53 protein-coding genes and 1 tRNA gene (1 of these 54 running past the window's edge) are annotated in these 56,390 nt (G+C 62.5%); 24 read left to right on the forward strand and 30 right to left on the reverse strand.

Going from position 1 to position 56,390, the window contains the following annotated elements; all coding sequences use genetic code 11:
- Window positions 1-78 precede the first annotated feature (78 nt).
- Together IRZ77_RS13855 and IRZ77_RS13860 are read right to left on the reverse strand one after the other, a co-directional pair.
- The gene (locus IRZ77_RS13855) at window positions 79-714 is read right to left on the reverse strand and encodes a Pr6Pr family membrane protein (protein ID WP_135001472.1); all 636 of its coding nucleotides are present in this window, start codon (window positions 712-714) and stop codon (window positions 79-81) included.
- A gap of 1 nt (window position 715) precedes the next feature.
- Complete coding sequence (locus tag IRZ77_RS13860; RefSeq protein WP_003252112.1) at window positions 716-937, reverse strand: VF530 family protein; 222 nt, start codon at window positions 935-937, stop codon at window positions 716-718.
- A 165-nt stretch (window positions 938-1,102) separates the two neighbouring features.
- On the opposite strand from IRZ77_RS13860, the gene IRZ77_RS13865 reads away from it, so the two are divergent.
- From IRZ77_RS13865 to IRZ77_RS13885, 5 genes are all read left to right on the forward strand, one after another.
- Window positions 1,103-3,148: a TonB-dependent receptor gene (locus IRZ77_RS13865; protein ID WP_196173689.1), complete on the forward strand. Its 2,046-nt coding sequence runs from the start codon at window positions 1,103-1,105 to the stop codon at window positions 3,146-3,148.
- A gap of 320 nt (window positions 3,149-3,468) precedes the next feature.
- Window positions 3,469-4,803, forward strand: a complete 1,335-nt coding sequence (locus IRZ77_RS13870; RefSeq protein ID WP_135001473.1) for a carbohydrate porin — start codon at window positions 3,469-3,471, stop codon at window positions 4,801-4,803.
- A 29-nt stretch (window positions 4,804-4,832) separates the two neighbouring features.
- Window positions 4,833-7,244 carry a glucose/quinate/shikimate family membrane-bound PQQ-dependent dehydrogenase gene (locus IRZ77_RS13875; RefSeq protein WP_085601574.1) on the forward strand — a complete coding sequence of 804 codons (2,412 nt, stop codon included), beginning with the start codon at window positions 4,833-4,835 and terminating at the stop codon, window positions 7,242-7,244.
- A 237-nt stretch (window positions 7,245-7,481) separates the two neighbouring features.
- Complete coding sequence (gene lon, locus IRZ77_RS13880) at window positions 7,482-9,902, forward strand: endopeptidase La (RefSeq protein ID WP_046614778.1); 2,421 nt, start codon at window positions 7,482-7,484, stop codon at window positions 9,900-9,902.
- Window positions 9,903-10,010: 108 nt separating this feature from the next.
- Window positions 10,011-10,400: a protease inhibitor I42 family protein gene (locus tag IRZ77_RS13885; RefSeq protein WP_046614779.1), complete on the forward strand. Its 390-nt coding sequence runs from the start codon at window positions 10,011-10,013 to the stop codon at window positions 10,398-10,400.
- Between the two features lie 6 nt (window positions 10,401-10,406).
- On the opposite strand, the gene IRZ77_RS13890 is transcribed toward IRZ77_RS13885, so the two are convergent.
- The gene (locus IRZ77_RS13890; protein WP_108481790.1) at window positions 10,407-11,342 is read right to left on the reverse strand and encodes an alpha-xenorhabdolysin family binary toxin subunit B; all 936 of its coding nucleotides are present in this window, start codon (window positions 11,340-11,342) and stop codon (window positions 10,407-10,409) included.
- A gap of 1 nt (window position 11,343) precedes the next feature.
- A complete protein-coding gene (locus tag IRZ77_RS13895; RefSeq protein WP_135001476.1) occupies window positions 11,344-12,534 on the reverse strand; it encodes an alpha-xenorhabdolysin family binary toxin subunit A in 1,191 nt (396 codons plus the stop codon).
- A gap of 214 nt (window positions 12,535-12,748) precedes the next feature.
- Here IRZ77_RS13895 and cmoA point away from each other — a divergent pair, with 214 nt between their 5' ends.
- Window positions 12,749-13,492, forward strand: a complete 744-nt coding sequence (gene cmoA, locus IRZ77_RS13900; protein WP_196173692.1) for a carboxy-S-adenosyl-L-methionine synthase CmoA — start codon at window positions 12,749-12,751, stop codon at window positions 13,490-13,492.
- Window positions 13,489-14,445, forward strand: a complete 957-nt coding sequence (gene cmoB / locus IRZ77_RS13905; protein ID WP_085601580.1) for a tRNA 5-methoxyuridine(34)/uridine 5-oxyacetic acid(34) synthase CmoB — start codon at window positions 13,489-13,491, stop codon at window positions 14,443-14,445. The genes cmoA and cmoB overlap by 4 nt, the downstream gene beginning before the upstream one ends.
- A 68-nt stretch (window positions 14,446-14,513) precedes the next feature.
- On the opposite strand, the gene IRZ77_RS13910 is transcribed toward cmoB, so the two are convergent.
- Window positions 14,514-14,717, reverse strand: a complete 204-nt coding sequence (locus tag IRZ77_RS13910) for a hypothetical protein (RefSeq protein ID WP_108481787.1) — start codon at window positions 14,715-14,717, stop codon at window positions 14,514-14,516.
- A gap of 349 nt (window positions 14,718-15,066) precedes the next feature.
- Here IRZ77_RS13910 and IRZ77_RS13915 point away from each other — a divergent pair, with 349 nt between their 5' ends.
- Window positions 15,067-15,741: a heavy metal response regulator transcription factor gene (locus tag IRZ77_RS13915; RefSeq protein ID WP_003258489.1), complete on the forward strand. Its 675-nt coding sequence runs from the start codon at window positions 15,067-15,069 to the stop codon at window positions 15,739-15,741.
- A complete protein-coding gene (locus IRZ77_RS13920; RefSeq protein ID WP_196173693.1) occupies window positions 15,738-17,120 on the forward strand; it encodes a heavy metal sensor histidine kinase in 1,383 nt (460 codons plus the stop codon). The genes IRZ77_RS13915 and IRZ77_RS13920 overlap by 4 nt, the downstream gene beginning before the upstream one ends.
- A 127-nt stretch (window positions 17,121-17,247) precedes the next feature.
- Here IRZ77_RS13920 and pdxJ read toward each other — a convergent pair whose 3' ends face one another.
- From pdxJ to rpoE, 10 genes are all read right to left on the reverse strand, one after another.
- The gene (gene pdxJ, locus IRZ77_RS13925) at window positions 17,248-17,970 is read right to left on the reverse strand and encodes a pyridoxine 5'-phosphate synthase (RefSeq protein ID WP_153670549.1); all 723 of its coding nucleotides are present in this window, start codon (window positions 17,968-17,970) and stop codon (window positions 17,248-17,250) included.
- 61 nt (window positions 17,971-18,031) lie between these two features.
- Window positions 18,032-18,715, reverse strand: a complete 684-nt coding sequence (gene recO, locus IRZ77_RS13930; protein WP_108481306.1) for a DNA repair protein RecO — start codon at window positions 18,713-18,715, stop codon at window positions 18,032-18,034.
- Window positions 18,716-18,885: 170 nt separating this feature from the next.
- The gene (era, locus tag IRZ77_RS13935; protein WP_015271595.1) at window positions 18,886-19,788 is read right to left on the reverse strand and encodes a GTPase Era; all 903 of its coding nucleotides are present in this window, start codon (window positions 19,786-19,788) and stop codon (window positions 18,886-18,888) included.
- Complete coding sequence (rnc, locus tag IRZ77_RS13940) at window positions 19,781-20,470, reverse strand: ribonuclease III (RefSeq protein ID WP_003258487.1); 690 nt, start codon at window positions 20,468-20,470, stop codon at window positions 19,781-19,783. The genes era and rnc overlap by 8 nt, the downstream gene beginning before the upstream one ends.
- A 161-nt stretch (window positions 20,471-20,631) precedes the next feature.
- A complete protein-coding gene (gene lepB, locus IRZ77_RS13945; protein WP_046614787.1) occupies window positions 20,632-21,486 on the reverse strand; it encodes a signal peptidase I in 855 nt (284 codons plus the stop codon).
- A 5-nt stretch (window positions 21,487-21,491) separates the two neighbouring features.
- Complete coding sequence (lepA, locus tag IRZ77_RS13950; protein WP_025340425.1) at window positions 21,492-23,291, reverse strand: translation elongation factor 4; 1,800 nt, start codon at window positions 23,289-23,291, stop codon at window positions 21,492-21,494.
- 181 nt (window positions 23,292-23,472) lie between these two features.
- Window positions 23,473-24,873, reverse strand: coding sequence for a DegQ family serine endoprotease (locus IRZ77_RS13955; RefSeq protein WP_371916247.1), 1,401 nt, complete (start codon window positions 24,871-24,873; stop codon window positions 23,473-23,475).
- Window positions 24,874-25,095: 222 nt separating this feature from the next.
- Entirely contained in the window at window positions 25,096-26,058 is a 963-nt protein-coding gene (locus IRZ77_RS13960; RefSeq protein ID WP_196173696.1) for a MucB/RseB C-terminal domain-containing protein, read from the reverse strand.
- Between the two features lie 12 nt (window positions 26,059-26,070).
- Window positions 26,071-26,661, reverse strand: a complete 591-nt coding sequence (locus IRZ77_RS13965) for a sigma-E factor negative regulatory protein (RefSeq protein ID WP_013973999.1) — start codon at window positions 26,659-26,661, stop codon at window positions 26,071-26,073.
- A 31-nt stretch (window positions 26,662-26,692) separates the two neighbouring features.
- Window positions 26,693-27,274 (reverse strand): RNA polymerase sigma factor RpoE, encoded by a 582-nt coding sequence (gene rpoE, locus IRZ77_RS13970; protein ID WP_003252049.1) that lies wholly within the window; start codon window positions 27,272-27,274, stop codon window positions 26,693-26,695.
- Window positions 27,275-27,707: 433 nt separating this feature from the next.
- Here rpoE and nadB point away from each other — a divergent pair, with 433 nt between their 5' ends.
- The gene (gene nadB, locus IRZ77_RS13975) at window positions 27,708-29,312 is read left to right on the forward strand and encodes an L-aspartate oxidase (protein ID WP_085601584.1); all 1,605 of its coding nucleotides are present in this window, start codon (window positions 27,708-27,710) and stop codon (window positions 29,310-29,312) included.
- Between the two features lie 100 nt (window positions 29,313-29,412).
- Here nadB and IRZ77_RS13980 read toward each other — a convergent pair whose 3' ends face one another.
- On the reverse strand, window positions 29,413-29,877 hold the full coding sequence (locus IRZ77_RS13980) for a protein YgfX (RefSeq protein ID WP_196173698.1): 465 nt from the start codon (window positions 29,875-29,877) through the stop codon (window positions 29,413-29,415).
- Complete coding sequence (locus IRZ77_RS13985; protein ID WP_003252043.1) at window positions 29,861-30,115, reverse strand: FAD assembly factor SdhE; 255 nt, start codon at window positions 30,113-30,115, stop codon at window positions 29,861-29,863. The genes IRZ77_RS13980 and IRZ77_RS13985 overlap by 17 nt, the downstream gene beginning before the upstream one ends.
- Before the next feature lie 133 nt (window positions 30,116-30,248).
- Here IRZ77_RS13985 and ygfZ point away from each other — a divergent pair, with 133 nt between their 5' ends.
- Together ygfZ and IRZ77_RS13995 are read left to right on the forward strand one after the other, a co-directional pair.
- On the forward strand, window positions 30,249-31,190 hold the full coding sequence (gene ygfZ / locus IRZ77_RS13990) for a CAF17-like 4Fe-4S cluster assembly/insertion protein YgfZ (protein ID WP_196173700.1): 942 nt from the start codon (window positions 30,249-30,251) through the stop codon (window positions 31,188-31,190).
- 55 nt (window positions 31,191-31,245) lie between these two features.
- Window positions 31,246-32,052, forward strand: a complete 807-nt coding sequence (locus IRZ77_RS13995; RefSeq protein ID WP_015271603.1) for an HDOD domain-containing protein — start codon at window positions 31,246-31,248, stop codon at window positions 32,050-32,052.
- 127 nt (window positions 32,053-32,179) lie between these two features.
- Here the strand turns inward: IRZ77_RS13995 and IRZ77_RS14000 are convergent, their stop codons facing one another.
- Both IRZ77_RS14000 and IRZ77_RS14005 read right to left on the reverse strand, forming a co-directional pair.
- Window positions 32,180-33,559 (reverse strand): sensor histidine kinase, encoded by a 1,380-nt coding sequence (locus tag IRZ77_RS14000; RefSeq protein WP_025340432.1) that lies wholly within the window; start codon window positions 33,557-33,559, stop codon window positions 32,180-32,182.
- Window positions 33,552-34,223 (reverse strand): response regulator, encoded by a 672-nt coding sequence (locus tag IRZ77_RS14005; protein WP_046614793.1) that lies wholly within the window; start codon window positions 34,221-34,223, stop codon window positions 33,552-33,554. Before IRZ77_RS14005 ends, IRZ77_RS14000 begins: the two co-directional genes overlap by 8 nt.
- Before the next feature lie 199 nt (window positions 34,224-34,422).
- Here IRZ77_RS14005 and IRZ77_RS14010 point away from each other — a divergent pair, with 199 nt between their 5' ends.
- From IRZ77_RS14010 to IRZ77_RS14030, 5 genes are all read left to right on the forward strand, one after another.
- The gene (locus IRZ77_RS14010; RefSeq protein WP_108481304.1) at window positions 34,423-35,712 is read left to right on the forward strand and encodes an OprD family porin; all 1,290 of its coding nucleotides are present in this window, start codon (window positions 34,423-34,425) and stop codon (window positions 35,710-35,712) included.
- A gap of 46 nt (window positions 35,713-35,758) precedes the next feature.
- Window positions 35,759-36,739 carry a Bug family tripartite tricarboxylate transporter substrate binding protein gene (locus IRZ77_RS14015; protein ID WP_025340435.1) on the forward strand — a complete coding sequence of 327 codons (981 nt, stop codon included), beginning with the start codon at window positions 35,759-35,761 and terminating at the stop codon, window positions 36,737-36,739.
- 137 nt (window positions 36,740-36,876) lie between these two features.
- Window positions 36,877-37,335 carry a tripartite tricarboxylate transporter TctB family protein gene (locus IRZ77_RS14020; RefSeq protein ID WP_046614795.1) on the forward strand — a complete coding sequence of 153 codons (459 nt, stop codon included), beginning with the start codon at window positions 36,877-36,879 and terminating at the stop codon, window positions 37,333-37,335.
- A gap of 3 nt (window positions 37,336-37,338) precedes the next feature.
- Entirely contained in the window at window positions 37,339-38,853 is a 1,515-nt protein-coding gene (locus tag IRZ77_RS14025; RefSeq protein WP_196173702.1) for a tripartite tricarboxylate transporter permease, read from the forward strand.
- A complete protein-coding gene (locus IRZ77_RS14030; RefSeq protein ID WP_196173704.1) occupies window positions 38,846-39,877 on the forward strand; it encodes an AbrB family transcriptional regulator in 1,032 nt (343 codons plus the stop codon). The genes IRZ77_RS14025 and IRZ77_RS14030 overlap by 8 nt, the downstream gene beginning before the upstream one ends.
- 120 nt (window positions 39,878-39,997) lie before the next feature.
- Here the strand turns inward: IRZ77_RS14030 and ung are convergent, their stop codons facing one another.
- On the reverse strand, window positions 39,998-40,690 hold the full coding sequence (gene ung / locus IRZ77_RS14035) for a uracil-DNA glycosylase (RefSeq protein WP_046614798.1): 693 nt from the start codon (window positions 40,688-40,690) through the stop codon (window positions 39,998-40,000).
- Between the two features lie 126 nt (window positions 40,691-40,816).
- Here ung and IRZ77_RS14040 point away from each other — a divergent pair, with 126 nt between their 5' ends.
- The gene (locus tag IRZ77_RS14040) at window positions 40,817-41,923 is read left to right on the forward strand and encodes an enoyl-CoA hydratase/isomerase family protein (RefSeq protein WP_085601591.1); all 1,107 of its coding nucleotides are present in this window, start codon (window positions 40,817-40,819) and stop codon (window positions 41,921-41,923) included.
- Between the two features lie 147 nt (window positions 41,924-42,070).
- Here IRZ77_RS14040 and IRZ77_RS14045 read toward each other — a convergent pair whose 3' ends face one another.
- The gene (locus IRZ77_RS14045) at window positions 42,071-42,523 is read right to left on the reverse strand and encodes a hypothetical protein (protein ID WP_046614800.1); all 453 of its coding nucleotides are present in this window, start codon (window positions 42,521-42,523) and stop codon (window positions 42,071-42,073) included.
- 143 nt (window positions 42,524-42,666) lie between these two features.
- Between IRZ77_RS14045 and IRZ77_RS14050 the strand changes: the two genes are divergently transcribed.
- The 6 genes from IRZ77_RS14050 to IRZ77_RS14075 all read left to right on the forward strand — a co-directional run bounded on the left by IRZ77_RS14050 (window position 42,667) and on the right by IRZ77_RS14075 (window position 48,097).
- Window positions 42,667-42,879: a cysteine-rich CWC family protein gene (locus IRZ77_RS14050; RefSeq protein ID WP_015271611.1), complete on the forward strand. Its 213-nt coding sequence runs from the start codon at window positions 42,667-42,669 to the stop codon at window positions 42,877-42,879.
- Between the two features lie 9 nt (window positions 42,880-42,888).
- Complete coding sequence (locus IRZ77_RS14055; RefSeq protein WP_085601593.1) at window positions 42,889-43,581, forward strand: pseudouridine synthase; 693 nt, start codon at window positions 42,889-42,891, stop codon at window positions 43,579-43,581.
- Window positions 43,582-43,931: 350 nt separating this feature from the next.
- On the forward strand, window positions 43,932-44,819 hold the full coding sequence (gene phaG / locus IRZ77_RS14060) for a (R)-3-hydroxydecanoyl-ACP:CoA transacylase (RefSeq protein WP_108481301.1): 888 nt from the start codon (window positions 43,932-43,934) through the stop codon (window positions 44,817-44,819).
- 111 nt (window positions 44,820-44,930) lie between these two features.
- Window positions 44,931-45,004 (forward strand) — tRNA-Gly (locus tag IRZ77_RS14065).
- Between the two features lie 159 nt (window positions 45,005-45,163).
- The gene (locus tag IRZ77_RS14070) at window positions 45,164-46,870 is read left to right on the forward strand and encodes a SulP family inorganic anion transporter (protein ID WP_085601594.1); all 1,707 of its coding nucleotides are present in this window, start codon (window positions 45,164-45,166) and stop codon (window positions 46,868-46,870) included.
- 216 nt (window positions 46,871-47,086) lie between these two features.
- Complete coding sequence (locus tag IRZ77_RS14075) at window positions 47,087-48,097, forward strand: DUF4917 family protein (protein ID WP_135001482.1); 1,011 nt, start codon at window positions 47,087-47,089, stop codon at window positions 48,095-48,097.
- A gap of 84 nt (window positions 48,098-48,181) precedes the next feature.
- Here IRZ77_RS14075 and IRZ77_RS14080 read toward each other — a convergent pair whose 3' ends face one another.
- The 9 genes in view from IRZ77_RS14080 to IRZ77_RS14120 are tightly spaced (at most 35 nt apart) and all read right to left on the reverse strand, a layout consistent with a single transcriptional unit that may run on beyond the window.
- Window positions 48,182-49,225, reverse strand: a complete 1,044-nt coding sequence (locus tag IRZ77_RS14080) for a tetratricopeptide repeat protein (protein ID WP_135001483.1) — start codon at window positions 49,223-49,225, stop codon at window positions 48,182-48,184.
- Between the two features lies 1 nt (window position 49,226).
- On the reverse strand, window positions 49,227-50,195 hold the full coding sequence (locus IRZ77_RS14085; RefSeq protein ID WP_135001484.1) for a type II secretion system F family protein: 969 nt from the start codon (window positions 50,193-50,195) through the stop codon (window positions 49,227-49,229).
- A 26-nt stretch (window positions 50,196-50,221) separates the two neighbouring features.
- Window positions 50,222-51,208, reverse strand: a complete 987-nt coding sequence (locus IRZ77_RS14090) for a type II secretion system F family protein (RefSeq protein WP_135001485.1) — start codon at window positions 51,206-51,208, stop codon at window positions 50,222-50,224.
- On the reverse strand, window positions 51,205-52,647 hold the full coding sequence (locus IRZ77_RS14095; RefSeq protein WP_046614807.1) for a CpaF family protein: 1,443 nt from the start codon (window positions 52,645-52,647) through the stop codon (window positions 51,205-51,207). Before IRZ77_RS14095 ends, IRZ77_RS14090 begins: the two co-directional genes overlap by 4 nt.
- Window positions 52,648-52,650: 3 nt before the next feature.
- Window positions 52,651-53,868 (reverse strand): AAA family ATPase, encoded by a 1,218-nt coding sequence (locus IRZ77_RS14100; protein WP_046614808.1) that lies wholly within the window; start codon window positions 53,866-53,868, stop codon window positions 52,651-52,653.
- The gene (locus IRZ77_RS14105; RefSeq protein WP_046614809.1) at window positions 53,862-54,365 is read right to left on the reverse strand and encodes a TadE/TadG family type IV pilus assembly protein; all 504 of its coding nucleotides are present in this window, start codon (window positions 54,363-54,365) and stop codon (window positions 53,862-53,864) included. The genes IRZ77_RS14100 and IRZ77_RS14105 overlap by 7 nt, the downstream gene beginning before the upstream one ends.
- Window positions 54,365-54,835 carry a TadE/TadG family type IV pilus assembly protein gene (locus IRZ77_RS14110; protein WP_046614810.1) on the reverse strand — a complete coding sequence of 157 codons (471 nt, stop codon included), beginning with the start codon at window positions 54,833-54,835 and terminating at the stop codon, window positions 54,365-54,367. The genes IRZ77_RS14105 and IRZ77_RS14110 overlap by 1 nt, the downstream gene beginning before the upstream one ends.
- A 9-nt stretch (window positions 54,836-54,844) precedes the next feature.
- On the reverse strand, window positions 54,845-56,167 hold the full coding sequence (locus IRZ77_RS14115) for a TadE/TadG family type IV pilus assembly protein (protein WP_080958451.1): 1,323 nt from the start codon (window positions 56,165-56,167) through the stop codon (window positions 54,845-54,847).
- A gap of 35 nt (window positions 56,168-56,202) precedes the next feature.
- Window positions 56,203-56,390, reverse strand: the 3' portion of a protein-coding gene (locus tag IRZ77_RS14120; RefSeq protein WP_046614812.1) for a hypothetical protein. Its footprint extends 94 nt past the window's final position; only the last 188 of its 282 coding nucleotides appear in the window; its start codon lies beyond the right edge, outside the window; it ends in the stop codon at window positions 56,203-56,205.

Here is a 56,390-nt window from a genome sequence, read left to right on the forward strand (position 1 = left end):
CCCACAGGTACCCCGCAGCGTTAAAGGGCTGCGCAATTCCTGTGGGAGCTGGCTTGCCGGCGATAGGGCCAGTGCAGGTCAAGCCAACCTGTGCAGCCCCCGCCACCTGTCCAGCCCCAGCAACACCAGCCCAATCCCCCAGAACCCCGCCAACACCCCCAGGGCATTGAGCAATACCTGCCCATACCCCAGGCTCGCCACATCGATGAACGGGTAGGCATACACACCAATCTCGCTCCCCCGCCACAGCGCGTAGGCAAAATACGCCGCCGGGTACACCGCCCAGGCCAGCAGATGCCATAGCCGCAACCTGCCCTTGGGCACTTCGCACCACCAGTACAAGGCATATAGCACGGGCATCACATCGTGCAGCAACTCGTCCGCCAGCCATTGCCAGCCCTGCGGTTGCCACAAGTGACGCAACAGCACGCTGTAGGCCAATGCCACCAGCACGATGCTGGCGGCTACTGCGGAACTCACCGCAGGCGACAGGAAAAAACGTTTGGCACCGCCTTCCCGGCCAAACGCCGCATAACTGAGCACCGTTGCCACCAGGGTATTGGTCAACACGGTGAAATACCCGAACACATTGATCAGGCCACCTACCAGACTGGCCTGTTCCTGCCAACGTGCCAACAGCACCAGGTACACCTGCACGGCCAGGCCGAACCAACCCAGCACGGCCATGCCGGTCAGCCAGGGACGGCGCGGCATGTCAGGCCTGGCGCTGCAGCTTCACGTACAGCTGCTCGACCTTTTCCCGTGCCCACGGCGTCTTGCGCAGGAAGGTCAGGCTCGACTTGATGGTCGGGTTGCTCTTGAAGCAGCGCACATCGATGCGCTCGGCCAGGCCCTGCCATTGGTAGTGCGCCACCAGCTCGGTGAGGATCTGTTCGAGGGTCTTGCCGTGCAGCGCATTGTGTTGGGCCGTGCTCATGCCAGTGCTCCGTATGAAAGATGCGCACCTTACACGAGTGTAGTGGTGGGTGGGATCAGGTGAGTCGACAGAAAAACCGCTGGCCAGGCGCAAAAACTCTGTGCTGAAATAGAGATGTTATATTGTAACAATACAAAAGCATCTGCCAAGGAACGCCCCATCCCCATGCTGTACACACCGCTTCGCCTCTCTCCCCTCGCCATCGCGCTGTGGCTGACCGCATCACCCAGCCACGCCGTGGAACTCGATCCCCAGGTCATCACCGCCAACCCTTTGGGCAACAGCCAACTGGCCGCCCCCAGTACCGTGCTCGAAGGCGACAACCTGCTGCAACAGCAGCACGGCAGCCTTGGTGAAACCCTGAACAAGCAGCCCGGCGTCGCCTCCACCTGGTTCGGCCCAGGCGCCAGTCGCCCGGTAATTCGTGGCCTGGATGGCGACCGCATTCGCATCCTGCGCAATGGCGTCGGCGCCCTGGATGCTTCATCGCTGTCCTACGACCACGCCGTGCCGCTGGACCCGGTGACCGTTGACCGCGTCGAGATCGTCCGTGGCCCGGCTGCCCTGCTCTACGGCGGCAACGCCATCGGCGGCGTGGTCAATACCTTCGACAATCGAATCCCGGATGCTCCCATCGAGGGCATTCAAGGTGCCGGTGAACTGCGCTACGGCGGCGCCGATACCACCCGCAGCAGCGCAGGCAAGCTGGAGGCCGGCAACGGTACCTTCGCCCTGCACCTGGATGCCAACAGCCGCCAGTTCAACGACCTGCGCATCCCTGGTTACGCGCGCAGTTCCAAGGTGCGCGACGCCGACGAACCCGGTAGCAAGCACCGCCTGGAAAACAGCGACGGCCGCCAGGACGGTGGCGCCGTGGGTGGTGCCTACCATTGGGACCACGGTTACGCCGGCCTGTCGTATAGCCGTTACGACAGCAACTATGGCTCGGTGGCCGAGCCGGGTGTGCGCCTGGACATGAAGCAGGACCACTACGCCTTCGCCTCCGAGCTGCGTGACCTGGACGGCCCGTTCACTTCGGTCAAGGTCGATGCCGGTTACACCGACTACGAGCACCGTGAAATCGAAGAAGGCGAGGTCCACACCACCTTCAGGAACAAGGGCTATGAGGCACGTATCGAAGCCCGCCACCAACCGCTCGGACCGGTAGAAGGCGTGATCGGCGCTCAGGTCAGCCGCAACGAATTCTCCGCCTTGGGCGAGGAAGCCTTCGTCCCGCACACCGACACCGACAGCCTGGCGCTGTTCATGCTGGAGCAGTGGCAAGCCACCGAGCGCCTGAACCTGAGCCTGGGCGCACGCATGGAACACACCCGGGTCGACCCGGATGCCAAAGGCAACGAAAACTTCGCCGACGCTGACAGCGCCAGCAGCTTCAATGCCTTCAGCCTGTCTTCCGGGGCGGTGTACCAGCTCGACCCGATCTGGTCGCTGGCCGCCAACCTCGGCTACACCGAGCGCGCCCCGACCTTCTACGAGCTGTATGCCAATGGTGCCCACGTGGCCACTGGAGCCTTCGAGGTTGGCGATGCCAGCCTGAACAAGGAAAAAGCCATTTCCGCAGACCTGGCCCTGCGTTTCGACAACGGCACCCACAAGGGCAGTGTCGGGGTGTTCTACAGTCACTTCCGCAACTACATCGGCCTGATCGGCACCGGCAACATTCGCGAGGGGCATGACCACGACCATGACGAAGACGACCATGACCACGATCACGACCATGACGGTTTCCCGGAATACCAGTACCAGGGCGTGCGTGCGCGCTTCTATGGCATCGAGGCCCAGGACCGCTGGCAACTGGCCGAGAACCGTTATGGCAGCTTTGCCCTCGAGCTCTCTGGTGACTACACCCGGGCGAAGAACCTCGACAGTGGCGAGCCGCTGCCACGCATCGCCCCACTGCGCCTGAACAGCGGCCTGGTCTGGGAACTGGACCGCTGGCAGGCGCGGGTCGATGTGCAGCATGCTGCGTCGCAGCATCGAAAACCGGCCAACGAAACCAGTACCGATGGCTACACCACGCTGGGGGCCAGCGTTGGCTACCGCTTCGAAGTTGGCCAGAGCCAATGGCTGGCGTTTGTGCGCGGCGAGAACCTGACTGACCAGACCGTGCGCTATGCCAGTTCGATCCTGCGCGATATCGCCCCAGCGCCGGGACGCAGTGTGGAAGTGGGGCTGCGTACCACTTTCTGAAGTTGCGGGGGCGCTTCGCGCCCCTTTCGCCGGCAAGCCAGCTCCCACCGGTATTGCTTCTGCCTCACGTGCAACGCGATCCTGTGGGAGCTGGCTTGCCGGCGATTGGGCTGCAAAGCAGCCCCCTCTGCAGCCAATTGTTACCTGTCGAACAACAATCCACTGCGACAATTTGTCTTTTTTTCTTACAACTTCCCCTATATCCTCCCCGCCGCAAGCTGAATCGCTTCATCGAAACCATCTTGTTGCCATATCCATTGAAGGGCCCGCCCTTCGATGCGCTTGCCGTTTATTCAATAATCAAAAGATAGCGCTATCTCATGTTCCAACTGCCCAAAACCTGTTACATCGGCCTTGCACTCAGCGCCTTGGCGGCCACCACTGACGCCAGCGAAATGTTCGCCAAAGGATCCCCGTGGATGCTCGGCGACTGGGGTGGCACCCGCAGCGAACTGCTGGAAAAAGGCTACGACTTCACCCTCGGCTACACCGGCGAGATGGGCAGCAACCTGCATGGTGGCTTCGACCACGACCGCACCGCGCGCTACAGCGACCAGTTCACCTTCGGCAGCCACCTGGACCTGGAGAAGATCCTTGGCTGGCACGACACCGAATTCCAGCTGACCATCACCGAGCGTCACGGCGACAACATCAGCAACGACCGCATCAACGACCCGCGTGTCGGCGGCTTCACCTCGGCCCAGGAGGTATGGGGCCGTGGCGAAACCTGGCGGTTGACGCAGATGTGGATCAAGCAGAAGTACTTCGATGGCGCACTGGATGTGAAATTCGGCCGTTTCGGCGAAGGCGAGGACTTCAACAGCTTCCCCTGCGACTTCCAGAACCTGGCCTTCTGCGGTTCGCAGGTAGGCAACTGGGTAGGCGGCATCTGGTACAACTGGCCGGTCAGCCAGTGGGCCCTGCGCGTGCGCTACAACCTCAGCAATGCGCTGTACGCCCAGGTCGGCGTGTTCGAGCAGAACCCCTCCAACCTGGAGTCAGGCAACGGCTTCAAGCTCAGCGGCAGCGGCACCCAAGGCGCGGTAATGCCGATAGAACTGGTATGGAGCCCACAGGTCAATGGTCTGAAAGGGGAATATCGCGCCGGCTACTACTACAGTAATGCCAAGGCACAGGATGTTCTCAAGGACAGCAACGGGCAGCCCGCAGCGCTCAGCGGCGCCGCCTACCGCAGCAGTTCGAGCAAGCACGGCTTGTGGCTCGGCGCCCAGCAGCAGGTGACTTCGCTGGCGTCCGACCAGTCGCGTGGCCTGAGCCTGTTCGCCAACGCCACGATGCACGACAAGAAGACCAATGCCATCGACAACTATGTGCAGGCAGGACTGGTATACAAAGGGCCCTTCGACGCCCGCGCCAAGGACGACATCGGTTTCGCCCTGGCCCGTGTGCACGTCAACCCTGCCTATCGCAAGAACGCGCGCCTGGCCAACCAGGCCATTGGCACCGACGACTATGACAATCCAGGCTTCCTGCCGGTGCAGGACACCGAATACAGCGCCGAGCTGTACTACGGCATTCACCTGGCCGACTGGCTCACGGTCCGCCCCAACCTGCAGTACATCCGCCACCCGGGCGGGGTGTCGCAGGTCGATGGCGCCCTGATCGGCGGCTTGAAGATCCAGAGCAGTTTCTAACCCCTTTTTGACCTGACGGAGAACCTACGATGAGCACTGAAGGTGCCAACAATGGAAGCCGCTGGCTACCGCGCCTGATCGGCGCGCTGCTGTTGCTGATGGGCCTGGCCCTGCTGGCCGGCGGCATCAAGCTGAGCCAGCTGGGCGGATCGCTGTACTACCTGATCGCCGGTATCGGCTTTGCCCTGTCGGGCATCCTGCTGCTGGCTCAGCGCCGCCTCGCCCTGGGCCTGTACGGCCTGGTACTGCTGGGCAGCACCGTGTGGGCCCTGCTCGAAGTGGGCCTGGATTGGTGGCAACTGGTGCCACGCCTGGCCATCTGGTTTGCCATCGGCGTGGTCCTGCTGCTGCCCTGGGCGCGTCGTCCACTGATCGGCCCGGCCAGCAAGGCCAACACTGCGCTGCTCGGCGTTGCAGTGGTCGCTTCGGGCGCCTGCGCCCTGGGCAGCCAGTTCACCCACCCCGGTGAAGTGTTCGGCGAACTGGGCCGCGACAGCAGCGAAATGGCCAGCGCTGCCCCGGCCATGCCCGACGGTGAATGGCAAGCCTACGGCCGCACCGAGCACGGCGACCGCTATTCGCCATTGCGCCAGATCACCCCGCAGAACGCCTACCGCCTGGAAGAGGCATGGCGCATCCGTACCGGTGACCTGCCGACCGAAAACGACCCGGTGGAGCTGACCAACCAGAACACCCCGCTTAAGGTCAACGGCATGCTCTATGCCTGCACCGCGCACAGCCGCTTGCTGGCCCTGGACCCGGACACCGGCGCGGAAATCTGGCGCTACGACCCGCAGGTCAAGAGCCCGGTCGGCACCTTCAAAGGCTTTGCTCACATGACTTGCCGCGGCGTTTCGTACTACGACGAAAACCGCTACGTCAGCCGCGACGGCAGCCCGGCTCCGAAAATCACCGACGCCGGCCAGGCCGTGGCCCAGGCCTGCCCTCGTCGTCTCTACCTGCCGACTGCAGACGCCCGCCTGATCGCCATCAATGCCGATAACGGCAAGGTCTGCGAAGGCTTCGCCAACCAGGGCGTGATCGACCTTACTACCGGCATCGGCCCGTTCACCGCTGGTGGCTACTACTCCACCTCGCCAGCCGCGATCACCCGTGACCTGGTGATCATCGGTGGCCATGTCACCGATAACGAGTCGACCAACGAGCCATCCGGCGTGATCCGTGCGTACGATGTGCACGATGGCCACCTGGTGTGGAACTGGGACAGCAACAACCCGGACGACACCAAGCCACTGGCTCCCGGCAAGATGTACAGCCGCAACTCGGCCAACATGTGGTCGATCGCCAGCGTCGATGAAGACCTCGGCATGATCTACCTGCCACTGGGCAACCAGACCCCGGACCAGTGGGGCGCAAACCGCACACCGGGTGCCGAAAAGTACAGCGCCGGCGTGGTCGCCCTCGACCTTGCCACCGGCAAGGCTCGCTGGAACTACCAGTTCACCCACCACGACCTGTGGGACATGGATGTCGGCAGCCAGCCGACCCTGGTCCACCTGAAGACCGACGATGGCGTGAAGCCGGCTATCATCGTGCCGACCAAGCAAGGCAGCCTGTACGTACTCGACCGCCGCGACGGCACGCCGATCGTGCCGATCCGTGAGATCCCCACCCCTCAAGGTGCGGTGAAGGGCGACCACACCTCGCCGACCCAGGCCCGCTCCGACCTGAACCTGCTCGGCCCCGAGCTGACCGAACAGGCCATGTGGGGCGCAACGCCGTTCGACCAGATGCTGTGCCGCATCCAGTTCCGCGAACTGCGTTACGAAGGCCAATACACTCCGCCGTCCGAGCAAGGGTCGCTGGTCTACCCCGGCAACGTAGGTGTGTTCAACTGGGGTAGCGTGTCGGTCGACCCGGTGCGCCAATTGCTGTTCACCTCGCCAAATTACATGGCCTTCGTGTCGAAGATGATCCCGCGTGAGCAGGTGGCCGAGGGCAGCAAGCGCGAAAGCGAGACCAGCGGCGTGCAGCCGAACACCGGCGCGCCGTACGCGGTGACCATGCACCCGTTCATGTCGCCACTGGGCGTCCCGTGCCAGGCCCCGGCCTGGGGCTATGTCGCCGCCATCGACCTGTTCACCAACAAGGTGGTGTGGAAGCACAAGAACGGCACCACCCGCGACAGCACCCCAGTGCCGATCGGCCTGCCGGTTGGCGTACCGAGCATGGGCGGTTCGATCGTCACCGCTGGTGGCGTCGGCTTCCTCAGCGGCACCCTGGACCAGTACCTGCGTGCCTATGATGTGAACAACGGCAAGGAACTCTGGAAAGCCCGCCTGCCTGCGGGTGGCCAGGCCACGCCGATGACCTACACCGGCAAGGATGGCAAGCAGTACGTGCTGGTGACTGCCGGCGGGCATGGCTCGCTGGGCACCAGGATGGGCGACTACATCATCGCCTATAAACTGGCTGAGTAAAGCTGCCGAGCCCCGCCAGCGGGGCTCACCCGCTGTACTTGCCTCATCGCCGGCAAGCCAGCTCCCTCAGGTACTTCACTAGCCTTGAAAGCAGTGGGTCACCAGTGGGAGCTGGCTTGCCGGCGATAGGGCCGGAACAGGCCACCAAAGATCCCCTTCCCTCCTGCCATCATCTACCATTGAAACCCATCCCCCCGCGCCCCATCTAAGCACCATAGTCATTCACGCAGGTGCCCCATGAGCGACCAGCAGGATTTCCCGGAACATCCCGACGAACACAGCGAAGTCGAACACACCACTCCCCAGGCCGAAACCGGCCACGCCCTCGCCCTGCCCGGCCAGCAACTGCCGGACAAGGTCTACGTGATCCCGATCCACAACCGTCCATTCTTCCCGGCCCAGGTGCTGCCGGTCATCGTCAATGAAGAACCTTGGGCAGAAACCCTCGACCTGGTGGCCAAGTCCCCAGACCACAGCCTGGCCCTGTTCTTCATGGATACCCCGCCAGAGGACCACCGCCACTTCGATACCTCTGCGTTGCCGCAGTACGGCACGCTGGTGAAGGTGCACCACGCCAGCCGCGAAAACGGCAAACTGCAGTTCGTCGCCCAAGGTCTGACCCGGGTACGCATCCGTACCTGGCTCAAGCACCACCGCCCGCCGTACCTCGTCGAGGTCGAGTACCCGCGCCAGCCCGCCGAGCCGACCGACGAGGTCAAGGCATACGGCATGGCACTGATCAACGCGATCAAGGAACTGCTGCCACTCAACCCGCTGTACAGCGAAGAGCTGAAGAACTATCTCAACCGCTTCAGCCCCAACGACCCGTCGCCACTCACCGACTTCGCCGCCGCACTCACCTCGGCCACCGGCAACCAGTTGCAGGAAGTGCTCGACTGCGTCCCCATGCTAAAGCGCATGGAAAAGGTCCTGCCGATGCTGCGCAAGGAAGTCGAGGTCGCGCGCCTGCAGAACGAGATCTCGGCCGAGGTCAACCGGCAGATCGGCGAGCACCAGCGCGAGTTCTTCCTCAAGGAACAGCTCAAGGTCATCCAGCAGGAGCTGGGCCTGACCAAGGACGACCGCAGCGCCGACCTCGAGCAGTTCGAGCAGCGCCTCGAAGGCAAGACCCTGCCGGACCAGGCGCGCAAGCGCATCGACGAAGAAATGGGCAAGCTGGCCATTCTCGAAACCGGCTCGCCCGAATACGCCGTCACCCGCAACTACCTGGACTGGGCCACCGCCCTGCCCTGGGGCGTTTACGGCAAGGACAAGCTCGACCTCAAGCACGCGCGCAAGGTCCTCGACCAGCACCACGCCGGCCTCGACGACATCAAGGAACGCATACTCGAATTCCTCGCCGTGGGCGCCTGGAAAGGCGAGATCAGCGGCTCGATCGTGCTGTTGGTGGGCCCGCCCGGGGTAGGCAAGACCAGCATCGGCAAATCCATCGCCGAATCGCTCGGCCGGCCGTTCTACCGCTTCAGTGTCGGCGGCATGCGTGACGAGGCCGAAATCAAGGGCCACCGCCGCACTTACATCGGCGCCCAACCCGGCAAGCTGGTGCAGGCACTGAAGGACGTCGAAGTGATGAACCCGGTGATCATGCTCGACGAGATCGACAAGATGGGCCAGAGCTACCAGGGCGACCCTGCTTCAGCACTGCTGGAAACCCTCGACCCGGAGCAGAACGTCGACTTCCTCGACCACTACCTCGACCTGCGCCTGGACTTGTCCAAGGTATTGTTCGTGTGCACCGCCAACACCCTGGACTCTATCCCCGGGCCATTGCTCGACCGCATGGAAGTGATTCGTCTGTCCGGCTACATCACCGAAGAGAAATTGGCCATCGCCAAGCGCCACCTGTGGCCCAAGCAGCTGGAAAAGGCCGGCGTGGCCAAGACCAGCCTCGGCATCAGCGACAGTGCCCTGCGCGCGGTAATCGAAGGCTACGCGCGCGAAGCCGGAGTGCGCCAGCTGGAGAAACAACTGGGCAAGCTGGTGCGCAAGGCCGTGGTCAAGCTGCTGGAGACCCCCGAAGCCAAACTGAAGATAGGCGCCAAGGACCTTGAAACCGCGCTAGGCATGCCCGTGTTCCGCAGCGAGCAGGTGCTGGCCGGCAAAGGCGTGATCACAGGCCTGGCCTGGACCAGCATGGGCGGCGCCACGCTGCCGATCGAAGCCACCCGCATCCACACCCTCAACCGCGGCTTCAAGCTGACCGGCAAGCTGGGTGATGTGATGAAAGAGTCGGCCGAAATCGCTTATAGCTACGTCAGTTCCAACCTCAAGCAGTTTGGTGGTGACCCAGGTTTCTTCAACGAAGCGTTCATTCATTTGCACGTGCCCGAAGGCGCCACGCCCAAGGACGGCCCGAGTGCCGGTATCACCATGGCCAGCGCCCTGCTGTCGCTGGCCCGAGACCAGGCGCCGAAGAAGGGCGTGGCCATGACCGGCGAGCTGACCCTGACCGGGCAGGTACTGCCGATTGGCGGTGTGCGTGAGAAGGTGATTGCGGCGCGGCGGCAGAAGATCTTCGAGTTGATCCTGCCGGAGCCCAACCGTGGGGACTATGAAGAACTGCCGGACTACCTGCGCGAAGGCCTGACAGTGCATTTCGCCAAGCGCTTCGCCGACGTGGCCAAAGTCCTGTTCTGAGCTGCTCCGGCCCCTTCGCGGGCTTGCCCGCGAAGAGGCCGGCACAGGCAACACAAATCTCCTCGATCATCGGTTATCCTCAGGCCATCGTCAGCCTCCGGAGCCAACATGACCGCCCCTCGTCTGCTCGTTCCCCTGAGCTTCGCCCTGATTTCCGCCTGCGCCCAACAGCCTACGCAACCCGTCGAACTGGACGCCGAAAGCGAATGCCCGACACGCCTGCAGGTTGGCCAGGTGCTGACCCTGAGCTTGCCCAGCAATCCATCCACCGGCTACCGCTGGCGCGTCGAGAACCCCGCCTCGAACGTGCTGAAAAGCCTCGGCCCGGAGGTGTACAACGCCCCCGAGGAAGACATGGTCGGCAGCGCCGGTGTCTCTACCTGGCGCTACAAGGCCAGCAGTGTCGGCACATCCCAGTTGCTGCTGCTTTACCAACAACCTTGGGCTAAAGACGTCGCCCCGGTGCAGACCTTCGAATGCAAAGTTATCGTCCGTTAAGGGCAATCAGCTGCGGTCATACGCCATCTGAACCACCTTCAGGTACTCGCAGAGATCTTGCAACGCGGCCGTGCCATCCGGCAAAGCCATCGTCGGGTCGAGCTTTTCAGCTTGACCCTGCCACTGCAGCTCCAACTTGCGAAGCTCTTGCAGCCACTCATTCTTGAGTGGCTCAACCCCGGCCAATGCCTTGACGGCATCTCGCTCATCCAGGGTGCTTTCCAAGGTTTGCTGAGCATGCCGCCGGTCACTCAGTGCCTCCTCGATTCTTGCATCAAGCCTGCTGCGGGCGTTACTTAAGTCCCTGAATGTCTTGACCCCTTCCAGCACATCAGCATGCTTGTGCAGCTTTTGCGTTGCCGCCTTGAGCACACTCGAATCGATTTTCGGATCCGTGATCAAGCCGATTATCTGGTCAATCTCGTCATCGTTCGGTATAAGCCCCTTGAAGGCACTGGCAACAGAAGGCTTTTCCAGTACCTCGATAGCCGCGACGATATCTGTCTGTTTTTGCCGCAGTTCAGTCAAGCGTTCATCGAACGCCATTACTTGCTGCCTATGCAGGTCGACGCGGCTTTCCAGTTCCGGCAATGCCTCAATCAAGGCGGCTAACGAGAACAGTTCCAGACGCTGATTTTGCCTGGCCAGTACCGAGTGATGCTGACTCAGACGATTCAGAACAGTTGCCAACCTGTGGTGGGTATCAGCATCTGGATGGCTTGAAATAAACTGCCGGTCCTCCAGCAACACGATAGCGCCTATCAGGCTTTCCTTGAAAGAACGCTCGACTGCCAGCAACAGCACTCGTAACTCACCAAGTTGCTCTCGCGCCCGCGGGAGCACTTTCATGCCCCATGCGTCTTCAAGGCTGAATATCTGATCTTGCACTTGCTGCATGCGTACGAAGTCGGGCACAGCGGCTTTGATATCTACTACGTCCATGTCAGGCATCCTCATACTCTTCAACGAGCTCATCAAACAGTTCAGACAAGGTGTGGCAGATGCTCCCTATTTTTTCCCAAGGTCTGATGACTTCCGAAAAATCATGAACGAACGCCTCCAACTGTTTTATATCCTTCAATTCCTTTGCTTCGTTTACCGAGCTATTGGCATACGAAGCCATGAACAACCAGACGTCCGCCAGACGCCGAGTTGCCGATGACAGGTCCTTGCACCTGAACTGCAAATCCCTGACCAATGTCGAGATACGCTCGAAGTCCTGGAGGGCTGGCAAGAGTTTTGCCATTTCCTGCGCCAGCTCATCACGCTTCTCGATCAGTGCATTCTTTTCTGCCCGAATGCTTTCGGCTTTGGAGCCAAAAACGCCTCCGGTCACGGCTACGCCAATCGGTCCGAACCAAAGCCCGGTGAATGCATAGCCCACGTTGGCAGAATAATCGGACGCCAGCTGATCGATCTTTTCATCCCATTCATCGAGTTGCTGCCGCTTTTGCATGATGACTTCACTGGAAGCCTTTTCGTCGAAATGCGTGATCAAGCGCCCCAGGCGCGGCTTGATCTCGCGTTTGATTTCACTATTGAACCAATTGGCCCGGGCGTCGACTTCATCGATGCGACGCCGAGTGCCTTCGATTTCCCTTACCAATTCGGTAATACCAGGTGCCAGCACATTCCTTAGCTGTGCCTGCTCATCTTCACTCAACGCCGTGATATACACGTCGTCACCCTGTTCGGCCCTGGAGCTCTTGATCGCCAGAAACACATCGCTGTTTTCCAGATTGTTCAACAGGGTACTGCCACGCTGTACAAGGCTTTCGGCGAACAGTTCAATTTCCGGGCCAAGTTGCTTGACGCTTCGCTCAAGCTCGTCCCATACATCAATATGCCTGTGCAGCGCACGATAAAGCTCATACACAAGCGAAGCGTCCAGCCTCAAGGCTGCATAGTCAACTTCCTTTTCGACCTGGTCCAAGGTACGCGGCAACTGGCTCACCACGTTGGCATACCTCTTTATTGCTTTCAGATTCTCCGCAGTCAACAAGCTGCCTGCTTGCTGACCATTGCTCAGTCGGCTTCCAAGGAACTCAAAATAGCGCTCCGGTAGCATTTTAACTTTACTCAGCGGATCCATTTCATCTACGGTATACTTTTCCAGGTCAGTTGCGACAGTCATTACTCACCTCATGATATTGACAACAGCATGCAAATTCATGCACTTGAATTTTGTTTGTTCTCCAGTCTCGATACTGTCGCTTTGATAAAGTAACGATGTGGGAAACTTCGCTTTAGTCTGGGGTAACCGTCCGGCCCTCCTGAAGCATTGCCATGGCAAGACGCGTGGCCTTTGGCTAAAATGCGCCTCCGTTTCACCCTGTATCGAGCCCGCCGTGAGCAAACAGCCCGACCGCCTTTTCGCCCAGCCCCTGGAGCAAGTGCCCGACTTCGTCTTCAACGAGGATGTGGTGCGTGTGTTCCCGGACATGATCAAGCGCTCGGTACCGGGCTACCCGACCATCGTCGAGAACCTCGGCGTGCTGGCCGCGCGCTTTGCCCAGCCGCACACCGCGCTGTACGACCTGGGTGCGTCGCTGGGTGCCGTTACCCAGTCTCTGCGCCGCCATGTGCGCAGTGACGGCTGCCGGGTGATCGCCGTGGACAACTCCACGGCGATGGTCGAGCGTTGCCGCCAGTACCTCACCGCCCAGGACTCGATGTTCCAGGAACTGTTGCCGGTGCAGGTGCTGGAAGCCGACATCCTGGCCCTGCCCTTCGAGCCCACCTCGGTGGTGGCGATGAACTTCACCCTGCAATTCATCGCCCCTGACCAGCGCCTAGAGCTGCTCAGCCGTATTCGCCAGGCGCTGTTGCCTGGTGGTGCGCTGATCCTCTCGGAAAAGCTGCGCTTCGCCGATCATGAACAGCAGGACCTGCTCAATGAACTGCACCTGGACTTCAAACGTGCCAATGGCTACAGCGAACTGGAAATTGCCCAGAAGCGCAGCGCCATCGAGAACGTGATGAGGCCCGACACCCTCGAAGCCCACCAGGCGCGCCTGCGCGCAGCCGGTTTCTCGAAGGTGGTGCCCTGGTTCCAATGTCTTAACTTCGCCTCTTTGATTGCCCTCCCATGATCGATCTGTCCCCCCTCGTCCGCCGCCTGGCGGGTACGCCTCTGGCTTCCTGGTCGCAAGGCCTGCAAGCGCAACTGGAAGCCAAGCTGGAAAAGGGCCACGGTGACCTCGACCGTTGGCGCGGTGCGCTGGAAGCCCTGCCCGCCCTGCAACCGAGCGAAATCGACCTGGTCAATGGGCTGCGCCTGGACTGCGATTGCGACGATGCCACCCGTGCGCAGATGCGCCAGGCACTGATGGGCCTGTCGCCTTGGCGCAAAGGGCCATTCGACCTGTTCGGCGTGCATGTGGACACCGAATGGCGTTCGGACTGGAAATGGTCCCGGGTCGGCCCGCACCTGGATCTCAAGGGCAAGCGCGTGCTCGACGTGGGCTGCGGCAACGGTTACTACCAGTGGCGCATGCTCGGTGCCGGTGCCGACATGGTGATTGGCGTCGATCCCAACTGGTTGTTCTTTTGCCAGTTCCAGGCCGTCCAGCAATACCTGCCAGAGCTACCCGCCTGGCATCTGCCCTTCGCCCTGGAAGACCTGCCGGCCAATCTCGAAGGTTTCGACACGGTGTTTTCCATGGGGGTGTTCTATCACCGTCGCTCGCCCATCGAACACCTGCTGGCGCTCAAGGACTGCCTGGTCAAGGGCGGGGAACTGGTGCTGGAAACCCTGGTGATCGAGGGTGACGAAAACCAGGTGCTGGTACCTGAGGACCGCTATGCACAGATGCGCAACGTCTGGTACCTGCCGTCGGTGCCGGCACTGGAACGCTGGTTGCGCCGTGCCGGTTTCAGTGAGGTGCGTTGCGTCGACGTAAGCGTGACCAGCGTCGAGGAACAGCGCAGCACCGAGTGGATGCGCTACCAGTCACTGGGCGACTTCCTTGACCCGAACGACCACAGCAAGACCATCGAAGGCCTGCCGGCCCCTCGCCGCGCCACCCTGCTGGCGCGCAAATAAAAAAGGCGCCCGGATGGGCGCCTGAATACACCTGCGCCGAGGAGCTGTCACGGCGCAGGTGCTGTCACTCAATCCTTGGCCAACTCGCGGGCCTTTTGCTGCGCTTTGCGCTCACGCTCGGCAACGGCCTGTTGCTTGTCGCCATGCAGGCGCTGCTGGTCTTCGCGGAACGCTTGCCAGAATTGTTTCGAACGTTCCGCGCCGCCCTCGGCATAAACACTGGCGCTGCCCAGGGCAAGGGTGGCCAACAGCAGGTATTTGGTCAGGTTCATCGTGGTTGCCTCGTGATAACCGATCAGACAGCGCCATCCTAGCGAGGGCTGGCTAACGGCAAGGTGAGGCGGGGATTACAGTCTTGCAATGTGGCCTTGTTTTACCTGTTCGGGCCCTATCGCCGGCAAGCCAGCTCCCACAGGATCACCACAGGTTTTGAAAACTATGCAGTACCTGTGGGGGCTGGCTTGCCGGCGATAGGGCCCGAACAGACAGCCAGATAACAGCAGCATTACAAATCCGTTATCTGCGCCGCACGCCCTTACTCATGCCGTAACATCCTGCGCCTTGACCCTGATGCCACTACAGGGTCGAGAATCGTCCCCTTTCATCACACCGAGCCCACCCATGCGCCTACTGATCATCGAGGACGAACTGCGTACTGCCGACTACCTGCAACAGGGCCTGCGCGAGAACGGCTACGTGGTCGACTGCGCCCACACCGGCACCGATGGCCTGCACCTGGCACGCCAGCAGCCGTACGACCTGGTCATCCTCGACGTCAACCTGCCCGAACTCGATGGCTGGACCGTGCTGCAGCGGCTACGCGCTGAATCGGCCACGCGCATCATGATGCTTACCGCCCACGGCCGTCTGGCAGACCGGGTCAAGGGCCTGGACCTGGGTGCCGACGATTACCTGCTCAAACCTTTCGAGTTCCCGGAACTGCTGGCCCGCATCCGCAGCCTGCTGCGCCGTAACGACCAGCAATTGCAGCCCAGCACTCTGCGCGTCGCCGATCTGGAGCTGGACCCCGGCCGCCACCGCGCCTACCGCGCCGGCCAGCGTATCGACCTCACCGCCAAGGAATTCGCCCTGCTGCACCTGTTGATGCGCCAGACCGGCGAGGTGCTGTCGCGCACTCAGATCATCTCGCTGGTGTGGGACATGAACTTCGACTGCGACACCAATGTGGTCGAGGTTTCGATCCGGCGCCTGCGGGCAAAGATCGACGACCCGTTCGACAACAAGCTGATCCATACCCTGCGTGGCGTCGGCTACGTGCTCGAGGCACGCTTTTGAAAAACGCGAGCCTGTCACTGCGCCTGGGTTTGAGCGTGACGCTGATGGGCGCCGCACTGGTGCTGCTGCTGGCCTGCCTTGCCGTGTTCGCCCTCGATCACGAACTGGACAGCCGAGCACGCAAGGACCTGGCGCGCAAGATGCTGCAGGTCGAGCACAACCTGCGCGTCGACCTGCGTAGCGAAGATCTGGGCAGCCGCGCCCATCCCTTGCTCGACCTGGTGATGGGGCACGATAACCTCAGCCTCAGCGTGCTGGCCCTCGAAGGCCGCCACCCGCACCTGCTCAGCCTGGGGCCAGCGCTGGAATCGCAGGTAGGCGAGCTGCGCACTGGTGCCCGCCTGGCCTTTCATGCGTGGCGCGACAGCAATGGCAACCAGATACTCACCGTGACCCGGCTGATGCGCCTGCGCGACGACACCCCGGTCAAGGTAATGATGTCGCTCAACCGCGCCGACGACAACGCCCTGCTGCAGGCCTACCTGCACTCCACCTTGCTCGCGCTGCCGCTGCTGCTGTTACTGATCGGGGCCGGTGCCTGGTGGCTGATGCAGCGAGGCCTGAAGCCACTGCGGCACTTCCGGCGCATTGCCGGGCGAGTGTCGGCCCAGGACCTGCAACATCGCCTGCCCGCTACCGGCCTGCCGCTGGAACTGGCAGAGCTGGCCAGCAGCATCAACGTGATGCTCGACCGCCTCGATCAGGGCGTCAGACAGCTGTCACAGTTCTCCGATGATCTGGCCCATGAACTGCGTACACCGTTGAGCAATCTGATGGGCAAGGCGCAAGTGACGCTGGCCCGCGAACGGGACAACGCGAATTACCGGGAAGTGCTGGAAGACAGCATCGAAGAACTGACCCGGCTCAACCGCATCATCAATGACATGCTGTTCCTCGCCCAGGTCGACCAACCCCAGGCCCAGGTCGCGCTCAAGCCCATGGCATTGGCCGACGAGACGGCGCGGGTTGTCGAGTTGTTTGCGTTCAGTGCCGAGCTGAAAGGGGTTGAGTTACGTGTGCATGGCTGGGGGACGGCGCAGGGAGATCGGCTGATGTTTCAGCGGGCACTGTCGAACCTGTTGAGCAATGCCATTCGGCACTGCCCCGATGACAATCCTGTGGAACTGCGTATCGAGCGCATGGGCAGCGAAGTTCGGCTTTCGGTGGAAAACCAGGGGCCTGGTATTGCTGAAGAACACCAGTCGCGCTTGTTCGAACGGTTTTACCGGGTGGGTTCGGGGCGCTCGCGGCTCGAGGGAGGGACCGGGTTGGGGCTGGCGATCGTGAAATCGATCATGCAGTTGCATGGTGGGCGGGTCGAGGTCAGCAGCAGCCCCTTGGGACCTACTCGGTTTACCCTGGTGTTTCCTGCCGATTGATCGGCTGCCTGTACCGGCCTCTTCGCGGGTAAACCCGCTCCCACAGGGGATCGCACACGCCTCAGGCCTGTAGGGTACCTGTGGGAGCGGGTTTACCCGCGAAGAGGCCGGTACAGGCGACCAGCGGTTAGCGCGAAGCCGCCACGATCAGCGCCTTCATCTCGGCCACTGCGGCCTTGAAGCCGACGAACAGCGCATGCGCCACCAGCGCATGGCCGATGTTCAGCTCATTGATGCCTTTGATTGCCGCCACCGCCTCAACATTGTGGTAATGCAGCCCGTGGCCGGCATTGACGATCAGCCCCTGCCCCACGCCAAACGCCACGCCATCGACGATACGCTTGAGTTCCTCGGCCACTTCGGTCGGGGTCTCGGCATCGGCGTAACGCCCGGTGTGCAGCTCGATGGCAGGCGCGCCAACGCGACGCGATGCCTCGATCTGCCGCTCGTCGGCATCGATGAACAGCGACACTTCAGCACCGGTACGCGAAAGGCGCTCAACCGCAGCCTTGATCCGTGCTTCCTGGCCCGCCACGTCCAGGCCGCCTTCGGTGGTCAGTTCCTGACGTGTTTCGGGTACCAGGCAGATATGCGCCGGGCGGATCTTCTCGGCAAAGGCCATCATCTCTTCGGTGACGCCCATCTCGAAGTTCATGCGGGTCTGCAGTACATCCTTGAGCAGAACCACGTCACGCTCCTGGATGTGCCGGCGGTCTTCACGCAGGTGCACGGTAATACCATCGGCGCCTGCTTCCTCGGCATCCAGGGCAGCCTTGACCGGATCAGGGTAACGCGTGCCCCGAGCCTGGCGCAGGGTCGCCACGTGGTCGATGTTTACGCCGAGAAGCATGCGGTTGCTGTGAGTCACGAAAGGCTCTCCTGAAGATTTAGCCCCACAGCATACGTCGTGATCAGCGCTTGCGAAACAGTTCCCGGCTGACCAGCGGTTTTGCCCCCAGATGAACCGCCAATGCCTGGCGCATCAGGCGCTTGGCAGCGAGCAAGGCACCTGGGGCATCCCAGTCGGCTTCGGCCAGGGCCGCCAGTTCACTGCCGCGGAACAGCCCAGGTTGCACCAGCTCGACCCGCTCCAGGCCGGCATCCACTCGCAAGCGGTACAGGCCATCGGCCGCGATCGGCTGGTCATTGACGTCGTGGTGCAACGAAAACGCATAACCGAGCTCGTCCAACAGCCGCCATTCGAAGGAGCGCAGCAGCGGCTCCAGCGGGCGACCGGCGGCCAAGGCTTGCAAGGTCAGGGTGTAGTGTTCGAACAGCGCCGGAAAAGGCGCTTCGGCTGGCAGCAGGCGCATGAGCAGTTCGTTGAGGTACAACCCGCTGAACAGGGCATCGCCATGCAGCCAGGCGGCGATGCCGGCACTGTCCATGCGACCGACATTCTTCAGCTCGCCACGCCCACGCAGTTCCAGCTCCAGCGGCACGAACGGCCGCACCAGGCTGCCACCCTTGCCACGCGCACGGCGCAGCACGGCGCGCATGCGCCCTTGCGGGGTGAAGAAGTCCACCAGCGCACTGGTTTCTTTGTAGGCACGGCTGTGCAGCACGTAGGCTGGCTGGCCGACAGGTTGTTCCATGGAAAATACGTGCCCCAGGGGTTGCACTGGCCCTTGTAGGAGCGGCCTTGTGTCGCGATAGGGCTGCGCAGCAGCCCCAGCAATTTATGCTGCGAAGCTGAAAATCCGGGGCCGCTTTGCGGCCCTGTCGCGACACAAGGCCGCTCCTGCAGAGACCGGCCGTGCGAGGCTTAGAGGTCGCCGTAGCCCAGCGAACGCAGGGCGCGCTCGTCATCGGACCAGCCGCCTTTCACCTTGACCCACAGATTGAGCATGACCTTGGAGTCGAACAGCACCTCCATGTCCTTGCGCGCCTCGGAGCCGATGCGCTTGATGCGCTCGCCCTTGTCGCCAATGATGATCTTTTTCTGGCCGTCGCGCTCGACCAGGATCAGCGCATGGATGTGCAGCACATGGCCCTGCTGCTTGAATTCTTCGATTTCCACGGTGATCTGGTACGGCAATTCCGCACCCAGCTGGCGCATGATCTTCTCGCGCACCAGTTCGGCAGCCAGGAAGCGGCTGCTGCGGTCGGTGATCTGGTCTTCGGGAAAGAAGTGTTCGTTCTCGGGCAGGTGCTTGGCGATCTGTGCTTCCAGCGCCTGCAGGTTGTGCCCCTGCTGCGCGGAAATAGGCATCACTTCGGCGTTCGGCAACTGTTCCTGCAGCCATTGCAGGTGCGGGATCAATTCGGCCTTCTCTTCCATGCGGTCGGTCTTGTTGACCGCGATGATCAGTGGGCCTGTCACGTACTGCACGCGCTCCAGCACCAGTTGGTCCTCGTCGGTCCATTTGGTGCGGTCGACCACGAAGATCACCACGTCGACGTCCTTCAGGGCCGCCGAAGCATTGCGGTTCATGTAGCGGTTCAAGGCCTTGTCGTTGGCCTTGTGCATACCGGGGGTATCGACGTAAATCGCCTGCACGTCACCCTCGGTCTTGATGCCGAGCATGTTGTGGCGGGTGGTCTGCGGCTTGCGAGAGGTGATCGCCAGCTTCTGGCCGAGGATGTGGTTGAGCAGGGTCGACTTGCCCACGTTCGGGCGGCCGACAATGGCCACGTAGCCGCAGCGGGTCGGGTTGCTATCAGTCATTGCCATTCTCCACGCCCAAGGCGATCAGTGCAGACGCGGCGGCGACTTGCTCGGCAATACGCCGGCTAACGCCCTGGCCACGGCTCTTGTTGTTCAGCAGCACTACTTCGCATTCGACGAAGAAGGTCCGGCAGTGCGGTTCGCCCTGGATATCTACCACTTCGTAACGCGGCAGCTCACAGCTGCGCGACTGCAGGAACTCCTGCAGGCGGGTTTTCGGGTCCTTGTTGGTATCGACCAGGGTCAGGCCTTCGAACTCATCGGCCAGCCAGGCCAGCACGCGCTCCCGGGCCGTTTCCATGTCGGCGTCCAGGTAGATGGCGCCAATCAGCGCCTCCAGGGCGTCGGCCAGGATCGACTCGCGGCGGAAGCCACCGCTCTTGAGCTCACCCGAACCCAGGCGCAGGTGATCGCCCAGATCGAAACCACGGGCCAGGCGGGCCAGGGTCTCACCCTTGACCAGGCGCGCGCGCAAGCGCGACAGCTGGCCTTCGCGGGCCTGCGGGAAGCGCTCGAACAGCGCTTCGCCGGCGACGAAGTTGAGAATGGCATCACCGAGAAACTCCAGGCGCTCATTGTTGCGCCCGGCGTAACTGCGATGGGTCAGTGCCAGGAGCATCTGGTCCTGGTTCTTGAAGGTATAACCGAGCTTTCGCTCCAGACGGGCAAGGGGAGCACTCATGCAGCCACCCGTTCGTTGTTCAACGCGTTGTTCAAATCAACATCCTGAAAGACTGTTTGGCTGTGGCCCGCCGCGATGTGCGGCGAATCTCCCGATCCCTGAGAACACAGCCTATGTCAGAAATGCATTCGGCGCTGCCTGCTGGCCAGCGCCGATGGGTATCAATGGATCAGACCGACCCGCGACAGGTTGGGCAGGTGGCTGAGCTTGGGCTCAGGCCAGCTCATCCACACCGCGAAGGCCTTGCCGACGATGTTCCGGTCCGGAACCATGCCGTGCAGTTCCTTCGGGATGTTAGGGTCATCCCAGTAACGGCTGTCGTTGGAGTTGTCGCGGTTGTCGCCCATCATGAAGTAATGGCCCGCCGGCACGGTCCACTGCTGGTCCGGCGGCATGCGGTAACGGCTCATTTCCTTGCGGATCAGGTGTTCGGCTTCGCCGAGCTTTTCCTTGTACAGCTGGGCGCTGCCCAGAGTGCCCGGCTCGGTGCCCACCAATTGTTCTGCAATCGGCTGGCCGTTGACGAACAACCGCTTGTCGCTGGTGTAGCGCACCACATCGCCTGGCAGGCCGACCACACGCTTGATGTAGTTGACGTTCGGGTCGCTCGGGTAGCGGAACACCATCACATCACCGCGTTGCGGGTCACCCACCTCGATGACCTTCTTGTCGATCACCGGCAGGCGAATACCGTACGAGAACTTGTTCACAAGGATGAAGTCGCCCACTTCCAGGGTCGGCTTCATCGACCCCGAAGGGATCTGGAACGGCTCGACCAGAAACGAACGCAGCACCAGCACGATGAACAGCACCGGGAAGAACGACTTGCCATACTCGACCAGCAACGGTTCCTTGCCCAGGCGCTCGACCACCGCCATCTCGGGCTGGCTGACGCTGCCCTGGTAGTTGGCGATTGCCGCACGCCGGCGCGGGGCCAGGAACAGCAGGTCGATCAAGCCCAGCAGGCCGCAGACGAAGACGGCGATGACTAGCAACAGCGGGAAATTTAGCGACATAGGACCTAGCTATCCAACCTGAGCACGGCGAGGAAGGCTTCCTGTGGAATCTCCACGTTGCCCACCTGTTTCATGCGTTTCTTACCGGCCTTCTGCTTCTCCAGCAGTTTCTTCTTACGGCTGACGTCACCACCGTAGCACTTGGCCAGTACGTTCTTTCTGAGCGCCTTGACGGTTGTCCGCGCGATGATCTGGCCGCCGATAGCTGCCTGGATCGCCACGTCGAACATCTGCCGAGGGATCAGTTCCTTCATCTTCTCGGTCAACGCACGGCCTTTGTAGGCCGCGTTGTCGCGGTGCACGATCAATGCCAAGGCATCGACCTTGTCGCCGTTGATCAGTACATCCAGCTTGACCAGGTTGGCCGACTGGTAGCGATCGAAATGATAGTCCAGCGAAGCATAGCCGCGGCTGGTGGACTTGAGGCGGTCGAAGAAGTCCAGCACCACTTCGTTCATCGGCAGGTCGTAGCGCACCTGCACCTGGCTGCCGAGGAACTGCATGTCGCGCTGCACGCCACGCTTCTCGATGCACAGGGTGATGACGTTGCCCAGGTGTTCCTGCGGCACCAGGATGGTGGCGGTGACGATCGGCTCGCGGAAGTCGGCGACCGCCGAGACATCTGGCAGCTTCGACGGGTTGTCGACGGTGATGGTCTCGCCGGTTTTCAGTTCCAGCTCGTAGATCACGCTTGGCGCCGTAGTGATCAGATCCAGGTCGTATTCGCGCTCCAGGCGCTCCTGGATGATCTCCATGTGCAGCATGCCGAGGAAGCCGCAACGGAAGCCGAAGCCCAGGGCGTCGGAGCTTTCCGGCATGTATTGCAGCGACGAGTCGTTCAGGGTCAGCTTCTGCAGCGCATCGCGGAAGTCCTCGAAGTCGTCGGAGCTGACCGGGAACAGTCCGGCGTAGACCTGCGGCTGGATTTTCTTGAAGCCTGGCAGCACTTCGACCTCAGGGGTCGAGGACAGGGTCAGGGTGTCACCGACCGGGGCACCGTGGATGTCCTTGATGCTGGCGATGATGAAGCCCACTTCGCCGGCCTTCAGGTCGGCGGTCTGGGTGTGTTTCGGGGTGAACACGCCCACGCTGTCGACCAGGTGCACCTTGCCGGTGGACTTGACCAGGATCTTGTCGCCTTTCTTGACGCGGCCGTGGCGCACGCGCACCAGCGAGACCACGCCCAGGTAGTTGTCGAACCAGGAGTCGATGATCAGCGCCTGCAGCGGCGCCTCGATATCGCCTTCCGGCGCGGGGATGGTCTGTACCAGGCGCTCGAGAACCTCGTCGACGCCCATGCCGCTCTTGGCACTGCAGGCCACGGCGTCGGTGGCGTCGATGCCGATGATCTTCTCGATCTCGTCCTTGACGCGATCCGGATCGGCCTGGGGCAGGTCCATCTTGTTCAGTACCGGCATGACCTCAAGGCCCTGCTCGATGGCGGTGTAGCAGTTGGCAACGGACTGGGCCTCGACGCCCTGGCCAGCATCCACCACCAGCAGCGCACCTTCACAAGCCGCCAGCGAACGCGAAACTTCGTAGGTGAAGTCGACATGGCCGGGGGTATCGATGAAGTTCAGCTGGTAGACCTTGCCGTCCTGCGCCTTGTAATTGAGCGTGACGCTGTGGGCCTTGATGGTGATACCGCGCTCACGCTCCAGGTCCATGGAATCGAGCACCTGGGCTTCCATCTCGCGTGCCGACAGGCCACCGCACATCTGGATGAAACGGTCGGCCAGCGTCGACTTGCCATGGTCGATGTGGGCGATGATGGAGAAATTGCGGATATGACTCAAATCACTCACGGGTCAACACTCGAAAAGGCTGCGAGCCGGACGCCCGCCGAAAAATAGCCGGGAATTGTACCTTAAGCTGCCGGGATATGGGAGATTCCTCTATCGGGCTGTACACAGCATTCACCCCCGCAATTGTGAACTTTCATGAAAAAGGGCAGCCGAAGCTGCCCTTTTCTCCTTGCCAGACCGCTTATTCAGCCAGCTTGAAGGTAATGAAGCTGGCACGGCCCTGACGCAGCACGCGCATCGACACCGAACGGTTCTTCGGCAGTTCCTTGGCGATTTCGGTGAATTCCTTCGCCGAACCGATGGCCTGGTTGTTCAGGTGGCTGATCACGTCACCCGGGCGCAGGCCGATCATCGCGGCCGGGCCATCCTGGACTTCCTTGATGACCACGCCGCCCTTGAGCTCCAGGGCTTTTTTCTGCTCGGCGGTCAGGTCGGCCACCGAAACGCCCAGGCGGTTGCTGCTGCGCTCGGCGCTGCCTTCGGCGGCGGTACCGATGTCGGCATCGTCGTCCGGCAGTGCACCAACACTGATATCGAGGTTCTGGCGCTTGCCGTTGCGGATGATCTCCAGCTTGGCCTTTTCGCCGTCCTTGAGGCTGCCGACCAGATGCGGCAGGTCGGCCGACATGACGATCGGCTGGCCGTTCATGCTCAGGATCACGTCACCCACCTGCAGGCCGCCCTTGGCTGCCGGGCCGTTTTCCAGCACCTGGGCCACCAGGGCACCGGCCGGCTTGTCCAGGCCGAACGATTCAGCCAGGTCCTTGTTGACTTCCTGGATCACCACGCCCAGCCAGCCGCGGCTGACCTTGCCGTCTTTTTTCAATTGATTGGAGACATCGATCGCCACATCGATCGGGATGGCGAACGACAGGCCCATGAAACCGCCGGAACGGGTGAAGATCTGCGAGTTGATACCCACCACTTCGCCGTTCATGTTGAACAGCGGGCCGCCCGAGTTGCCCGGGTTGATGGCCACGTCCGTCTGGATGAACGGTACGTAGGTATCGTTGGGCAAGGTACGGCCCTTGGCGCTGACGATACCTTTGGTCACCGAATGGTCGAAGCCGAACGGCGAACCGATGGCCAGCACCCACTCGCCCACCTTGAGCTTCTCGGAATCACCCAGTTTGACGGTCGGCAAGTTCTTGCCCTCGACCTTGAGCAGGGCCACATCGGTGCGCGGGTCGGTGCCGACCAGCTTGGCCTGCAGCTCGCTGCGGTCCGACAGGCGGACGATGATCTCGTCGGCATCCGCTACCACGTGGTTGTTGGTCAGCACGTAGCCATCGCTGGAAATGATGAAGCCCGAACCCAACGACTGGGCCTCGCGTTGGCGGTCGCCACGCGGCGAGCGAGGCTGCTGCGGCATGTTGCGCTCGAAGAACTCGCGGAACATCGGCGGCAGGCCTTCCAGGTCGGGCATCTGCCCGGCAGCCATGCGGCGGTCAGGCAGTTTCTGCTTGGTACTGATGTTGACCACTGCGGGTGAGGCCTGCTCGACCAGGGTAGTGAAGTCCGGCAGGGCTTCCTCGGCCTGTGCGCTGAGCACCTGGCCGAGCATCAGCACGGCGGCGAACATCGATAGGTAGGATTTCAAGCGTGGTATTGACATACGGCTCCCGTCACAACGAGCGGTAGTTTAGAAAGGCCCCTGCACAAAGCAGGAAAGGCCAGGCTCCAAGAAGCCTGACCTATAGAAAATTTGCCGATGGATTGCAAATGACAATGCTTTAATTTCATTTCAGAGGCATGTCCGCACGCCTTGGCATAACCCACACGCCAGGCCCGCAAATGCGCGCCATCACTGGCGCGCCTGGCCATCCTGGGGGCGCATCGACAGCGCCACACGCTCTGCGGTACCCAGCGGAATCTCGCCGACCACAGTGACCATCACCTTGCCCTTGGGCGTGTTCAACCGACGCGAAACAGCCGAAGTCGGGCCAAGCTGGGTGCGCATGTCGGTCCCGCCCTCATCCTTTACCGACTCGAGAAACACCGAGAAGCGCGCCAGGCCATCGTCGTACATCAGGCTGCTGACCGTGCTGTCGTTCTTGGGGTCGCGGCGGACCGAGCTGTTGACCAGTTCGAAACCAGGCGGCAGCCAGTCCGAACGCCAGCCGGCGACCGTGTCATTGGCGGCAGCGACCACATGCGGCACCGGCTTGCACGCAGCGCTGGCGCGCAGGTCGTCGTCGCTGGGTGCGTCAGTATCGAGACGGGTCATCTGGAAGCGCTCCAGCAACTGCCCCTTGTCATTGATCATCAACGAGCGCAGCGGCAGCCCGGTAGTACGGTCCAGGTGCAATTCGAAGGCATAGCGGTGCTGATCGCGCGGGCTGAGCGTCACTATCACGGCATCGCGCCCGGCGACCCGCGACTTGCCCGCAACGCTCAAGTCATACCAGCCCATGAGTTTCAGCGGATCCAGCACACGCTGCGCGGTGTCCGGGGGCGTCGCAACACCACTGGCCAAGGCCCCGCTGACGCACTCTACCTTGCCGTCCACGCGCACGATCTCCTGGGAGGCGCCATCGAGTTGCAACAGCCGCTCGCTGACTTTGCCGTCGTCGACCCTGTGCCAGATCTCGTGGGAAGAGAAACTGCCGTTGCGTTCGTAGACAAAAGAGCCTTGGTAGCTCTGCTTTTGCTCGGCCTGTGCCAGCTTGCTCAGCCACTCGCTCGCCTCGGGCGAGGAATTGGCCGCCAACGCTGGCACCGTCATGCAGCTGCCAATCAGCAGCGACAGGAGAGGTAGCGCGCGCATGATCCTCCTTACTTAACGGTTTTCCAGGCTGGCGGCGCGGGCATACGGCAATGCGGTTTCAGTGCCCTTGAGCGCAGATTCCTGGGCATGCTGGCGCAGGTAACCTGGCAGACGCTGGTCCCAGCCGGCCTGGTTCTGCAGTACGCCGTTGGCCATCGGCCCGGTCGGTTGCTCACTGCTCTCACTATAGCCTGCCAAAACGGCCGGGCCTTGTGCTTGTGGCACACTCAAACCCTGCTGGGCAGGTTGCTGGGCAGCAAGCTCGGCGCCAGTGATCTCGTCCTGGTTGTACATGCGTACACCAGCCAGCACTGCCACGGTGACCGAAGCAGCTACCGCCAGGCGGCCAATGCTGCGCCATGGCCCTTTCTTGGCCTTGGCCGGCACGGCTTCGTCAGCCAGCGCTGCAGACACCGCCGAGGCGATATCCAGGTTGGGCAGCAGCAGCTCCTTGTGCATCGCTGCGCGGGCTACCTGGTAACGCGACCAGGTGGCACGGGTTTCAGCATCGTCTACGGCGTTCAAAACACGACGCAGTTCAAGCTCGTCCGCTTCGTTATCCATCACCGCGGACAGCGATTCCTGCAAAGCTTCACGACTCATGGCGGTTCCTCTCTTGGCTGTCGCCGCTGTCTCAGGTTTCCTGCAACAAAGGTTGCAGGGCTTTGTCTATTGCCTCCCGAGCGCGGAAGATTCGAGAGCGCACGGTACCCACCGGACACTGCATGACACTGGCAATGTCTTCGTAACTCAGCCCATCGAACTCGCGCAGGGTCAGTGCCGTGCGCAGGTCTTCGGGCAGTTGCTGGATGGTGCGATGGACAGTGCCTTCGATTTCATCCCGCAACAACGAGCGCTCTGGGGACTCGAGATCCTTGAGACCATGATCGCCGTCGTAAAACTCCGCATCCTCGGAGCTCACATCACTGTCTGGCGGCCGTCTTCCACGGGACACCAGGTAGTTCTTCGCCGTGTTGATGGCGATGCGGTACAGCCACGTATAGAACGCACTGTCTCCGCGGAAATTGCCAAGCGCACGGTAGGCCTTGATGAAGGCTTCCTGTGCTACATCCTGGGCCTCGTGGGTGTCGTGAACGAACCGCACGATCAACCCGAGAATCTTGTGCTGATACTTCAGCACCAACAGATCGAACGCTCGCCTGTCACCGCGCTGAACGCGCTCGACAAGCTGCTGATCCTCTTCCTGGGTTAGCATGAACACTCCTCAGTGAACTCGAAGGAGCGTTGCATCAGCCATCGTTCAGGCTTGCAACCATAGACTCGGGCTTTGCGCAAAAGTTCTCCCCTCCAAGCAAGTTTCCTGCAGCCCTTGGTCGGCTTGCACGGAAGACGCGGCACGGACACGGCCGGCTACGTCGATAATCAGGTTTCGAGTACGCAGGGACAGCCCGGACAGGCCTGCCGCCCTGCGTCGCCGCAGCAGTTGTGGCGCGTGGGCAGCCTTCATAGGATTTCCCGCCATGTCGGAAAGTTCCCACAAAGGTTGCAGCGACCAGGCAAGTGGCATGGAAATTGGCCACCCGGGGCTGCTATAAAGGCAACCCAGCCGGTTTCAACGATAGTTTCACAATGCCATCGGCGCGTGACTATTGTGCCGCGCCCCTTCCAAAGAATACTAGTGTCCCGACATGAGCCAACAATTCCAACATGATGTCCTGGTGATCGGCAGCGGTGCCGCCGGTCTCAGCCTGGCACTGAACCTTCCCAGCCACCTGCGAGTCGCCGTGCTCAGCAAGGGCGACCTGGCCAACGGCTCGACCTTCTGGGCCCAGGGCGGTGTCGCGGCAGTGCTGGACAATACCGATACCGTGCAGTCGCATGTCGAGGACACCCTCAATGCCGGCGGCGGCCTGTGCCATGAAGACGCCGTGCGCTTCACCGTCGAGCACAGCCGCGAAGCCATCGAGTGGCTTATCGAGCAAGGCGTGCCCTTTACCCGAGACGAGCACTACAGCGTCGACGACGGTGGCTTCGAGTTCCACCTGACCCGCGAAGGCGGCCATAGTCACCGGCGTATCATCCACGCTGCCGATGCCACCGGCGCAGCCATCTTCACCACGCTGCTGGAGCAGGCCCGCCTGCGCCCGAACATCCAGTTGCTGGAGCAGCGCGTGGCGGTCGACCTGATTACCGAACGCCGCCTCGGCCTGCCCGGCGAGCGCTGCCTGGGTGCCTATGTGCTCGACCGCAACACCGGCGAGGTTGACACCTTCGGTGCGCGTTTCACCGTGCTGGCCACTGGCGGTGCGGCCAAGGTCTACCTGTATACCAGCAACCCCGATGGTGCCTGCGGCGACGGCATCGCCATGGCCTGGCGGGCCGGCTGCCGGGTGGCGAACCTGGAGTTCAACCAGTTTCACCCGACTTGCCTGTACCACCCGCAGGCCAAGAGTTTCCTGATCACCGAAGCCCTGCGCGGCGAAGGTGCCCTGCTGCGCCTGCCCAATGGCGAGCGTTTCATGCCACGCTTCGACCCCCGCGAAGAACTGGCCCCGCGCGACATCGTGGCCCGCGCCATCGACCACGAGATGAAGCGCCTGGGCGTGGACTGCGTGTACCTGGACATCACCCACAAGCCGGTCGACTTCATCAAGAGCCACTTCCCGACCGTGTACGAGCGCTGCCTGGCCTTCGGTATCGACATCACCCGTCAGCCGATCCCGGTGGTACCGGCCGCGCACTACACCTGCGGCGGGGTGATGGTCGACGACCGCGGCCACACCGACGTACCGGGCCTGTACGCCATAGGCGAAACCAGTTTCACCGGCCTGCATGGCGCCAACCGCATGGCCAGCAACTCGCTGCTGGAATGCTTCGTCTATGGCCGTGCCGCCGCGGCCGACATCCAGGCGCACCTGGATGAAGTGGTCATGCCCAAGACCCTGCCCGGCTGGGACGCCAGCCAGGTCACCGACTCGGACGAGGACGTGATCATTGCGCACAACTGGGACGAACTGCGGCGCTTCATGTGGGACTACGTCGGCATCGTGCGCACCAGCAAGCGCCTGCAGCGAGCGCAGCACCGCATTCGCCTGCTGCTGGATGAAATCGACGAGTTCTACAGCAACTACAAGGTCAGCCGCGACCTGATCGAATTGCGCAACCTGGCGCAGGTGGCCGAGCTGATGATCCTGTCGGCCATGCAGCGCAAGGAAAGCCGCGGGCTGCATTACACCCTGGATTACCCGGGGATGCTGGACGAGGCCAAGGACACCATTCTTAGTCCGATCTGAGTCCGGCCCCTGGCGCGGCAATTTCAGCGCCAGCGAGATCGAGCGCCGCGCGGGCGGCGCGCGATCTTGCAGGCGGTGAAGCTGTCACAACGAACACCTGTCAGCCCTGACTCGCCCCCACCCCTGCCCACCTGCGCCGGCTGAACTTCAACCGCACCCGCAAGCGCCGGTGCTCATCAGCCCCCAGCGCATCCAGTGGCACGCATTGGCTCTCCCCCAACCAGCGCCCCGCCCGCACAAAGCGCAACACCACCAGCCCAGGCAACGCCAAGCTATCCCGGCACAAGCGCACCGGCTGCCAGCCACGGGCACGGCTGAACACCTGCCAACCACGCACATCACGGCGCAGGCCGACAACGGCATGCTCATGCGTCAGCAGAATACGTCGGGGAATGGCCCAGCCAGCGTGGGCAATACAGGCGGCAACAACAGCAAAGGCTGACCACCAGGGGAGCGGGCTCGCCCATGCGGCGAACCACGCCAGTACCTGGCACACCAGGTAGACCGCCAGCAGCAGGCGCGAGCCTTGCCAGCGGCACTCGAAGCATTCACTTGGGCTGGACACGGTCCAGGATGATGCGGACCATGCGCTGCAACTCCGGGTCTTCGGACTCGGTGCGCTCCATGAACCAGCCGAACATGTCCTGATCCTCGCAGCTCAACAGACGCACGTAGAGTTCGCGGTCGGTCTCGTTGAGCGTGGGGTAGACTTCCTGGGTGAAAGGCACCAGCAGTACGTCCAGTTCCAGCATGCCGCGGCGGCTGTGCCAGAAAAGCCGGTTGAGTTCAGTTTGTTCGACCATGGGGCCCTCCTCGAATGGCCCGCCAGTATACAGCCAGGCGAGCGAAGCGACACCGGGCGTTGGTCTAGTCACCTACCTATTTTGTTACCAGCGTTCTATGATGGCCGCCAGTCTTTAGCCACCGCGATGACCCATGGCCGATTCCGCTTTCTTCTGCCCCCTGTCCCACGAGGGCATCCTCGCTGTCCGCGGCTCCGATGCAGGCAAGTTCCTGCAAGGCCAGCTGACCTGCAACATCAACTACCTCAGCCTGGAGCACTCCAGCCTCGGCGCCCGCTGCATGGTCAAGGGGCGCATGCAATCGAGTTTCCGCATCCTGCCCGAAGGCAACGGCTACCTGCTGGCCATGGCCAGCGAGCTGCTCGACGCCCAGCTGGCCGACCTCAAGAAGTACGCCGTGTTCTCCAAGGCGACGCTGACCGATGAAAGCGCTGCCTGGGCACGCTTCGGCCTGCAAGGCGGCGACTCGGCGCTGCAGGCCCTGGGCCTTGATGTGCCCGCGGCAGCCGGCAGCACCGTGCGTCACGACGGGTTGATTGCCATCGCCGTGTCCACCGGCCGCGTCGAACTGTGGGTACCTGCGGACAACGCCGACAGCGTTCGCCTGGCGCTGGCCGCCGCGCTGCCTGAAGGCAGCCTCGACGACTGGCTGCTGGGGCAGATTCGCGCCGGGATCGGCCAGGTCATGGGGCCGACCCGCGAGCTGTTCATCCCTCAGATGATCAACCTGCAGGCCGTCGACGGCGTCAGCTTCAAGAAGGGCTGCTACACCGGTCAGGAAATCGTTGCCCGCATGCAGTACCTGGGCAAGCTCAAGCGCCGCCAGTACCGCCTGGCACTGGACCAGCAGGCCATTCCGGCCCCGGGTGCCGAGATTTTCTCGCCCACCCATGCTTCGTCGGTCGGTGAAGTGGTCATTGCTGCCAGCAACGGCACAGGCTGCGAACTGCTGGCCGTGCTCAGCGCCGAAGCGGTGGAAGACGACAACCTGCACCTGGGCAGCCTCGAAGGCCCGCGCCTGCAGGTGCTGACCCTGCCCTACGAACTGGACCGCGACCGGGAAATCCAGCGCTGACCAGCCTGCCCCGCCCACATGGCGGGGCCGCACCACCACTGCGGTAGACACGCCCATGAACAAGCTGGCCGAGATGGTTCAAGCACAGTTGCTCGATGCCATCGAAAAGGATGACCTGGTCCTGCCGACCCTGCCCGAGGTTGCCTTGAGCATCCGCGAGGCGGCGGAAGACAGTGAGATCAGCGTGGCGGCCCTGAGCAAGGTGATCGGTCGCGATGCGGCCCTTTCAGCGCGCCTGATCAAGGTCGTCAACAGCCCGCTGCTGCGCGCGGCGGTCGAGGTCACCGATTTGCACACCGCCATCACGCGGCTGGGCATCAACTACAGCTGCAACCTGGCCATTGGCCTGGTAATCGAGCAGATTTTCCACGCTCGTGCGCCGGCGGTGGAACAGAAGTTACGGGATATCTGGGCCAACAGCCTGGATGTGGCGGGCATCAGCTACGAAATCTGCCGGCGTTTTACGCAGCTCAAGCCCGACCAGGCTACCCTCGGTGGGCTGGTCAACCAGATTGGTGCACTACCGGTGCTGATCTATGCCGAAGAGCACAACGAACTGTTGTCCGACCCGGTGTGCCTGCACTATGTGATCGAGCAGATCCAGCCGGTGCTGGGTGACAAGATCCTCAAGGCCTGGGAGTTTCCGGAGCAACTGGTCAACCTGCCGAGCCAGGTGCAGGACCTGGACCGGCAGACAGACAAGATCGACTACATCGACATCGTGCAGATCGCCCGCTGCATCAGCCAGCGCGGGCGCCACCGGCCGCTGGCGGCACTACCGGCATACCGCCACTTGGGCCTGCCGTACGGCACCGAGCTGGAAGTGGGTGAACTGATCGAGGCGCGGAGCATGTTGCGCTGACCGGTGTCAGCCTGTGCCGGCCTCTTCGCGGGTAAACCCGCTCCCACAGGTATAGCGTAGCCTTCTGCAGCGGCGCGGTCCCTGTGGGAGCGGGTTCACCCGCGAAAGGGCCGGTACAGGCATCACATCAATCCGCGATAAAACTCACCCTCACCCGCAACCCGCCCTTCGCACCGTCATGCAGGCTCACCTGTGCCAGGTGCGCCCGGCAGATCTCGCCGACAATCGCCAAGCCAAGCCCACTGCCCTGCGCACTTCGCCGGTAGAAGCGCTCGAACACCCGCTCACGCTCGGCCTCGGGAATCCCCGGCCCGTCGTCCTCCACCTCAAGCACCGCCGGCGCCAACACTCGCAAGATCACGTTGCCGCCAGCCGGCGTATGCGCCAAGGCATTGTCCACCAGGTTGCTCAACAGCTCGTTGAGCAGCGTCGGCTCGCCCTTCAGCCACACCGGCGCCTCGGCCTCCAGGGCCAGCGCCACCCCGCGCTTGTGCGCCAGCGGTGCCATGGCCATGCCCAGTTCACGAGCCAACTGGCTCAGATCCAGGCGCTGCGCACCGCCTTCGGCAATCGCCCGCGCACCGTTCTCGACCCGCGCCAGCGACAGCAGCTGGTTGGCCAGGTGGGTCAGCCGATCAGTGCCCTGGGCCGCCGACTCCAGCGTCTGCCGCCACTCCTGCGGCTCGGCCGAACGCAGGCCCAGCTCGACCCGCGCCTTCAGCGCTGCCAGTGGCGTGCGCAACTCGTGGGCGGCGTCGGCGATGAACTGCGCCTGGCGCTCGAACTGGCCGCGCAAACGCTCGGTGAAATGGTTCAGAGCCCGCACCAGCGGGCCCAGCTCACGCTGCACCTGGACCACCGGCAAGGCCCGCAGGTCGTCCGGTTGGCGCTCTTCCACCGCCGTGCGCAGGCGCTCCAGCGGCCGCAACGCGGCACTCACGGCAAACCACACCATCACCAGCGCGCCCAGCGCCAGCATCCCCAGGCGCAGCAGGGTATCGGCCATCAAGCCTCGGGCCATGCGCACCCGCGCTTCCTCGGTCTCGGCCACGCGGATTTCCGCCATGCCGTTCATGTTCGGCTCGCTCACAGGCTTCAGCAGGCTGACCACGCGCACGTCCTGGCCCAGGTAGGTGGCGTTGTAGAACCGCGCCAGCGCCGGGTAATCGTCGGTACGCGGCGTGCCCGGCGGCGGCGCTGGCAGGTTCTCGTAGCCGGAAATCAGCCGCTGCTGGATGTCCAGCACCTGGTAGTAGATGCGCCCGGCACTGTCGTAGGCGAAGGTGTCCAGGGCCACGTAGGGCACATCCGCGCTCAACGAACCGTCACGCTGGGACAGGCCTGCGGCAATGGTCCTTGCGGAGGCAAGCAGGGTTCGGTCGTAGGCGGTATCGGCGGCCTCGCGGCCGTTCCAATAAGCGCTCAGGCCACTGGCCAGCATCAACACCACCAGCAGCAAGGCCAGGTTGCCGAGCAAGCGCCCGCGCAGGCTGCCGTTGTCACGCATCGCGGTGCTCAAGCAGGTAGCCCAGGCCACGGAAGGTGACGATGGCCACCGGGTGGCCGTCGAGCTTCTTGCGCAGGCGGTGGATGTAGATTTCGATGGCGTCGGGGCTGGCTTCTTCGTCCAGGCCGAACACCTGGGCGGCCAGTTGCTCCTTGCTCATCACCCGGCCCGGGCGGGCGATCAGCGCTTCCAGTACGCTCTGTTCGCGCGAGGTCAGGGTCAGGTTTTCGCCACCCAGGGTGAAGCGCCGGATGTCCAGGTCGTACACCAGCGGCCCGCAGCGTTGCTGACGCTCGCCACCGAGCACGCTGCGCCGCAGCAGGGCCTTGACCCGTGCTTCCAGTTCGGTCAGCTCGAACGGCTTGGCCAGGTAGTCGTCGGCGCCCAGGTTCAGGCCGTGGACCCGGTCCTTGACGTCGCTGCGCGCGGTCAGCATCAGCACCGGCAGGGTCTTGCCACGGCTGCGCAGGCGCGCCAGCACCTCGAAGCCATCCATGCGCGGCAAGCCGACATCCAGCACCGCCACGGCGTATTCCTCGCTGGCCAGGGCCAGGTCAGCGGCCACGCCGTCATGCAGCACATCCACGGTCAGGCCATGGCTTTTCAAGGCCTGGGCCACGCTTTCGGCCAGTTGCAGGTGGTCTTCGACCAACAGCACACGCATCGGATTCTCCCTGCTCGGGTGGGACGGTGGCGCGGAGTGTACCGCTGTCGGCAGGCCTGTGAAGCCCTGTCGACAAACCTTTCACGCTGAAAGGTTAGCGAAAGGTTGGTTACCTAGCATCGCACCACGGTCGCCCTTCGCGCCGAAAAAAGCACCAGCAAGGTGCAACGAATAAGAACAATAAACGGAGCCATCAGTGATGCTGTCATCGCAGCCGCAGGCCTTCGCGCCTACCCGTTCCTTTGCCGCACGCCCCTCCGCCATCGCCAGCGCCCTTGCGCTTGCCGGTGTCGCCCCGATGAGCCAGGCCGCCTTCTTCGAAGACAGCACGGCCACCTTCGAAACCCGCAACATGTACTTCAACCGCGATTTCCGCGACGGCACCAGTGCGCAGCAATCCAAGCGCGACGAGTGGGCCCAGGGCTTCATGCTCAACTTCGAGTCTGGCTACACCGATGGCACCGTGGGCTTCGGCCTGGATGCGCTGGGCATGCTCGGCATCAAGCTCGACTCCAGCCCTGACCGCACCGACACCGGCCTGCTGCCGACCCACGATGACGGCAAGGCCGCCGACGAGTACTCCAAGCTCGGCCTGACCGGCAAGGTGAAGGTGTCGCAGACCGAACTGAAGATCGGCACGCTGATCCCCGAACTGCCGACCCTGCAACCCAACGATGGGCGCATCCTGCCGCAAACCTTCGAAGGTGGCCTGCTCACCTCGAAGGAGGTCAAGGGCCTGACCTTCACCGGCGGCCGACTGGAAAAGGCCAAGGACCGCAACGACACAAACTGGGAAGACCTGGCCCTGAACAACAAGAACGGCCGCTTCGGTGGCTCGTTCAGCGCCGACAACCTGGACCTGGCCGGCCTCGACTACCAGTTCACCGATCGCATCACCGGCAGCTACCACTTTGCCCAGCTCGACGATATCTACCGCCAGCACTTCATCGGCATGGTCGCCACCCAGCCATGGGGCCCGGGCACCTTCGGCGCCGACCTGCGCCTGGCGGTGAGTGACGACGCCGGCGCCGCCAAGGCCGGCAACATCGACAACACCACCGTCAACGGCATGCTCAGCTACGCCCTTGGCGGGCACAAGGTCAGCGCCGCCTGGCAGCAGCTGTCAGGCGACAGCGCCTTCCCGTACGTCGATGGTGCCGACCCCTACCTGGTCAACTTCGTCCAGATCAACGACTTCGCCGGCGCCGACGAGCGCTCCTGGCAGGCGCGCTACGACTACAACTTCGCCGCACTCGGCCTGCCCGGCCTGACCTTCATGACCCGCTACATCAGCGGCGACAACGTCAGCCGCGCGGCCGGTGGCGAGGGCAAGGAGTGGGAACGCAACACCGAACTGAAGTACGTGGTACAAAGCGGCCCGTTGAAGAACGTCGCCGTGCGCCTGCGCAACGCTACCTTCCGCTCCAACTTCGCCCGCGACGCGGACGAAGTGCGGCTGCTGGTTAGCTACAGCGTGGCGCTGTGGTAACCCCATAGCGATAACTTGATAACAACAACGCTCACGGAGATAGACGATGACCTTTTCACTGCGCCGCCTCGTCCTCGCTACCGGCTGCCTGCTGTTGGCCGGCAACGCCCTCGCTGCCGAACCGAAACGCCCCGAATGCATTGCCCCCGCCTCGCCCGGCGGCGGCTTCGACCTGACCTGCAAGCTGGTGCAAAGCGCCCTGGTGCAGGAAAAGATCCTCACCAAGCCGATGCGCGTCACCTACATGCCCGGCGGTGTCGGTGCGGTGGCCTACAACGCCGTGGTCGCCCAGCGCCCGGCCGATGCCGGCACCCTGGTGGCCTGGTCCAGCGGCTCGCTGCTGAACCTGGCCCAGGGCAAGTTCGGCCGCTTCGACGAGAACGCGGTGAAATGGCTGGCCGCCGTCGGCACCAGCTACGGCGCCATCGCAGTGAAAAGCGACTCGCCGTACAAGACCCTCGACGACCTGGTAGCAGCGTTGAAGAAAGACCCGAGCAAGGTAGTGATCGGCTCCGGCGGTACCGTCGGCAGCCAGGACTGGATGCAGACCGCCCTGATCGCCAAGGCCGCCGGCATCAACCCGCGTGACCTGCGCTACGTAGCCCTGGAAGGCGGCGGCGAAATCGCCACTGCGTTGCTGGGCGGGCATATCCAGGTAGGCTCGACCGACATCTCCGACTCGATGCCGCACATTCAGAGCGGCAACATGCGCATCCTCGCGGTGTTCTCGGAAAACCGCCTGGACGAGCCCGAGATGAAAGACATCCCCACCGCCAAGGAACAGGGCTACGACATCGTCTGGCCGGTGGTACGCGGTTTCTACCTGGGACCAAAGGTGAGCGACGAGGACTACGCCTGGTGGAAACAGTCATTCGACAAGATGCTGGCCTCGGAAGACTTCGCCAAGCTGCGTGACCAGCGCGAACTGTTCCCCTTCGCCATGACCGGTGCAGAGCTGGACGGCTATGTGAAGAAGCAAGTGGCTGACTACAAGGCACTGGCCAGGGAGTTTGGCCTGATCCAGTAAGCCGCCACCGCCCTTTCACCGACCCTGTGGGAGCGGGCGCGCCCGCGAAGAAGACACCGCGGTGCCTGGCACCGGCGTTGCCGGTGTTCGCGGTCATGCCCGCTCCCACAAGGTCCGTGCTCAATGAGGACTCTCTGATGATCCTGCAACGCATCTTCGCCCTGGCCCTGCTGGCGGTGTGCGCCGCCCTGGCCGTGATGGCCTGGCCTTACCAGGCGGCGTTTTCCTATGAACCGGTGGGCCCGCGCGCCTACCCGCTGCTGATGCTCGGCCTGCTGGGCCTGGGCCTGCTGTACCTGGTGTTCCGCCCCACACCCATCGTGCGCAAGGACGACGAGCCGGAACTGGACCGCGAAACCCTGATCAAGATCACCGCCTGCGTCGGCCTGCTGATCGTTTTCGCCAGCACCTTCGAAGCCCTGGGCTTCATCCTCAGCGCCATCCTGGTCGGCGTGCCCATGGCCCGCCTGTATGGTGGCCGCTGGCTGCACAGTGCCATCGTGGTAGTGGGCATGAGCCTGTTCCTCTACTGGCTGTTCGACCGTGTGATGGACGTGCCCCTGCCCCTTGGCCTGCTGAGCGTACTGGAGAACTGACACATGGATACCTTGAGCTACCTGGGCCAGGGCTTCGGCGTCGCCCTGTCCCCCTACAACCTGGTCACCGCCCTCACCGGTACGCTGATCGGTACCGTGGTCGGCCTGCTGCCGGGCCTGGGCCCGATCAACGGCGTGGCATTGCTGATTCCCATCGCCTTCGCCCTCGGCCTGCCGCCGGAGTCGGCGCTGATCCTGCTGGCGGCGGTATACCTGGGCTGCGAGTACGGTGGGCGCATCAGTTCGATCCTCCTGAACATCCCCGGCGAAGCCTCGACCGTGATGACCACCCTCGATGGCTACCCGATGGCCCGCAATGGGCTGGCTGGCGTAGCGCTGTCGCTGTCGGCCTGGAGTTCGTTCATCGGTGCGCTGATCGCCACCTGCGGCATGGTGCTGTTCGCCCCGCTGCTGGCGAAATGGGCAATCGCCTTCGGCCCGGCGGAGTACTTCGTGCTGATGGTGTTCGCCATCGTCGCCCTCGGCGGCATGGCCGGCGACAAGCCGTTGAAAACCTTCATTGCCGCACTGATCGGCCTGTTCCTGTCGGCGGTCGGCATCGATGCCAACAGTGGCGTGTACCGCTTCACCGGCGACAGCGTGCACCTGGCCGACGGCATCCAGTTCGTGGTGCTGGTGCTGGGCCTGTTCTCCATCAGCGAAATCCTCCTGCTGCTGGAAAAGACCCACCATGGCCACCAGGCAGTCAAGGCCACCGGGCGCATGCTGTTCAACTTCAAGGAAGCGGCCTCGGTATTCGTGGTCAACATCCGCTGCGGCCTGCTGGGCTTCATCATGGGTGTGCTGCCTGGCGCCGGTGCAACACTGGCCAGCGCCGTGGCCTACATGACCGAAAAACGCCTGGCAGGTGACAAGGGCAAGTTCGGCAAGGGCGACGCCCGTGGCCTGGCCGCCCCGGAAACCGCTATCGGCGCCTCCTGCTGTGGCGCCCTGGTACCGATGCTGACCCTGGGTGTACCCGGCTCGGGCACCACTGCGGTGATGATCGGCGCACTGACCTTGTACAACATCACCCCAGGCCCACTGCTGTTCGAACAGCAGCCAGACATCGTCTGGGGCCTGATTGCCTCGCTGTTCATCGCCAACATCATGCTGGTAATCCTGAACATCCCGATGATCCGCATCTTCACCCGCATCCTCGCCGTGCCGAACTGGGCGCTGGTGCCGGTGATCGCCATTATCACGGGGATCGGGGTGTACGCCGTGCATGCCACCACCTTCGACCTGTTCCTGATGGTCGGCATCGGCATCATGGGCTATATCCTGCGCAAGCTGGACTTCCCGCTGTCGCCGATCCTGCTCGGCTTCATCCTCGGTGGGCTGATGGAACAGAACCTGCGCAGGGCGCTGTCGATCTCCAACGGCGAACTGGGCATCCTCTGGTCGAGCCCGATCAGCATGTCGGTATGGGTACTGACCATTTGCATGCTGACCCTGCCGCTGCTGCGCACCTGGCGCAAACGCAGCCAGCAGCGCCGGGCGATGGCCGATGCCTGATCGCTCGTTGCCGTTATTTGTCACGACCGGGCTGGTCGGCCTCGCTGGCGGTTTTGCCGCCAGCAAGGTCGGCTGGCCTTTGCCGTGGATGGTCGGCTCGCTGCTGGCGATCATCCTGGTACGCTGCCTGACACCCTGGCAGTTGCCGGAAATCCCCAATGGCCGTAAATGCGGGCAGTGGATCATCGGCATCGGTATCGGCCTGCACTTCACCCCGGCGGTGATCGAGCAGGTGGCCAGCCATTTCGCACTGATCTTCTTCGGCGCCCTGTTCACCACCCTGTCCAGCGTGATCAGCGTATGGCTGTTGCGACGCAGCGGTGAAGACCGTGCCACGGCGTTCTTCGCCAGCATGCCGGGCGGTTCGGGGGAGATGGTCAACCTTGGCGCGCGCAATGGCGCGGCGCTCAGCCAGGTGGCTGCGGCGCAGAGCCTGCGCGTACTGGCGGTGGTACTGTGCGTGCCGGCGCTGTTCAAGTTCCTGCTGGGTGACGGGGTGCCGCTGAATCACACCGGCACTGTGAGCTGGGGCTGGGTGGCGCTGATTGCGCCGCTGGGCGTTGCCGTCGCCCTGCTCTGGCAGCGCTTGCGCCAGCCCAACCCATGGCTGTTCGGGCCATTGCTGGTGGCAGCCACCGTGAGCCTGGCGGGCAACCTGCAGATAACCCTGCCCAATGGCGCCAGCCAGATCGGCCAGTGGTTGATCGGCAGTGGCCTGGCCTGCCACTTCAACCGCGCGTTCTTTCGCCGTGCACCGTCTTTTCTGGGACTTACCCTGGTGGCCACGGCGTTGTGCATGGCGATTGCCGGCAGCGCCGCTTGGGTATTGAGCGTGATGAGCGCGCTGGACCTGCGTTCACTGACGTTGGGGATGATGCCGGGCGGAATTGCCGAGATGAGCCTGACGGCAGAGACACTGCAGTTGTCGGTGCCGCTGGTGACGGCGCTGCAGGTGATGCGCTTGTTGTTCGTGCTGTTTCTGGCAGAGCCGTTGTTCCGGGTGTGGAACACCAACTCGGAATAATCGCGTCGCCTGCTTCGCGGGCTTGCCCGCTCCCACAGGTACTGCATCGCCCTCAATGCAGGCGCTATCCCTGTGGGAGCGGGCAAGCCCGCGAAGCAGGCGACGCGTTCTTTCAGGTGATCACAGCGGCGGCAACGCCCAGTTGATCGGCGCCAGCCCACGCTGCTCGAGGAAACTGTTGGCCCGGCTGAAATGCCCGCACCCCAGGAACCCACGGTAAGCCGACAACGGCGATGGGTGCACCGACTTCAGCACCAGGTGCTTGGTCCCGTCGATCAGCTTCTGCTTGCTCTGCGCATGCGAGCCCCACAGCAGGAACACCACGTTCGGGCACTGCTCGCTGACCACCTGGATGATCCGGTCGGTAAAGAACTCCCAGCCTTTCTTGGCATGCGACGCGGCATTGGCGCGCTCCACGGTCATGGTCGTGTTGAGCAACAGCACGCCCTGCTCGGCCCAACTCTGCAGGTAGCCATGGTTGGCAATCGGGATGTTCAGGTCGCGCTGCAGTTCCTTGTAGATGTTGACCAGCGACGGTGGCGTGGCCACCCCCGGCTGCACCGAGAAGCACAGGCCGTGCGCCTGGCCCGGCCCGTGGTACGGGTCCTGGCCGAGAATGACCACCTTCACCTGGTCCAGCGGTGTCGAGTTCAGCGCATTGAAGATCAACGGCCCTGGCGGGTAGATCTCTTTGCCGGCGGCGTACTCGCTGCGCAGGAACTCGCGCAACTGATGCATGTAGGGCTGGTCGAATTCGGCGCGCAAGGCGGCCTTCCAGCTGGGTTCGAGTTTGATGCGATCGTCGTCAGTCATGGGGCCTTCCATAAACAATGGCGCGACACTAGGTAAGCCCTTCACGCTTGTCAAACGATCCGACCGACGACCGGCATGTTCGGCCAGGCAAGCCATACTTGTCCGATGACTTGCGCGAGGTAGTCCATGGCCATTCATTGCGAGGTACTCACCGGCGCCGACGGCGCCCGCATCGGCATCGCCACCCTGGATGCGCCCAAGGCGCTCAATGCCCTTAACCTGCCGATGATCGAGATATTGGGCGAACAGTTGCACGCCTGGGCTCGCGACCCGGGGATCGTCTGCGTACTACTGCGCGGCAACGGTGCCAAGGCCTTCTGTGCCGGCGGCGATGTACGTGCGCTGGCGCAGGCCTGCCGCGACCACCCCGGCAGCGTACCTCCGCTGGCCGCCACCTTCTTCGCCGCCGAATACCGCCTGGACTTTGCCCTGCACACCTACCCCAAGCCGCTGCTGTGCTGGGGGCACGGTCATGTGCTGGGCGGCGGCATGGGCCTGCTGCAGGGCGCCAATGTACGTATCGTCACCCCCAGCAGTCGGCTGGCCATGCCGGAAATCAGCATCGGCCTGTACCCGGACGTGGGCGCCAGCTGGTTCCTTGCCCGCCTGCCGGGCAAGCTGGGGTTGTTCCTCGGCCTGACAGGCGCGCCGATCAATGCCCACGACGCCTTGGACCTGGGCCTGGCCGACCGCTTTCTGGGTGAGTACCAGCAAGAGGCGCTGATCGAGGAACTGCTGCAACTGAACTGGCAGGAACAGACCGCCCTGCAACTGAACAGCCTGCTAAAGGCCGAACAGCACCGCGCCTGCGCCGAGTTGCCCGAGGCCCAGTGGCTGCCACGGCGACAGATGATCGATCAGTTGCTCGACGTGGCCGACGCAGCCGCCGCCTGGCGTGCGCTGGAGGGGCTCAAGCACCACGACGACCCGCTGCTTGCAGAGGCCGGCCAACGGTTGCATCAAGGTTGCCCGCTTACCGCACACCTGGTGTGGGAACAGATCCGCCGGGCACGGCACCTGTCGTTGGCGCAGGTGTTCCAGATGGAATACAGCATGAGCCTGAACTGCTGCCGCCACCCGGAATTCAGCGAAGGCGTGCGTGCGCGCCTGCTGGACAAGGACAACCAGCCGCACTGGCACTGGCCCGATGTGGCGCAGGTGCCGGCGGCGGTGGTCGAAGCGCATTTTGCCAAGGCGTGGGAGGGGCGGCATCCGCTGGCGGATCTTGGGTAGCTTCGAGAAGCTGGGGCTGCCTTGCAGCCCATCGCGACACAAGGCCGCTCCTACAGCTACAGCGATGATTTCCAATGCTGCGCCGTACCTGTGGAAGCGGCCTTGCGTCGCGAAAGGGGCACACCGCGCCCCCGATTTTCAATTTACCTACCGCTGCCAGTTCCCTCCTTGCCCATGCCCACGCCGCCCGTCCCCGCGCCGGTCACCATCCCCCCGCCCGTTGGAGTGCCAACGGTCATTCTGCTGGTAGCGCTGGCTGCCACCGCGATAATCATGGCGGTCCCGGTCGCGCCCATAGTCGTACCGTTGGCGGTTGCCATAGTCATTGCGTGGGTTGCCATACCACTGCTTCATACCCGGCTGTGGATGAGGCCGGTAATGAGGCGCAGGCGCCGAGCGGTAGTAGTAGCGCGGCGCAGGCTGATAGTAATAACGCGGCTGCGGCGTTACGTAATAGCGGTCATAGCGGTAATAATCCGGTGACACATAGCGGTCGGAATAGTAGTGGTCCGATCGGTAATAGCCCCCGCTCTCGTAGTACGGAACGCAGGCGGAAGTCATCAGCCCCAGCAGGGCGATCAACAGTATTCGATAGGACATGGCGGCCTCCTGGACCGCTGGAGTGCCCGAACAGCGGCGCTGGCGAGCATCGATGCGAAATGCGATCATCGACATTGAATAAGACATTGCCGCCAAGGTGCAGTGCCATTTCTGCAACAATTTGATACAGGTGAGCGGCAGCCATGCCCGACAACCAGCACTGCCCCGCTTGTGGCGCCCTCAACCAGTGCAGCCTGGCCGACCCGCGCCGGGCCACCCAGGCCTGCTGGTGTTACAGCGTGACCATCGACCCTGCCGTGCTCGAGGCACTGCCCGCCGAGCTGCGCGACAAAGCCTGCCTGTGCCCGCGCTGCGCCGCCGTCGAAGAGCAACTTCGCTCCCCCGCTTCCGACTGACCGTTTGCCATGCGCCTCGACCGTTTCCTCGCCAACCTGCCCAGCCACAACCGTCAGCAAGTCCGCCTGATGCTGGCGCAACGCCGCGTTCGGTTGAATGGCCAGGTAGTCAGCGACCCGCTGGCCGAAGTGCGCGAATTCAGCCGCGTGGAGCTGGACGACCAACTGCTGCAGGCTGGCCGCCCGGCGCGCTACCTGATGCTGCACAAGCCCACTGGCTGCGTAAGCGCCACACAGGACCCGCAACACCGCACCGTGCTCGACCTGCTGCCCGCCGCATTGCGTGAGGACCTGCACATCGCGGGGCGCCTGGATTTCAATACCACCGGCCTGATGATCCTGACCAACGATGGCCAATGGTCACGGCGGCTTACCCAGCCCGCGACCAAGCTGCCCAAACACTATCTGGTGGAAACCGAGGACGAGATTGGCGAGCACTATGTGGCCAAGTTTCTCGAAGGCTTCTACTTCGCCTTCGAAAACCTCACCACCCTGCCCGCCCAGCTGGACATCCTCGGGCCGCGCCAGGCGCGGCTGGCGATCGTCGAAGGGCGCTATCACCAGGTGAAGCGCATGTTCGGCCATTTCGATAACAAGGTGGTGGGGTTGCATCGGGAGAGCATGGGGGCGATTCGGCTGGACCCAGGGTTGGCGCCAGGGGCGTTTCGTGAGCTCACGGCGGATGAAATAGCCACGGTCTAGTCAGACTGTTCCGGCCGCACGGGGTGCGTCATACGACCGCTCAGCGACAAAAGTCACATTTCCCCCCGAACGGCACTTGCGGGATCCCCGACGCACTGCTTGAATCCAAATCGTCAGTCTGCATGTGACTATAAAGTCACGCCCGCATTCGAAGACACCTTTTGCCGGCCACCCAGGGCCTTGATGCCTTGGGGCACGGCAAATTGCCCCACCAAAAACAATACCGTCGACGCACGTGCCAAGGATCGACACAGGGCCCCCCGGTTTCTCTTCAGGCAAATGCCTACCTGTCATAAAGAACGTGCACCCTAGGTGACGCGAATACCCTTTTTGCGCCAGGAGTCGATGACATGAGGCCAGAAATCGCTGTACTTGATATCCAAGGTCAGTATCGGGTTTACACGGAGTTCTATCGCGCTGATGCGGCCGAGAATACGATCATCCTGATCAATGGCTCGCTGGCCACCACGGCCTCGTTCGCCCAGACGGTACGTAACCTGCACCCGCAGTTCAACGTGGTACTGTTCGACCAGCCATATGCGGGCAAATCCAAGCCACACAATCGCCAGGAACGCTTTATCAGCAAGGAGACCGAAGCGCATATCCTCCTCGAGCTGATCGAGCACTTCCAGGCAGACCACGTGATGTCGTTCTCGTGGGGTGGCGCAAGTACGCTGCTGGCGCTGGCGCACCAACCGCGTGGCGTGAAGAAGGCTGTGGTGAGTTCTTTCTCGCCGGTGATCAACGAACCGATGCGCGACTATCTGGACCGTGGTTGCAAGTACCTGGCCGCCTGTGACCGCTATCAGGTCGGCAACCTGGTCAACGACACCATCGGCAAGCACCTGCCGTCACTGTTCAAGCGCTTCAACTACCGGCACGTCAGCAGCCTGGACAGCCACGAGTACGCGCAGATGCACTTCCATATCAACGAAGTGCTGCAGCACGACCTGGAACGGGCTTTGAACGGCGCGCGCAATATCGACATTCCAGTGCTGTTCATAAACGGCGAGCGCGACGAGTACACCACGGTCGAAGATGCCCGGCAGTTCAGCAGGCATGTGGGCAAGAGCCAGTTCAGCGTGATCCGTGACGCGGGCCACTTCCTCGACATGGAAAACAAGACCGCCTGCGAGGACACCCGCAGTGTCTTGCTCGGCTTCCTCAAGCCGACCGTGCGCGAGCCTCGTCACCGCTACCAGCACGTACAGCAGGGGCAGCATGCATTGGCCATCTGAGCGCATCGGCGCCCTGTAGCTGATACCCGCAGGCTATGGGGTGCCGACAAGCTTTTTTATAACTTGGGCTTCTAATTCGTTGAGGGTTCTGGTAAAAAGTGCTGCGTAAACGCGGGTATAGTTTAGTGGCAAAACGAAAGCTTCCCAAGCTTTAGTTGAGGGTTCGATTCCCTCTACCCGCTCCACATCGTATACCCGCATGGCGTTTTCACGTCATCGCTGTCAAAAGGAGCCCAGGCTCCTTTTTTCGTTTCTCCCCCCCTTTGACCTGCCCCATGGCCATTTGCCTGCCGATCCGCTTCAATGCGTGGATGGATTAGTGAAGCATTTCGAAAGGACGACGCATGTTTCTCTCCCGCTGGCTACCGGGCCTTGCCAACCTGCTGCATTACCGCCGCGAGTGGTTCCACGCCGACTTGCAGGCCGGCCTCTCGGTGGCGGCGATCCAGATACCCATTGCCATCGCCTATGCGCAGATCGTCGGCCTGCCGCCGCAGTACGGCCTGTACGCCTGTGTGCTGCCGATGATGGTCTACGCTCTGATCGGCAGTTCGCGCCAGCTGATGGTCGGCCCCGACGCCGCCACGTGCGCGATGATCGCCGGCGCCGTGGCGCCGTTGGCCATGGGTGAACCGCACCGGATTGCCGAACTGTCGGTGATCGTCACGTTACTGGTCGGGGTAATGCTGATCGCGGCCGGCGTGGCCCGGGCCGGGTTCATCGCCAGCTTCTTCTCGCGCCCGATCCTGATCGGCTATCTCAACGGCATCGGCCTGAGCCTGATCGCCGGGCAGTTGTCCAAGGTGGTGGGATTCAAGATCGAGGGTGACGGCTTCATCCTCAGCCTGATCAACTTCTTCCAGCGCCTGGGTGAAATCCACTGGGTGACGCTGCTCATCGGCCTCGCCGCACTGGGCCTGCTGATCTGGCTGCCAAGGCGCTACCCCCGCCTGCCTGCGGCGCTGACGGTAGTGGCGCTGTTCATGCTGCTGGTCGGCCTGTTCGGCCTTGACCGCTTCGGCGTTGCCGTTCTCGGCCCGGTACCTGCCGGCATCCCGCAGCTGGCCTGGCCGCACAGCAACCTGACGGAAATGAAAAGCCTGCTGCGCGACGCCTTGGGTATCGCCACCGTCAGCTTCTGCAGCGCCATGCTTACCGCACGCAGCTTTGCCGCCCGGCACGGCTACGCGATCAACGCCAACCACGAATTCGTCGCCCTGGGCGTAAGCAACCTGGCTGCCGGTGTTTCCCAGGGCTTCGCCATCAGCGGCGCAGACTCCCGCACTGCGGTCAACGACATGGTCGGTGGCAAGAGCCAACTGGTGGGCATCATCGCCGCGCTGGTCATCGCCCTGATCCTGCTGTTCTTCACCGCACCCATGGCGTGGATCCCGCAGGCCGCGCTAGGCGCCGTGCTGCTGATGGCCGGCTGGGGGCTGATCGACATCAAGTCGCTGGGGCACATTCGCCGCCTGAGCCGCTTCGAGTTCTGGCTGTGCCTGCTGACCACGGTCGGGGTGCTGAGCCTGGGCGTACTGCCCGGTATCGTGTTTGCCGTGACCCTGGCGATCCTGCGCCTGCTTTACAGCATCTATCAGCCCACCGACGCGGTGCTGGGCTGGCTGCCGGGTACCGAAGGCCAAGTGGACATCCGCAAACACAAGGATGCCCGCACCGTGCCAGGCCTGGTGGTGTACCGCTTCGACGACGCGATCCTGTTCTTCAACGCCGACTACTTCAAGATGCGCCTGCTCGAGGCCGTGCAGAGCCAGGACCAGCCCAAGGCCGTGCTGTTCGATGCCGAAGCGGTAACCAGCATCGACGTCAGCGGTATCGCCGCCCTGCGCGAAGTGCGCGACACCCTGGCGGCTCAGGGCATTTTCTTCGCCATTGCCCGCGCCCGCGGCACCTTCCTGCGCATGCTGGTGCGCTCGGGGATGGCCCGGGAAATGGAAGACAAACTGCTGTTCGGCTCGGTTCGGGCGGGCATTCGCGCCTATCGGGTTTGGCGTAACAGGAGTCGCAGTGGGCAACGAGTTGAACAAGGTTGAAGAATTGCGTCGTAGCTACTGGCCCTATCGCCGGCAAGCCGGCTCCCACAGGTGCTGCGCTGCTCTGAAGACCTGTGGTGAAGCTGTGGGAGCTGGCTTGCCGGCGATAGAGCCAGTACAGGCTCCACAAAGCAGTTGCCTGGACACCAACCCTCGCACATCTTGCATGACATGCTAAAGTCGCCCCCGTTCCCGCTCCACCCAACGGACCCCAGCATGCCCGCACTAGACGCCACCCTCACCCCCTGGCCGGAACTCGCCGCCCGCCATCCTTGCGACGCCCTGTTGCTGGGCAACGGCGCCAGCCGTGTGCTGTGGAAGCCGTTCGGCTACTTCTCGCTGTTCGAGGAAGCGCAACGTGCCGGGCGCAAGAAAGGCCTGGCCGTCAGCGACCAGGCACTGTTCAAGTCGCTGGGGACGGAGCTGTTCGAGCCAGTGCTCAGTGCCCTCAACACCACCGTGCGCACCAATGCCGCGCTGGCCATCAACTCCACCGCGCCACTGAACCGCTACTACTCGATCAAGGAAGCGCTGATCCACGCCGTACGCACGGTGCACCTGCCTTGGCCACTCATGCCGGCCACGACCCTGGCAACCCTCAACCAGGCCCTGCGCGGCTACCGCAGCGTCTACACCAGCAACTACGACCTGCTGCTACCGTGGGCCGTGCAACACGCGCCGCACGGCTTCGCCGAACTGTTCGACGAGCAAGGCTTCTTCGACGTGCGCCGCACCAACGGCGAAGGCACGCGGGTGCTGCACCTGCATGGCGGCCTGCACCTGCTCAAGCTGCCCGACGGCACTACCCGCCAACGCAGCGCCGACAGCGCCGAACTGCTCGATGGTTTTGCCGTGAACATCCCGGGCGAAGTGCCGCTGTTCGTCAACGAAGACCGTAGCGACGAGAAACTGCGCGCCATCCGCAACTCGGATTACCTGGGCTGGTGCCTGGGGCAACTGGCGCTGGAAAACCAGGGTTTATGCCTGTTCGGGCAGCACCTGGACAGCAGTGACCAGCACCTGCTCGAAGCCATCCGGCTGGCCCGGCCGGCGCATCTGTCGATTGCCATCAGGCCGTTGAGCGAGGCATCGGTTATCAACCAGAAGCAGCATTTCGTCGATCGCTTCGTGGATATGCCGGGGACAGTGCTGCATTTCTTTGATGCCAGTACGCATCCGTTGGGGCAAGCAGCGTTGGCTATCGAAGCACCGCTACCCAACAGGTGAAGTTGATCAATCGGGGGCCGCTTTGCGGCCCCGTCAATGCTATCTGACAGGCATCAGGGCCTGCCCGCTGAACCACTAGCCCCATCAAGGCGCCGACGCGGTTGTCACCTGCACGGCCGGGCCAACTGCAATCGGCTCGGGCATCGCTACATCGCCGCCCAGCTGGCGGATTTGCCGAATCTGCTGGACCCTGTTCAGGTTTTCCCAGGCGACGGGATAGTGCCCCGGCGACAGCTCGATCGCGCTGCGGAAGAACTGCTCAGCCACATCCAGCTTGCCTTCCACCAGGCAGACATAGCCGACATCATTGCTGGCCTCTGCGCGCTTTTCGACCTGTTCGAAGGCGGACACCGCCTCCTCATAGCGCCCCATGCGAGCCAGCAGCAGCCCATAGTTGCGCCAAAGCGGTTTGTAGGTGCCGTCGTAGCTCACACCACGCTTGTACCGGAGCTCGGCATCGGCCCATTGCCCGGCCATGTAGTAGGAATACCCCAGGCTGTTCTGCACCAACGCCGAACGTGGATCGATGAGCTCGGCCAGGCGGTAGTACGTCTGCGCCTCGGCGAAGTTGTCGGCCAGATCCGCGAGCACCCCCAGCCCGTTGTAGGCCTTGAGCGGTGACTTGCTGTCGACCCTGAGCGCAGCCGCCCCTGTCTGGGTGTTGGCCGGGTCCTTGGTGAAGCGCTGCTGATCCACGGCAACTGCCTTCAACAGCATCGCCTTGGCTTGCTCATGTTTACGCATGGACAGATTCAGCAGGCCCATTTCGGTCAGGGCATCGGGGTTTTCAGGTGCCTTTCCCAGCACCTCGGTGAAGGCCATCTCGGCCAGCTGGTTATTGCCGCGTTCGCGGTGGATACGGCCAACCCAGACCAGCGCCTCATAACGTTCGGGCGCCAGCTCAAGGACGCGCAAGTACTGGTACAGCGCCTGGTCCAGGTCACCAGCCTGGTAAGCCATCGCAGCCATCTGCATCGCCTGGTCGGGCGAGTTGCTCTGCGACTGCACCTGGTAGAGCACCGAATTGCCACCGGAGTAGACAGAACGCACCCCATTCAAGTCCGACCCCGTACTCTGGCAACCCGAGAGCACGGCGATCATGGTCAACAGCAAGCTGATCCTGTTCATGTCATGGATTCCCGAACGTTTTAAGTATCCCGATGATCACCGGGCCGATGGCTACCAGAAAGAAGCTTGGCCACAGACAGAAAATTAGCGGAAAAACCAGCTTTGTTCCGATCTTCGCGCCCATTTCCTCGGCGGCCTGCATGCGCCGGTCACGAAACTCCTCGGCATAGATGCGCAAGGTAGCCGCTACGCTGGTACCGAAGCGGATACTCTGGGCCAACAGGCTGACCAGACCCTGGATGTCTTCCAGGCCGGTGCGATCTGCCAGTTGCCGGAGCGCTTCGGTACTGGAAATACCGGCGCGGATCTGCGCATTGACCAAGGCCAGTTCCTCGGCCAGCTCGGCCTGGCTGACCGCCATTTCTTCGGCCACCCGCTCGATGGCCTGAGGCAACGCCAGACCCGATTCCACGCAAACCACCATCAGGTCCAGGGCATCGGGGAAGGCTGCCCGTAATCGACCCTGCCGAGCATTTTTACGCTTGTCGACATAGATTGCCGGCAGAAGCCATCCGACGGCCGCTCCCGTGGCCACCACTCCCACGCCCATCATCAGAGAAAGGTTCGGAACCAGTGGCAGTACCAACAGCGAGACGCCTACCAGCAGCAACGGCAACAGCAAACGCACTGCCCAATACACCTGTACCGCCGACGCCGAACCATAACCCGCGTGGGTCAACAGGGTTCGAGTGGCCGACACCTGTCCATCCGTAGACGGGGTAACGCGCCGACCAACCCGCTCCAGTAGAAGCTGAAGGTTTCCTGGCGCCTCCCGCCCGGCCGCAGCGCTGGAGTGATCACGCTTGATCAGTGCAAGACGACGTTGCAGTGGGCTCTGCAGCCCCTGCACCAGTAGCGTTACGGTGATAACGGCAATGACCGTGCTTACCCCGATCGCACCGACGATCAGCAGGCGTGCCAATGCCTCGTTGTCCGTCATTCCACTCAACAAACCGAGCACATAGTCCATGACCGACGCCCCCATGCGAGAACTGCCTAAATCTGGATACGGATGATCTTACGAATCCAGAAAATCCCCACCAACATGGAGCCAAAAGCCCCCATGACCAACTTTTGCCCAGTGGGGTCCTTGATCAGCAAGGTCAGATAATCCGGGCTCGTGATAATGAGCGCTACCGCCAGCAGGAAGGGTATGGCTATCAACACCCAAGCCGACATACGCCCTTCGGCCGACATTGTCTTGATCTTGCGCTGAAAGCGAAAACGCCCGCGTATCAAACTGCTCAGCCGCTCAAGTACTTCCGTCAGGTTGCCGCCGGTCTCACGATGAATGAGGATTGAGGTGACCAGCATCATCACTGTCATGCTTGGCATCCGCTCCAGCAGGCCGAGCATGGCCCGGCGCACATCATTACCGTAGTTGATATCGGCGAAGGTCAGGCCGAACTCATGCGCCACCGGCCCCTTGTGTTCATCTGCCACCAGGCGCAGGGTTTCATTGAAAGGGTGCCCGGCGCGCAACGCCCGGCACATGGCTTCCAGCGCATCCGGCAGGCCCTCTTCGAACTTGGCGAAACGCTTGCCACGGTCACGGGTAATTTTTAGCAGCGGCAGCCAGAACGCCATGAACGCTGCCGCCAGCGCCAGCCACCAGTAAGGAAAGAATATCCAGGCCAGCATCCCGGCAGCTGCTGCCAGCGCCACTCCCAGCAGCATTACCCTATAGGCCCGATATTCATGCCCGGCCTGCTCGATCATTTGCGTCAGCGTCGCCATGAAGGGCAACTGCTCGAGCCGCGCCTCCAGCGGCGACAAGCGTGTCAGGTACTTCTGCCGCAGCACGGTCTGCATGTTCGGCAAATGGCTTGCCCGCTCCAGGAGCACGAGTCGACTGCGGATACGCTTGCGTACCTTGCCCGCCTCGCCGAACACCGGCACCACCAAACCTTGGCTGAGGAGAAATACGGCGACGAATACCATGCCAAGAAATATCAGGATGTATTCAACGGGTATCTGGCTCATGGCTGGCGAGCCTCCATCCATTCAGGCCTGAACATCGTCAGCGGCAACTCGATCCCGCGCTTGGCCAAAGAATCGCGAAACGCCGGGACCATGCCACTTGGCCGGAAGTCACCAAGCACCTGGCCCTGCTCGCCCACACCATTGCGGACAAAAGAGAAGATCTCGGTCATGGTGATGATTTCACCTTCCATGCCGTTGATCTCCTGCACACTGACCAACCGCCGCTTGCCGTCTTCCTGGCGCTCCAGCTGGATCACCACATCGATGGCCGATGCGATCTGCTGGCGCATGGCCTTGATCGGGAATGTAGCGCCAGACATCAAGACCATGTTCTCGACCCGGCCCAATGCATCGCGCGCGGTGTTGGCGTGGATGGTAGTCAGTGAGCCATCGTGCCCGGTGTTCATCGCCGTCAGCATGTCCAGCGCCTCGGCACCACGCACCTCACCGATCACGATACGGTCTGGGCGCATCCGCAGGCTGTTGCGCACCAGCTCACGCTGGCCAACCTCCCCCCGCCCCTCGATGTTCGCCGGCCGTGTTTCCAGTCGCACCACATGCGGTTGCTGCAGTTGCAGCTCGGCCGAGTCTTCGATGGTGACGATGCGCTCGTTATGCGGAATGAAACTGGACAGCACATTGAGCATGGTGGTCTTGCCGCAGCCGGTGCCACCAGAGATCAACACGTTCAGCCGGCCTCGCACGATCGCCTTGAGCAGCAACGCGATGGCTGGGGTCATGGCACCGGCCTGGATCAGGCTGTCGACATTGAGCAGGTCCACCGCAAAGCGGCGTATCGAGATACTTGGCCCGTCGATGGCCAGCGGCGGGATGATCGCATTGACCCGCGAACCGTCCTTGAGGCGTGCATCGACCAACGGCGAAGACTCGTCGATACGCCGGCCCAGGCTGGAGACGATGCGGTCGATGATGTTCAGCAGGTGCTGATCGTCGCGAAAACGCACATCGGTGCGCTGCAACTTGCCGAACCGTTCGACGTACACCGAGTCATGGCCGTTGACCAGGATATCGGACACCGTGTGATCGGCCAGCAGCGGCTCCAGCGGGCCAAGGCCAAGCACTTCGTCGGTGATCTGCTTGATGATCAACTGGCGGCTGGCAGAGCTCACCGGTGCCGAATGCTCATCGAGCAGACGCTGGCAGATATCGCGGATCTGCCGCACGGCCTCGGCCTGCTCGAGCGAATCGAGCAAGGACAGGTCCATGACCTTGAGCAGTTGCTGATAGATTTTTTCCCGCCACTCGGCTTCCACCGAGGTGACCTGGCTTTTCGTTTCAAACAGAACATCCGGTGCCGAATGTTCCCACGCCATCAGCGCCTCTGCCGGGTCCTTAGCGCCGCCGCCCTGCTTCGACGGCGTCGATGCCTCGGGGGTGACTGCCTGTTTGCGCAAACGGTTACGGAAATCGCTAAGCATGGTTCACCCCCGAAAAACACGCTTGAAGGCGCGTTTGAACAGTCCCGTGTCAGTATCCACCTGCTTGCCAACCAATTCCTCGGCCAGCCCACGCAGCGCCTGGGTGATCGGGGAGCGAGGTGCTTGCAGGCCTAATGGCACACCCGTGTTCTGGCTCTGGTTGATGACGCTGAAGTCATTCGGCAGTTTCACGATATTGGTGCAGCGCAGCGCCTCGCCGATGTCCTTGAGGCTGACCGGCGCCGCCTTGTCGTAGCGGTTGACCACCACCTCCAGCTGATTGCCGCGTACGCCCAGGTCATCGCGCAGAATGCGCGCCAGGGAACTGGCATCGCGCAGGTGGTTGACGCTCTGCTGCACCACGACGTACACCCGGTCGGCCTGCTCCAGCACCGAAGCGGTGATGTGGTCGATCTGCCGCGGCAAGTCCGCTACCACCCAGTCATAGTTGGAACGGGCCAACTGAAGCAACGCATCGAGTTGTTCGGCCTGGACATCCTGCGGCAGGCACAGCTCGTTGGCGCGGCTGCCAAGCACATGCAAGGACGGGCTGAAATGGCTGCAGAACCCGCGCAGTGCAACACCATCCATTTCTTTTATCTGCTGCAACACATCCAATTGGCTGTGCGACTGCGCCACATCCAGATGATGCGACACGCTGCCAAACTGCAGGTCCAGGTCAAGCAGCAGAGCATTGCCCTTGAGGCTGAGCTGGTGCGCCAGGTTGCAAGCCAGCACAGTGCCGCCGGAGCCTCCCTTGGCATTCATCACCGCGACCAGTTTGCCTGTTGCCGTGCTGTTGGTCTGGGTCTCCAGGACCATACGGTTCAAGGCAGCGATAAGCTCCGTGGCAACGATGGGCTCCGGCAGAAAATCGCGCGCACCGGCCTGCATCGCCAGGCGCATGCCTTCCCGATCGTCCAGCAGGCCACACACCAACAGCGGCGGGCGCTCATGGGCCGGGCGTTGCAACAAAGCCGCCAGTTCCTCACGCCACAGCTGGCCGACGCGCAGCAGCAGGAAATCGGGCATCCGGTCCAGCCCGTACAGCGGGTCGCAATGCCCGTTGCTCACCTGGCGAACATTTACCTCCAGGCCGGAGATGCGCTGACAGATTTCTTGCAACTGACGCAAGGCCAAGGCGTCCGAGCTGCTGATCAACAGACGCATCCCTGGCTTGATGGAGGTAGCGGCTACGGAAGATTCCCTAAGATTCAGCATGGCGTGATCTCCGGTACGACATCCGCCTCGGTATGCCGCCCGAGGCTCTCGCGAGGTAAGGTCGCCTTGAATACTGGCAAGGTAATGGGTACCCCAAAACCTGGAATAAACAGGCTGAATTGAAAGTTCTGCAGCGTCAGTTGCACATAACGGACAGCCGCAAACCCGCTGGCACTGACCAGATCACCGGGGTTGGCGACCTGTGCACCGTTCTTGTCCAGGTAGCGCAGGGTCAGGTCCGACGTGTCCAGGTCGGCCAGCAGGCTGCTGGCGCCACTGTCGCCCGCAGTGTTGAATATCGCCCTGCGTAGCACCACCGGATCGCTGATATTGCATACCGCTGCCAGGCGTGCGCCACGCCGAACGGACTCATTCAGCACATTCACGGTGTAGTACAGCCGGCCTATTTCCAGCACCCCGAACAACAGCGTGAACATCAACGCACTGACGATGGCGAACTCCACCACATAAACGCCCTGCATGCCTCTGCGCTTCATCACAGTGCCCTCATCACGGTGGTGGCGACCAACGGGAAGTTCAGTGCCGTGCCGTTGCCGATGAACGCCGGAATACCGCTGGCTATCAGCGGGGAAAACACTGAGCTGATGGTCACCTGCACGTGGTCGTTGGTGCCCGCCACCTTGGCTACCTGCACAGTGACGTTGGCCGGCATGCCGGTCAGGCTGCAGGGCGGCGCGGAAGGTGCACCGTACACCGCGACTTTCTTGGCCATGCACTCGAGATCGGCGCTCACCTCAACCTTGCCCAATGTCGAGTTCCAGGCCTGGCTGGCAACGAAGCGCGCAGCATCACGGCTACCCTGCAGCAGGCTGTTGTACTGGTAAAGCATGCGGCCAAATTCGCCGAAGGCCAGCAAGGTCAGGAGCAACAGCGGCAGGGTGATGGTGAACTCGACAATTGCCACCCCTTGCTGACGCTGCGCACGCTTGAGCCGATAAAGTTCCATGACACGCTCCTAGGAGTCGGTGCTCGGTGTGCCACTGCCACTGATAAAGGTCTTGTACAGCTGGATGATCTGCGGGCCGGAATCGTCTTGCGGCGTAGGCCCGGGCACGCCGTCACCCTCGCATTGCTTGACGAACTGGCCGAAGATCTGCGAATCCCCACCAGAGTTGGCGGCAGGCTGCACGACATAGAAGCAACCGAAACCGATCACCGGTATCGACGAAGTCCCCGAGTTCTTGCCCGAGCAGTCGCCCACCACGATCTTCAGCATCCGCCGCTCGAAAACCCCGTTCGACTGGCACCCCGTGCCTGCGCCTGCGACGCATGCGGCTGTCTGCGCGGCATAGTCGTTGTAGTCGAATAGCGGCGTACCGCCTGCAGAAAGGTTGCCATTGCTCGAAGTGACAACCTTGCCCTGATGCTCTACTTGGTGAGGGGTGGTTTTGTCGTTGTACTTCATTTCGGGGTTGCTGTAGTTCGTCACCAGGTCGGGCGGATAGTCCGAACTACTAAGTGACCCGGAGTACTGGCCGAAGCGAGTGTTCAAGCCTTTGACCGATGGGCCAACCGTGTTGCCAGGCTTGGTGGCGACGTTGTCACCGACATTGCGGCAAACCGAACCGCCGCCAGCCATCAGCTCGCCAATGGTCTTGCCACCGGAGCCAAAATCGAGCAGTTGGAAATTGCCAGGGCCAATCGGATCGCTGTTCTTGGAGGCTGATTTCAAGACTTCCAGATCACCGAAGCGATACCCCCAGAACATGCCGGCATCGGGGTTGTATTGAGCCGGGTTGCCACACACCAGCAGCGGCGCAAGATCACATGGGCTGGTCGGGCTCGGTCCGGCAGTGGCAATCGCCTTCACTTGCTTGGCTCCCACGGCACCTTCACCGAGTGACTGGGCGAAATTCCAGAAAAAACCCGCCAGTGAATAGTTCGCTACCGAAACCCGAACATAGGTGGCATTGGCTGGCCCTGGGAAGGAGAAAGGCCCATAAACGTTGTCCGCCAGCTCCACCATCGCAAACCCGCCAGGGTTGCCGCCGATTGCCGTTGCCAACTCCTGGTTGCCCAAAGCACTGGCATTTTCTTGAAGGGTAGAGAGCGCGGCATCACGTGCTGTACTGGCTGCATTGCCAGCTCCCATTACCTGGCTCAGGGTTTTTGCGCCACTGAGGGCGGCGGCATCCACGGCATTCTGCAGTCGGGTCTTGTTCAACAACATGTGACCGCCATCGAGCACCAACGCGGCCATCATCAGTATCGCCAACAGGGCGATCACGATGATGACAGTTACTGCCCCCCGCTGTTGGCATGGCGGCGCGGTGAACATCCGTTGGGCTCGAGGAGTCATGCTCACGCCCTCAATCAGCGAGTTGAATCAGTGACTTGGATCTGTATCGGCTGACCGACCTGCTGCGCATCGCCAGTCACCCCCCTGTAGCCATTGATCACCTTCTCCAGCAACGGCCCATCGGCGCCAGCAGCAGGCAGTTCCGTACCTGGGTTGGCAGCCACCTGCTTGTCGGCAATCTGCTGGTAGGTAGTCTGGTAGA

The sequence above is a fragment of the Pseudomonas pudica genome, from assembly GCF_015680405.1.
Classification (GTDB): Bacteria; Pseudomonadota; Gammaproteobacteria; order Pseudomonadales; family Pseudomonadaceae; genus Aquipseudomonas; species Aquipseudomonas pudica.

Coding starts and splice junctions, on each gene's coding strand:
- IRZ77_RS13855 (WP_135001472.1), bottom strand. CDS start 714: ATGCCGCGCCGTCCCTGGCTGACCGGCATGGCCGTGCTGGGTTGGTTC.
- IRZ77_RS13860 (WP_003252112.1), bottom strand. CDS start 937: ATGAGCACGGCCCAACACAATGCGCTGCACGGCAAGACCCTCGAACAG.
- IRZ77_RS13865 (WP_196173689.1), top strand. CDS start 1,103: ATGCTGTACACACCGCTTCGCCTCTCTCCCCTCGCCATCGCGCTGTGG.
- IRZ77_RS13870 (WP_135001473.1), top strand. CDS start 3,469: ATGTTCCAACTGCCCAAAACCTGTTACATCGGCCTTGCACTCAGCGCC.
- IRZ77_RS13875 (WP_085601574.1), top strand. CDS start 4,833: ATGAGCACTGAAGGTGCCAACAATGGAAGCCGCTGGCTACCGCGCCTG.
- lon (WP_046614778.1), top strand. CDS start 7,482: ATGAGCGACCAGCAGGATTTCCCGGAACATCCCGACGAACACAGCGAA.
- IRZ77_RS13885 (WP_046614779.1), top strand. CDS start 10,011: ATGACCGCCCCTCGTCTGCTCGTTCCCCTGAGCTTCGCCCTGATTTCC.
- IRZ77_RS13890 (WP_108481790.1), bottom strand. CDS start 11,342: ATGGACGTAGTAGATATCAAAGCCGCTGTGCCCGACTTCGTACGCATG.
- IRZ77_RS13895 (WP_135001476.1), bottom strand. CDS start 12,534: ATGACTGTCGCAACTGACCTGGAAAAGTATACCGTAGATGAAATGGAT.
- cmoB (WP_085601580.1), top strand. CDS start 13,489: ATGATCGATCTGTCCCCCCTCGTCCGCCGCCTGGCGGGTACGCCTCTG.
- IRZ77_RS13910 (WP_108481787.1), bottom strand. CDS start 14,717: ATGAACCTGACCAAATACCTGCTGTTGGCCACCCTTGCCCTGGGCAGC.
- IRZ77_RS13915 (WP_003258489.1), top strand. CDS start 15,067: ATGCGCCTACTGATCATCGAGGACGAACTGCGTACTGCCGACTACCTG.
- pdxJ (WP_153670549.1), bottom strand. CDS start 17,970: ATGCTTCTCGGCGTAAACATCGACCACGTGGCGACCCTGCGCCAGGCT.
- recO (WP_108481306.1), bottom strand. CDS start 18,715: ATGGAACAACCTGTCGGCCAGCCAGCCTACGTGCTGCACAGCCGTGCC.
- era (WP_015271595.1), bottom strand. CDS start 19,788: ATGACTGATAGCAACCCGACCCGCTGCGGCTACGTGGCCATTGTCGGC.
- rnc (WP_003258487.1), bottom strand. CDS start 20,470: ATGAGTGCTCCCCTTGCCCGTCTGGAGCGAAAGCTCGGTTATACCTTC.
- lepB (WP_046614787.1), bottom strand. CDS start 21,486: ATGTCGCTAAATTTCCCGCTGTTGCTAGTCATCGCCGTCTTCGTCTGC.
- IRZ77_RS13955 (WP_371916247.1), bottom strand. CDS start 24,873: ATGTTCGCCGCCGTGCTGATGCTCGGCCAGGTGCTCAGCGCACAGGCC.
- IRZ77_RS13960 (WP_196173696.1), bottom strand. CDS start 26,058: ATGCGCGCGCTACCTCTCCTGTCGCTGCTGATTGGCAGCTGCATGACG.
- IRZ77_RS13965 (WP_013973999.1), bottom strand. CDS start 26,661: ATGAGTCGTGAAGCTTTGCAGGAATCGCTGTCCGCGGTGATGGATAAC.
- rpoE (WP_003252049.1), bottom strand. CDS start 27,274: ATGCTAACCCAGGAAGAGGATCAGCAGCTTGTCGAGCGCGTTCAGCGC.
- nadB (WP_085601584.1), top strand. CDS start 27,708: ATGAGCCAACAATTCCAACATGATGTCCTGGTGATCGGCAGCGGTGCC.
- IRZ77_RS13985 (WP_003252043.1), bottom strand. CDS start 30,115: ATGGTCGAACAAACTGAACTCAACCGGCTTTTCTGGCACAGCCGCCGC.
- ygfZ (WP_196173700.1), top strand. CDS start 30,249: ATGGCCGATTCCGCTTTCTTCTGCCCCCTGTCCCACGAGGGCATCCTC.
- IRZ77_RS13995 (WP_015271603.1), top strand. CDS start 31,246: ATGAACAAGCTGGCCGAGATGGTTCAAGCACAGTTGCTCGATGCCATC.
- IRZ77_RS14000 (WP_025340432.1), bottom strand. CDS start 33,559: ATGCGTGACAACGGCAGCCTGCGCGGGCGCTTGCTCGGCAACCTGGCC.
- IRZ77_RS14005 (WP_046614793.1), bottom strand. CDS start 34,223: ATGCGTGTGCTGTTGGTCGAAGACCACCTGCAACTGGCCGAAAGCGTG.
- IRZ77_RS14010 (WP_108481304.1), top strand. CDS start 34,423: ATGCTGTCATCGCAGCCGCAGGCCTTCGCGCCTACCCGTTCCTTTGCC.
- IRZ77_RS14015 (WP_025340435.1), top strand. CDS start 35,759: ATGACCTTTTCACTGCGCCGCCTCGTCCTCGCTACCGGCTGCCTGCTG.
- IRZ77_RS14020 (WP_046614795.1), top strand. CDS start 36,877: ATGATCCTGCAACGCATCTTCGCCCTGGCCCTGCTGGCGGTGTGCGCC.
- IRZ77_RS14025 (WP_196173702.1), top strand. CDS start 37,339: ATGGATACCTTGAGCTACCTGGGCCAGGGCTTCGGCGTCGCCCTGTCC.
- IRZ77_RS14030 (WP_196173704.1), top strand. CDS start 38,846: ATGCCTGATCGCTCGTTGCCGTTATTTGTCACGACCGGGCTGGTCGGC.
- ung (WP_046614798.1), bottom strand. CDS start 40,690: ATGACTGACGACGATCGCATCAAACTCGAACCCAGCTGGAAGGCCGCC.
- IRZ77_RS14040 (WP_085601591.1), top strand. CDS start 40,817: ATGGCCATTCATTGCGAGGTACTCACCGGCGCCGACGGCGCCCGCATC.
- IRZ77_RS14045 (WP_046614800.1), bottom strand. CDS start 42,523: ATGTCCTATCGAATACTGTTGATCGCCCTGCTGGGGCTGATGACTTCC.
- IRZ77_RS14050 (WP_015271611.1), top strand. CDS start 42,667: ATGCCCGACAACCAGCACTGCCCCGCTTGTGGCGCCCTCAACCAGTGC.
- IRZ77_RS14055 (WP_085601593.1), top strand. CDS start 42,889: ATGCGCCTCGACCGTTTCCTCGCCAACCTGCCCAGCCACAACCGTCAG.
- phaG (WP_108481301.1), top strand. CDS start 43,932: ATGAGGCCAGAAATCGCTGTACTTGATATCCAAGGTCAGTATCGGGTT.
- IRZ77_RS14070 (WP_085601594.1), top strand. CDS start 45,164: ATGTTTCTCTCCCGCTGGCTACCGGGCCTTGCCAACCTGCTGCATTAC.
- IRZ77_RS14075 (WP_135001482.1), top strand. CDS start 47,087: ATGCCCGCACTAGACGCCACCCTCACCCCCTGGCCGGAACTCGCCGCC.
- IRZ77_RS14080 (WP_135001483.1), bottom strand. CDS start 49,225: ATGAACAGGATCAGCTTGCTGTTGACCATGATCGCCGTGCTCTCGGGT.
- IRZ77_RS14085 (WP_135001484.1), bottom strand. CDS start 50,195: ATGGACTATGTGCTCGGTTTGTTGAGTGGAATGACGGACAACGAGGCA.
- IRZ77_RS14090 (WP_135001485.1), bottom strand. CDS start 51,208: ATGAGCCAGATACCCGTTGAATACATCCTGATATTTCTTGGCATGGTA.
- IRZ77_RS14095 (WP_046614807.1), bottom strand. CDS start 52,647: ATGCTTAGCGATTTCCGTAACCGTTTGCGCAAACAGGCAGTCACCCCC.
- IRZ77_RS14100 (WP_046614808.1), bottom strand. CDS start 53,868: ATGCTGAATCTTAGGGAATCTTCCGTAGCCGCTACCTCCATCAAGCCA.
- IRZ77_RS14105 (WP_046614809.1), bottom strand. CDS start 54,365: ATGAAGCGCAGAGGCATGCAGGGCGTTTATGTGGTGGAGTTCGCCATC.
- IRZ77_RS14110 (WP_046614810.1), bottom strand. CDS start 54,835: ATGGAACTTTATCGGCTCAAGCGTGCGCAGCGTCAGCAAGGGGTGGCA.
- IRZ77_RS14115 (WP_080958451.1), bottom strand. CDS start 56,167: ATGTTCACCGCGCCGCCATGCCAACAGCGGGGGGCAGTAACTGTCATC.